Here is a 57,671-nt window from a genome sequence, read left to right as displayed (position 1 = left end):
CTAACAGAGTCTGCGGTAATAGCGTTACTAAAGACCCCACCATAAACGCTGTTATTTCTATAATTAAAAGGGATGGGGTTACCATACCAGCCAATCCTTGCGTTAGCGTTGCCAAAATTTTGGTAATAACCAAAGCCAAAGTTAAATTCGTTGTAGTTAAAGCTTTGTTGGATTAAAAGCGATGCGCCCCACTCGCCAATCTTAGAGTTACGCCAATACACATTGTATAAATCTTTAGCATAAACAGGGAAAATCACATTAATAGTGGTTTGAGCCCTTAGCCCTAAGCCTTTAAATTTCGGGTTGCTGTCAATATGGATTTTAACACCGGGTGCTCCGTAAATCTTAGGCGAAAAATAAGCAAAAGGCATGACTTGAACATGCTTGCTAGAAAAATAGAGTTGCGCGGCATGGATGCCATCATCAACTTCTTTTCTGCCATCTTCAGTTACAATAGGGGCATACCAATCCCGTATCCATTGCCCAAAAGCCAACGCCCTCCCAAAAGAGCTAAACCATTTTAACGCTATTTTAGAATTGATTTTATAATCCAGTTCAAAACCCTGTGTGTAGGAACTCATAAAATCCATGTTAGAAAGATAACGCCCTAATTTTAAGTGGAATTTATCGCCATAAGAATAAAACAGATAGGAGTTATACAGCACATAATTACGGGTGTGAGCGTCAGATTCTATGAGGGAGTCTTTCCAAGGAGCGTTGCCTAAAAACCCCCACCAACGCCCTATGAGGTAAAAAAGTTCTGAGCCATAGATTTGATGCGTGGCTTGGTCTATGAGCGTTTTGGTGGAATCGTAAGCGAACGCTCCTAAAATCCCCCCAACGCCTATTTTTAGGCTGTGTTTTTCAATGTTTTTAGGGAGCAGATTGGAATCCACTTGAAGCTTGATCGTGGCGGTTACAAAGGTGGCTGTAGGGAAAATCCCTTCTTTGGAATTGAGTTTGGAATGGTTAAACCCCACTTTAGAAAAAGATTCCGCTACCCCGCTAAACTTATAATCAAAAGCCAATAAAGGGCTTTGATTATAAAGAATAGAAACAAACAATAGAGATAATTTTTGAAATTTTAACACAGAATAACCTTTGTTTAATTTTCGCTCGCATCATATTCCAATTTTATTAAAAAACCCATTAAAAATAAAAGTATTCAAATAATTATCTAAATATTATTCTTTTTTTGTTTCGCTTTCGTTTTGTATCGGCTCAAAAGAATACCCCAAAGCCTGATAGATTTGATTGTGGTAACGGACTTGATTGTCTTCTAAACTTTCTTGAAAAGATTTTTTAAAATGCGGATCTAGCGTGTTTAAAAACATCTCTAGCCCTATCGCGCTGGAATAATTCACCCAATCATGCCTTAAATCGCTCTCTAATAAGGAAGCGTATTCTATCAGCGTTTCATCGCTGTTTTGTAAGGCATTGACAATGAATAAATTTTTCCTGTCTTTAGGCTGGGTGAGCAAGAGTAAAGAGGGGTTGAAATTGATTTGTGTGGAAAGGATTTTAAGAGGCTTATACTCTAAAAGCCCTATTTGAGAAAGGATCAGACCGCTTTTAGTGGTAGGGGTGTTCAAAATCAAGGTAGAATTTTTAAAAAACGCATCATGTTTTCTAAAATTTTTAGAAAAACTGGTCGCTTGTTTGTAAGAAATGTTTTCTTGGTGCTTGACTTCAACGTTTAAAGACTCCGTGATTTGCCTCAAGCGTTCGCCTATCAGGCCATCATCATCGTATTCAATCACGGGCGAATTAGGGCTAATGAAAGCTGTTAGCATGCCTAATTGCTCTTTATAATCAATCCCCCCAAAATACAAGCGTTCGCTTAAAGAAGGCTCGGTATGATTTTCCAATTGCGTTTTATTCACCGTAGGCACATAAGTAGGGGTATTGATAGTCGTGTTTTGGAGCAAATTTTCCACGCCCTCTTTAGTCAATAAAGCGATGATAAAGGGGAATTTTTCTTTTTCAATTTCTTTATAGGTTTGCTCTAATTTTTCAGGGCTTTCTTCATCGCTGTCAAAGACTTGGATATTGAAATCGTTGTTTCTGGTGTTCAAATACGCTAAAAGGGTGTTCATCACCGAAATGGCATAACGCCCCACCACCTTTTTAGGCAGTAAAATCGCTAATTCAATCTTAGGCCCATAGTTTTCTTTAGCTGGGGTTTGAGAAGCGATGGATACGGGGTTGAGTTTGTTTAAGATGTTCTTGTAATAAGTTTTAAGGCTCTCATCTTGGTTGTTGTTATCGTATTGGGACACAAAAGAAAAGATTTGATTTTGCAGCATCAAGTCTTTCAAGCACTCCAAAGAGCAAGGCTCTGTCTTAATGATTTGCTGGTGCGCTGGGGGCAAAGGGGAAAACAGATAGCTTTTGGCATGCAAATTTATCATACAAACAATTAAAAAAAACAATAAAAAGCGTTTGAAAAATCTTTTTCTTAAGGCGTATGGCATTTTTTAATATCTTTAAAATGAATTTCCTAAAACCTTATTATAGGACATTTAGCCCTAACAAGGGGATTAATTTTACCCCTACAATCCAATTAAAGAGGATTTTTCTAAGGCGTGTTGGGATTGAATGCCCTAGATGATCAAACCCTGTAAAATCCCTATTATAGGGATACAGAGCTAAAACCAAACCTCCCCCAACTTTAATTTTTCCAACCATTAAAGGATTGAATGGTCATCAAAGGATTGAATGGCGCATGCTTTTCATGCTTTGATGATCCTCTAGCGCCAATTATAAATATAAGGCCTTAAGCTAATGCAGTAATCCCTAGTGCTTAATATATCCTTACGCATGTCCCCTAATTGCCCAGATAAGACTTCTTGCACTTTTCTTAATTGGTTAATCTCCGTGTTTTGTGCACTGATGATTTTTTTTAAATCCCTTATTTCTTTAATCAAATCCGCATTACTGATCGCTTTATTGGCTTGCACCGGATCCGCACTTAAAAAACCTAACGCCACGCATAAACTCACAACGACTTTTTTCACCACCGCTCTCCTTTTTATCCTCTCCCAACACTCAGTCATAGCTAAACAAAAAGGGATCACCCCTTTTAATGAAAATAAAACTAGAGCCTGAAATTCTCCATTAAGTTAAAGTTCATGTAGCGATAGATCTTGTCTTTTTGGCTCTCTAGCTTTTCGCTCACTAAATTCATGTATTCTTCTTTAGTGGGGATTCGCCCTAGTAAAGCGCACGCCGCCCCAAGCTCCGCGCTGCCTAAATACACTTTAGCCCCTCTACCCATACGATTATCAAAATTCCGTGTGGAAGTGGAAAAGACGACCGCATTATCCCTAACCCTCGCTTGATTGCCCATGCACAAGCTACAGCCTGGGACTTCAGTCCTTGCCCCGGCAGCCCCAAAAATCGCATAATAGCCCTCATTGATAAGCTCTTGTTCGTCCATTTTACTGGGTGGCACTACCCAAAGGCGTGCTTGACTAGGAGGGGCGTTTTTAACGATTTCACCAAAGGCTCTGAAATGCCCGATATTTGTCATGCAAGAGCCAATAAACACTTCATCAATAGCGTGGGGTCTTTTGCCGGTCGTATCCGCTAAAACTTCGCTCAAAGTAGCGACATCATCAGGGTCATTAGGGCAAGCTAAAATAGGCTCCGTGATTTCTGCCACATCAATTTCAATGATAGCGGCGTATTGGGCGTTACTATCTGGCTCTAACAATACCGGATTATCCACCCAAGCTTGCATCGCGTCTCTGCGTTTTTTCAAAGTCTCTTTATCTTCATAACCGCTTGCAATCATCTCATCAATCAGCTTGATATTGGATTTCAAGTATTCAATCATCGGCTCTTTATTCAAACGCACCACGCAAGCGGCCGCGCTCCTTTCTGCGCTCGCATCGCTTAGTTCAAAAGCCTGCTCCATTTTAATATCAGGCAAGCCTTCAATCTCTAAAATACGCCCATTAAAGACATTGATTTTACCCTTTTTCTCCACCGTGAGCAACCCTTTTTTGATGGCATAATAAGGGATCGCATTCACTAAATCCCTTAAGGTGATCCCAGGATTCATTTCCCCTTTAAAACGCACCAACACGGATTCTGGCATGTTCAATGGCATCGTGCCTGTAACCGCTGCAAAAGCGACTAGCCCGCTCCCTGCCGGGAAACTAATGCCTAAAGGGAAACGGGTGTGGCTATCCCCCCCTGTGCCTAAAGTGTCAGGCAATCCCATGCGATTTAGCCATGTATGGATCACGCCATCGCCCGGATGCAACGCCACGCCACCTCTTTGAGTGATAAAGCTAGGCAAGGTTGCATGCAAACTCACATCGCTAGGCTTTGGGTAAGCGGCGGTATGACAAAAACTCTGCAACACAAAAGGCGCATCAAATTTCAAACTCGCCAATTCTTTAACCTCATCTCTAGTCATCGCCCCTGTGGTGTCTTGACTGCCCACGGTGGTAACCTTTGGCTCACAATAAGCGCCAGGCAAGATCCCTTTTACCCCACAAGCATGGCCTACAATTTTTTGGGCTAAAGTGTAGCCTTTAGCATCGCTTTTAGGAGCGGCTGGCTTTTTGAACGCTTCAGATTCGCCTAGCCCTAAAAATTTACGCGCTTTATTCGTCAAACCCCTACCAATGATTAAAGGGATACGCCCAGAAGCCCTAACTTCATCTAACAAAGTTTCAGGCTCTAGCTTAAAGGTGCTAACCACTTTATCATTGAGCGTGATTTCGCCTTTATAAGGATAGATTTTAATCAAATCGCCCTCTTTTAGATCCTTAACATCAGCCACAATGGGTAACGCCCCGCTATCTTCACAAGTCGCAAAGAAAATCGGAGCGATCACCCCTCCAATCACAATGCCCCCACTCCTTTTATTAGGCACAAAAGGAATGTCCTTACCAAAATGCCACATGATAGAGTTAGTCGCGCTTTTTCTAGAGCTTCCTGTGCCAACCACATCGCCCACATACGCTACAGGAACGCCTTTAGTTTTAATGGCTTTTATGCGTTGTTCGTAATTTTCAATCCGGTTTTTTAGCATGGCTTTGGCGTGTAAAGGAATATCGCTTCGTGTGAAAGCATCGCTCGCTGGGCTTAAATCATCGGTATTGGTTTCGCCATCAATCTTAAACACGCACGCTTCAATGCATTCATTCAAAGGCTCTTTATTCAAAAACCATTCGGCGTTCGCCCAAGACTCTAGCACCTCTTTAGCCAAAGCGTTAGTTTTACTCATTGCAGCGATTTTATCAAACGATCCATAGACTAAAAGAGTGGTTTTTAAAGCTTTCGCACTCTCTTTAGCGATGTTTTTGTCTTGACTTTCTAAGCCCATAATCAAAGGCTCTACATTATACCCCCCAAGCATCGTGCCTAAAAGAGTGGTCGCTTCTAAAGCGCTAATGTGCGCGCATTCTAGTTTTTTTTGAGACAATTGGGCTAAAAATTCCGCTTTGACTTTCGCCCCCTCATCAACCCCAGGGCTTACCCTGTGAATGAGTAATTCTTTAGCAAAAGCGGCGTTTGTAGGATCTTTCATCAAAATCTCAACGACAGCCTCCACTTGTTTAGCGCTTAAAGGGAGTGGCGGAATACCCTCACTTTCTCTTTCTGAAACGCTTTTTTTATAATCTTCTAAAAAATCTTTCATCATTTCTCCTTTTTAAATGGCATTATTGGCTAATGCCCTAATCATTTGCCCCATGATAACAAAACTCTTTTTACTTTTAGTTAAGTTGTAAGAAACTTTAGCTACCATGCGATACAAAAAAGGATTTTAAGTGCGTTTTGGTAAAATTGATTATTTGAACATGCTCCCTTTTGATGTGTTTATCAAATCTTACCCCACCCCTTGTTATTTCAAACAATTTTTACGGCTTAAAAAAACCTACCCTTCCAAACTCAATAAGAGTTTTTTATTCAGGCGTATTGATGCGGGGTTTATTTCTTCTATCGCTGGCTATTCATTCGCTCTTTGTTCTTATTCTCTAGGCATTGTCGCTTATAAGGAAGTTTTAAGCGTGTTGGTTGTGGATACAAAAAACGCTTTTGATAAAGAAAGCGCTTCTTCAAACGCCCTCTCTCAAGTGCTAGGGTTAAAAGGCGAAGTGTTAATCGGCAATAAAGCACTGCAGTTTTATTATTCCAACCCTAAAAAAGATTTTATAGATTTAGCCGCTCTTTGGTATGAAAAAAAACGCTTACCGTTTGTTTTTGGGCGTTTGTGTTATTATCAAAACAAGGATTTTTACAAGCGCTTGTCTTTAGCTTTCAAGCATCAAAAAACAAAAATCCCTTACTATATCCTTAAAGAAGCCGCTTTAAAAACCAACTTGAAACGCCAAGATATTCTAAACTACTTGCAAAAAATTTACTACACTTTAGGCAAAAAGGAACAATCAGGCCTTAAAGCGTTCTATCGTGAATTGTTATTCAAACGCATTCAAAAACCCAAGCGCTTTTAGTGATTCGCTGAGAATGTAGGCTTAAAATTCAGAAAGGGTGTTTTTAAGCAAGATTAGGTTACAATCACAAGTTTTATTAAAATTTTATTAATTAATTAAGAAGGGATCATGCAAGCAAAGATAAAAAACAAACGGGTTTTGGTGAAATTTTCTGGGGAAGCGTTAGCTGGGGACAACCAGTTTGGGATTGACATTCATGTGTTAGATCACATCGCTAAAGAGATCAAAAGTTTAGTGGAAAACGATATTGAAGTGGGTATTGTGATTGGTGGAGGCAATATCATTAGGGGGGTTAGCGCGGCTCAAGGGGGGATTATTAGGCGCACCAGTGGGGATTATATGGGCATGTTAGCCACCGTGATTAATGCGGTAGCCATGCAAGAAGCTTTAGAGCATATCGGCTTAGACACAAGGGTGCAGAGCGCGATTGAAATCAAAGAAATTTGTGAAAGTTACATTTACAGGAAAGCGATCAGGCATTTAGAAAAGGGTAGGGTGGTGATTTTTGGCGCAGGCACGGGAAACCCGTTTTTCACTACGGATACGGCTGCCACTTTAAGAGCGATTGAAATTGGATCGGATTTAATCATTAAAGCGACTAAAGTGGATGGCATTTACGATAAAGACCCTAACAAATTTAAAGACGCTAAAAAATTAGACACTTTAAGCTATAACGATGCCTTGATAGGGGATATTGAAGTGATGGACGATACCGCCATTTCTTTAGCTAAAGACAATAAGCTCCCCATTGTGGTGTGTAACATGTTCAAAAAAGGGAATTTATTGCAAGTGATTAAGCACCAACAAGGCGTGTTTTCTATGGTAAAATAAGCCCTTTAACATTGGATAGAACTCAAAATAAAAGGATCAGTTTGAAAAAAGAGAGAACAGAGAGTTTAGTCGCTCAAGCCTTAAAAAATATTGGGAACGACCGCTACATGCTAGATAATTTAGTTTTCGCTCGTGTGAAGCAATTAAACGCCGGAGCCAAAACTTTAGTGAATATGGACCCTAAGCGTCATAAATTAGTGGATATTGCTATCAGAGAAATCGCTGAAGGGAAAATTGATATAGACAGGATAGATGAACGAAATTGATAAATCCGTTGATATCGGATTCTTACGGATTTTGGATGTTATCAAAAAAGTTACGACCCCAAAGGGTGGCATTGAAATCTTAAGGACTTTAATTGATTTTACGCCCAAAATTGAAAACGCCCTAAATTTAGCGACCAAAAGCCATAAGGGGCAATACCGAAAAAGTGGCGAGCCTTATATTGTCCATCCTATTTGTGTGGCAAGCTTGGTAGCGTTTTGTGGGGGCGATGAGGCGATGGTGTGCGCTGCGCTTTTGCATGATGTGGTAGAAGACACGCCTTGTGAGATTGAAACGATTGAGCGAGAATTTGGGCAAGATGTGGCTAATTTAGTGGATGCGCTCACTAAAATCACTGAAATCAGGAAAGAAGAGTTAGGGGTGAGCTCTCAAGATCCCAGAATGGTGGTTTCAGCGCTCACTTTCAGAAAGATCCTTATTAGCGCGATACAAGATCCAAGAGCCTTAGTGGTAAAGATTAGCGACAGGTTGCACAACATGCTCACCTTAGACGCCTTGCCTCATGACAAGCAAGTGCGTATTTCTAAAGAGACTCTAGCGGTGTATGCCCCCATAGCGAGCCGATTGGGCATGTCTTCAATCAAAAATGAATTAGAAGACAAGAGCTTTTATTATATTTATCCAGAAGAGTATAAAAATATCAAGGAATATTTGCACAAAAACAAGCAGTCTTTACTCTTAAAACTCAACGCTTTTGCGAGCAAGTTAGAAAAAAAACTTTTTGACAGCGGGTTTAGCCATTCGGATTTCAAACTCGTTACAAGGGTGAAACGCCCTTATTCTATCTATCTTAAGATGCAACGAAAGGGCGCGGTCAATATTGATGAAATTTTAGACTTGTTAGCCATTAGGATTTTATTGAAAAACCCGATTGATTGCTATAAAGTTTTAGGGATCATCCATTTGAATTTCAAACCCATTGTTTCTCGTTTTAAAGATTACATCGCTTTACCCAAAGAAAATGGCTATAAGACCATACACACGACCATTTTTGATGAATCTTCTGTTTATGAAGTGCAGATTCGCACCTTTGATATGCATATGGGGGCGGAGTATGGTAATTCAGCCCACTGGAAGTATAAAGCTGGGGGCGTGGATCATGAAGATCATCATGAGGGCATGAGGTGGTTGCAAAATTTTAAATACCATGACAGCGATTTGAAAAACGACCCTAAGGAATTTTACGAACTCGCTAAGAACGATTTGTATCGTGAAGACATTGTCGTTTTTTCGCCTCATGGGGACACTTACACTTTACCGGTGGGCGCGATCGCTTTAGATTTCGCTTACATGGTGCATAGCGATTTGGGCGATAAAGCCACGGACGCTTATATCAATAGTAAAAAAGCCTTACTCAATCAGGAATTAAGAAGCGGGGATGTGGTTAAAATTATTAAAGGCGATAAAATAATACCTCGTTTCATTTGGATGGATCAGCTTAAAACTTCTAAGGCTAAAAACCATTTGCGCATCCAAAGAAGAAACCGCTTGAAAGAAATTGACACTAAGAGCATGATTAATATCTTAGCGACTTTTTTTGGGCGTTCTGTTTTTGAAGATGTGGATTTGAAAGATTATAAAAACTTTGAAGAAAGATTAACAGATTGCGGGGTGGAGACCACTTTAACAGAAGCGATGAAAAGCTTTGAAAATTTAGCCAAACTCACCGAAGAAATTGAAAATAAAGTGTTTTCTTTAAAAGAAGACGCGATTTTAGAATACCAAGAGATGAGTTTATGGACTCGAGGTTTAAGGTATTTGGGTTTTAAAACCAATGTCTTGAATTTTTTAACCCCAAACCGGCAATGGCAGTGTAAGGAATTGGAGCATTTTAGCGTTTGTTCAAGTAACGCTTTGGAAATCAAACAGGTGTTATTGAATGATTGTTGTTATCCTAAATATGGCGATGAAATCATTGCGATTGTAACGGATTTAAAAGATCCAAAAGTGATCGCGCACCATAAGTTTTGCAAAAAAGCGATGGCGGAAGTGGATGCTAAAGTGCCGATGGTTTATATAGAATGGCACAAGCGGGATCGAACGATTTATAAAATGATGTTTTATTTAGGCGAAAAAAAGTCGGTTTTAGCAAGTTTATTGACTTTTTTAAACAGGAATGAATGCAATATTGTGGGCGTGTCTTACTTGGGCTATAAAGACAAGTATTCTAGCCATTGCGAAGTGAGTTTTGAAATAGCCACGGATAAGGCGGATTGGATCAGAGCCTTAATCAATCGCAAATATCAGGATAGGATTGTAGAATTATCCAGTCTGGATGATGCTTATGAATCATAATAAGCCCCAATTAAGGAATAAACATGGAACAAAAAATCAGTATCGCCTTAAAAGAGATCAAAAGAGGCGCTAATGAAATCATTGGATTAGAATATATTGAAAAGCTAGTGAGAAAATATTATGAAACCAATGAACGCTTTATCGTTAAAGCCGGGTTTGATCCTACCGCTCCCGATTTGCATTTAGGGCATACGGTATTGATCCAAAAATTAGCCTTATTGCAGCAATATGGGGCTAGGGTTAAGTTTTTGATTGGGGATTTTACCGCTATGATAGGCGATCCTACAGGGAAAAATGAAACCAGAAAGCCCTTAAACCGGGAGCAAGTCTTAGAAAACGCTAAAACTTATGAAGAGCAAATCTATAAAATTTTAGATCAAAAACACACCGAAGTGTGCTTTAATTCCGCTTGGTTGGATACTTTAGGCGCAAAAGGCATGATAGAATTGTGCGCGAAGTTTTCAGTCGCTAGAATGCTAGAAAGGGACGATTTTGCTAAACGCTATAAAGAAAACCGCCCCATTAGCATCGTGGAATTTTTATACCCTTTGTTGCAAGGCTATGATTCAGTGGCGATGGATGCGGATATTGAGCTTGGGGGCAACGATCAAAAGTTTAATTTGCTAGTGGGGCGCTTTTTGCAACGAGCTTACGGCTTGAATAAAGAGCAGTCTGTCATCACCATGCCTTTATTAGAAGGGCTTGATGGGGTGCAAAAAATGAGTAAAAGCTTGGGGAATTATGTGGGGATCACTGAAGAGCCTAATGCGATGTTTGGGAAGATCATGAGCGTGAGCGATGATCTCATGTGGCGCTACTACACCCTTTTGAGCGCTAAGACTTTAGAAGAAATTGAAGACTTAAAACATGGTATTTTAAATCAAACCTTGCACCCTAAAGCCGTTAAAGAAGATCTCGCTGGTGAAATCGTGGCTCGTTATTATGATAACGATCAAGCATTCAAGGCTAAAGAGCAATTTTCTAAAGTGTTTAGCGCAAACCTTTTGCCTGAAATTTTATCAGAGAGCGATTTTGATGAAGGGGTTGGGATTTTAGATGTTTTAAAACAGATTGGCTTTTGCCCATCCACTTCACAAGCCAGGCGCGATATTCAAGGAGGAGGGGTAAAGATTAATCAAGAAGTGATAAAAGATGAGGGTTATCGTTTTGTTAAAGGAAATTATGTTATACAGCTTGGTAAGAAAAGATTTATGAAATTAAATATTAACTAATATTAAGGAAAGAGCTATGGTATCAACACTCAAACCGCTAAAAATCGGTAAGCACACCATAAAATTCCCTATCTTTCAAGGGGGAATGGGTGTGGGGATTAGCTGGGATGAACTAGCTGGAAATGTTGCCAAAGAAGGGGCTTTAGGAGTGATTTCAGCCGTAGGGACTGGTTATTATAAAAACATGCGTTTTGTAGAAAGGATTGTGGCTAAAAAACCCTTTGAAGCCTTGAATTTTTACTCCAAAAAAGCGTTGAATGAGATTTTTGCAAACGCTAGGAAGATTTGCGGGAACAAGCCTTTGGGAGCGAATATTTTATACGCTATCAATGACTATGGCCGTGTTTTAAGGGACTCTTGTGAAGCAGGAGCGAATATTATTATTACAGGGGCTGGTTTGCCCACCAACATGCCTGAATTCGCTAAGGATTTTAGCGATGTGGCGCTCATCCCTATTATTTCTTCAGCGAAGGCTTTAAAAATCCTTTGTAAAAGATGGAGCGATCGCTATAAAAGAATCCCGGACGCATTCATTGTGGAAGGGCCTTTGAGTGGGGGGCATCAGGGTTTTAAATACGAAGATTGTTTCAAAGAAGAATTCCGATTAGAAAACTTAGTGCCTAAAGTCGTGGAAGCTTCTAAGGAATGGGGGAATATCCCTATCATCGCTGCTGGGGGGATTTGGGACAGGAAAGATATAGACACCATGTTGAGTCTTGGAGCGAGTGGGGTGCAAATGGCGACTCGTTTTTTAGGCACGAAAGAATGCGACGCTAAAGCGTATGCCGATCTTTTGCCCACGCTCAAAAAAGAAGATATTTTACTCATTAAATCGCCTGTAGGCTATCCGGCTAGGGCTATTAATACTGGGGTGATCAAGCGCATTGAAGAGGGGAATGCGCCCAAAATCGCATGCGTGAGCAATTGTGTAACGCCTTGTAACAGGGGTGAAGAGGCTAAAAAGGTGGGTTATTGCATCGCTGATGGCTTGGGGCGCAGTTATTTAGGGAACAGAGAAGAGGGGCTTTATTTTACCGGGGCTAATGGCTATAGAGTGGATAAGATTATCAGCGTGCATGAATTGATTAAAGAGCTTACAGAGGGTTAATTTGTAGTGCTTGTGAGGTTAGGGGTTGTTGCATGTCTTTTTTGGTTGCATTTTGCTTATGCTACAACCCTTAAAATCATCAACATTGTGCCTTTTGGCTCTAGCAGTGTTAAAATCTCGTTCAATCAAGAAATTAAAAAATTCAAAGAAGTTTCGCTCAAAAATTTCAAGAGTTATTTGGAATTAGAAGCCATTTTAACCATTCCTAAAAAGCATTACCAATTTTCTAAACAATCGTCCATCACGATCGCGCAATTCAGCCCTAAATTAGCGCGAGTGGTTATCGGCTATGCTCCTAAAATGACTTATGAAGTCAAGATTCTTAAAAACAAGCTCTATGTTTCTATCGTGGAGAAAAAGCCCTTAATAAGGCATCAAATGGCACCAAAACCACCCAAACACCGGACGCCAAAACACCAAGCACCAAAACACCCCACACCAAAACCTGCCCCTAAATCTATTAAAAAAGAGGCTAAAGAAGTTAAAGAGAAAACGCCAACTAAGCATGCGTATTCAAAACACGCGCATTCTCAATGGAACGGAAGGAGCGCTAAAAAAGAAATTCCTAAAAAAGAAGCGGAAAATGAGAGTAAGAACCAAGTTTTTATAGTAGAAAAAAATGACACTTTCATCAAAACCAAACGCAAAAAACACAAAAAAATCGTTTTAGACGCTGGGCATGGGGGGAAAGATTGCGGGGCGATGAGCGCGAATTTGGTGTGTGAAAAAGACATTGTTTTAGAAGTGGTGAAGTTTTTGCATAAAGAGCTTAAAAAAAGAGGTTATAGTGTTTTATTGACAAGGGATAAGGATATTTATATTGATTTAGTGGCTCGCACGGAATTAGCCAATAAAAAAAGCGCGGATTTATTCATCTCAGTGCATGCCAATTCCATCCCCAAGCATTCCACTTCTAACGCCCATGGCATAGAGACTTATTTTTTATCCACCGCAAGGAGCGAAAGGGCTAGGAAAGTGGCTGAGCAAGAAAATAAAGACGATGTAAATTTAATGGATTATTTTTCTAAAAGTTTGCTTTTAAATTCATTGAACACGCAGCGATTGATTGTTTCTAACAAATTGGCGATTGATGTGCAATACGGCATGCTCCAAAGTATCCGCAAAAATTACCCTGATGTGGTGGATGGGGGTGTTAGGGAGGGGCCTTTTTGGGTGTTAGCCGGGGCTTTAATGCCTTCAATTTTAATAGAAATTGGTTATAATTCCCATGCGATAGAATCTAAACGCATCCAAAGCAAACCGTATCAAAAAATCTTGGCTAAGGGCATTGCTGATGGCATTGATAGTTTCTTCAGCAAGAATGATTAGGCAATGATTAGGTTGTAGATGAATTTTTATCAAAAAATACACACGCATAAAGTCGTTTTTTCTTCATTATTTTTTTTGTTGTTTTTGTTCAATGTGGAAACTTTGTTGTTTTCGCATTTTAGCAATGATTTTTCGCAATTGTTTTTTTTGTTTGAAAACCATGTTTATGATTTCATTGTCAAATTAGATTACTTGGGACTAATAGGCGTTTCTTCAATTTATTTGCTTGCACTTATTCTAAAGCCTTTCACCCTCACGCGCCAAAAATGCGCTTGCGTAGGGATATTATGCCTTTCTTTCTACGCTTGGAATTTTCCTATTAAAAATTCTTCAATAGTGCTTTATGTTTTCTATTTTGCGCTGTTAGCGACTTTATTGTGGCGTTTTTTAGGGGCTAGCATGAAGCAATCTTTCTTGCCCTCTATGAATATTTGCATCGTGTGGGTTTTTGCTTCTTCTTTACAGAGTTTTAGATTTTTAAGCGTGTCTGATTGCGTGGATTTTTCCCTTTTTATCCTCGCGCTTATTTTATTGATACTGGTTTTAATCTATCATAAACGCCTTTTTGGGTTGTATGAATACGCTAACACGCTTATTTTGATCGTGGGGCTTAGCGTGGTGGTGCTATGCTCTAGCATGTTCATTCAAACTAAAGAATACTATGGCATGCGATTGGGTTTTTACTTTTTAGGCTTGTTAGGGTGGCTTTTAGAATACGTGCATAACACTTTAAGGCGTTTGGAGCATCAAATTTAAAGCTCAAGTAGGGATAGCTAAAGTTTTTTGAGTGTCTTTGATTGAGTGTCTTTTTGGGGCTTAAAAGCGGGTTTAAAAAATCTTAAAGAGGTTTGATGATCTTTTGTTTTTGGCGTTCTTGCTCTAGTTTAGCCACTTGAGCGAAGACAATCGCTACCGCTTCAAACAATTCTTCTGGTATGGCGGCGTTTAATTTCACATCTCTATAAAGCTCTCTAGCGAGCGTTTTATTTTCTATAATTTCTATATCATGCTCTCTAGCGATACCCTTAATCCTAATGGCTAAATAATCCGTGCCTTTAGCCACCACCACAGGCACAGGGTGTTCTTCATCAAATTGAAGAGCGACGGCATAATGGGTAGGGTTAGTCACCACGACATTGGCTTTAGGGATTTCTTGCATCATTTTATTCGTGGCGTTTTTTACCATCATTTGGCGGATTTTGGCTTTGATTTCTGGGTTCCCTTCTTGTTGTTTGTATTCGTCCTTAACTTCTTGTTTAGTCATTTTTAAAGAGTTAGTGTATTGGCGGCGCTTGATTGCTAAATCCACAAAAGCCAAGACAAAAAATAAAAACAAAAGCGAAGAAATGAGCCATAACGCCTTATTTTTAAACCACAATAACTGGCCTTGCAAATTCAAAAGAGCCGCATGGTTTAATTCCCCTAAAAATAAGGAAAAGATGAAAAACCCCAGAAAAAAAGCTAAAAAAACTTTTAAGGTGATCAAACTCCCATCAAGGAGCTTTTTTAAAGAAAAAAGGTTTTTGATGCCATTGATAGGGTTGATTTTAGAAAATTTAGGCTCAATGACTTTAGGGGCAAAGAGCCAGCCAAATTGCAAGACATTGGATAAAAACGCCACCACCATTAAAATGATTAAAAGGGGTAAAAGCAATAAAAAAGTGTCTTTAGCCAGTTGGTTAAACAGCTCTTGAACGCTTTCTTTGCTAAAATCTAGGGAGAAATCTTTCAACACATGGCGATACATCTCGCTAAAGCCATCCACCCACCATATAAAAAAAACAAAAATACTCATTAGCCCGGCCAATAACCCTAAAACCCCCACCACTTCCATGCTTTTAGGCACATTGCCTTATTCTCTGGCTTTTTGGATTTTTTTCGCGCTAGGGAGTTCGGTTTTTTCTTCTTCAGCCATTGGCCCTCTTTTTTAAAATTTGAACGGCTAATTCATAGTCTTTTAGGGTGTTGAGATTTAAAAATTCTTCTTCTTTATCAAAATGGATAGCGATAGAGGGGGTATTTTTCATAAGATCGCTCAAGCGATAATTTTGCGTTTTAAGAGCGTAACTAAGAGCGTTAAGGGTGCTTTGATGCCACAGAGAAATTAAATAATGTTCTTTTGTAGGGCTTTTAGCATAGATTACGCTAAAATTTTTAATCCCACAAAGAGCCTTGATGCTCTCAAAGGACACTAAAGGCGTATCTATAGGGATAAAAAAAATATAAGGGGTTTGCAGCGTTAAAAAAGCGTTATGAATGCCAAAAAGGGGTGAAAAAAGATCGCCCTCTCTTTCTAAAAGATAGGGAGCGTTTAGTTCATACGATTTTTTAGAGCTGATAATGACTTTTTTGAAAAGTTTTAAAAGGCGCGAGTATTGGTATTCTAAAAGGCTAGAATACGATTTTAAAGGCATGAGAGCCTTATTGATTTGAATATTATTGATGGTAAAACGAGAGCTTTTGCCCCCAGCTAATAAAACGCAAGGAATGTTATCAATGATAGGGTTTTTCAAAAGATTTATCCATGTTTAATGTTGTTAAGTCATTGTTTTATTATGTTACACTAAAAGCTTAAATAAAAGGGCATAAGGGGTAAAGGGAGTGTTGGTAGATAGTTTTAATAGGGTTATTGACTATATTAGGGTTTCTGTAACCAAACAATGTAATTTCAGGTGTCAGTATTGCATGCCTGCTACGCCATTAGATTTTTTTGATGATGAAGAATTATTGCCTTTGGATAATGTTTTAGAATTTCTTAAAATCGCCATTGATGAGGGCGTTAAAAAAATCAGAATCACTGGTGGTGAGCCATTGTTACGCAAGGGTTTAGACGAATTTATCGCTAAACTACACGCTTACAATAAGGAAGTAGCGTTAGTTTTAAGCACTAATGGTTTTTTACTCAAAAAAATGGCTAAGGGTTTAAAAGATGCCGGGTTATCACGGGTGAATGTTTCATTAGATTCTTTAAAAAGCGATAGGGTTTTAAAAATCTCTCAAAAAGACGCTCTTAAAAATACTCTAGAAGGGATTGAAGAGTCCTTGAAAGTGGGTTTAAAACTCAAATTAAACACGGTTGTGATGAAAAGCGTTAATGATGATGAAATCTTAGATCTTTTAGAATACGCAAAAAATAGGCGCATACAAATCCGCTACATTGAATTTATGGAAAATACGCATGCTAAAAGTTTGGTTAAAGGCTTGAAAGAGGAAGAAATTTTAGATCTAATCGCTCAAAAATACAAAATAATGGAGACAGAAAAACCCAAACAAGGGTCTTCTAAAATCTACACGCTAGAAAATGGCTATCAATTTGGCATTATCGCTCCGCATAGCGATGATTTTTGCCAATCTTGCAATCGTATCCGCTTGGCTTCTGATGGCAAAATTTGCCCATGTTTATACTATCAAGACGCCATAGACGCTAAAGAGGCGATCATCAATAAAGATACAAAAATGATGGAAAAGCTTTTAAAACAATCCATCATCAATAAACCAGAAAAAAACATGTGGAATGATAAAAACAGCGAAACTCCCACAAGGGCGTTTTACTACACAGGGGGGTAGGGGAAAATATTTATTATTTTAAATCTTTTTATAAAAATAAGGCGGTTTGTTTAGGATTTTTGGTTATAGTGGTTAGGATCAAACAATAAGGAGTGCCTTATGGAAAAAGTTCTAGCGTTTTTTATTTCCGGCTTTTTTAGTTTCCGGTCTTTTCGGGGGGGGGGGGGTTACTTATAAGCATACCCTAAACCTTTTAAAATCCCCCAAATCTCTCGCTTTTTTTAAATCTTTCTTTTTTGGAGTTGAGTCATGAAAAAAGATCGAGAGAAAAAACAAAAATACAGCAACATTACAGATGCAACCACCATGGGTTCAACTGCTGAAGAGAGTGCACTCTATGCTAGCGCCAATAGAGAGCATTTTTCTGCTTGGGATAGATTAGAAGAGATCTCAAAAAGGAAGATAAACCCCAAGTATATTAATCAAAATATCCACCAACAGGCGGGGTATTCTGCTGAAATCAAAGAGCAAGCCCGTGTTAATGCGAATAATACCCTTGCAAAAAAAGGGGAAAGGGTATGGCAGTATGATGATCTTTCTAGCGAGAAAAAGGCTCATGTTAAAAAGCTTTCCCCAAACTATGCCACGCCCAGCAAGAACCACGAAATCGTGGATTATATCAGTGTGGATGAAAAGGGGAATGTCATTCCTGGCACGGCTACGCAAAGTAAATTTGTGGGCAGAAATGGTGAGGAGTGTTTTAAAAAACTCTTATCTAAAGACTATGAAAAATACTTTGAAAACGGTGCGAAGATGAAAATCGCTAGGAATCATTATGGCGATTTTCAAAAAGCCGCTCATTTAGAGGAAAAACTCCAAAAATGCAAAACAATCAAAGCCCATACAAGGCCTGCGAGCGCCACTAAAAGAGAGGCGATTGAAGCCAGATTGAACCCAAATCTCTCCACTGCCAAAGATGTTACCAGCATTTCGCATCAAGCAGGAATGAACGCTATGCAAACCGGTGCGTTGATAGGTGGTGGGGTCTCACTCGTAACGAATGTTTATGAATGTGTCGCAAATGGCAAGGATCCTATAAAAGCGATCAAGCACACCGCCATTGCTACCCTAAAGGGTGGAGTGCTTAGTTATGGCAGCGCGTTTGCAAGCTCATCTTTAGGAGGTTGGATGCAAAGCAGCGCTAATAAAATTATCCAAAGCCTTGGCAAGGGTTCAGTGCCTGCAATGATTATGGGTACTTGTGCGGCAAACGTCACGATATTAGGCCGCTATTTTTCTGGAAAGATTGATAAAACAGAGCTTCTTAAACAGCTTGGGAAAGCTAACGCCACTCTTGTAAGTAGTGGGGCTATGGCAGTTGCTGGTCAAGCACTCATCCCCATTCCTGTGGTTGGGGCGTTGATTGGGGGCTTTGTGGGTGCAGCGTTGAGTGAAACTTTTTTTAACGCTTTTCTAAAGGCTCGTGAAGAGGCTAAATTGGCGTGCCAAAGGCGTATTGAGATTGAAAGAGAATGCCGTGAAATCATCAAGCTGTTAGAGATTTATCAAAATCAATTTAAGGAGGTGTTTGAGCAATATTTTCATGAAACTACCAAGTTTTTCAATCAGAGTTTTAATGAGCTTTGTAGAGCAAGTTATACAGGGGATGCAGATCTAAGTATAGGAGTCAATAATAAGATCCAAGAAAGACTAGGCCAAAAGCCGTTATTTGATAATAAACAAGAAGGCTGGGAACTCATTACTAGCAATAAAAACATAAGAATGTAAAGGAGAAAACATGGAAAAAAATGATAGATATGCGATTGTAACCAATGTGATAGAGCCGCTAGAAAAGGGTGGTTCTTTCAATCAAAGAGATCGTGAGAAATTCGCGCAAGCCGCTAGAACGCATGGGATTGAAGATAGCGTTATTGAATAGATTATTGACATTGGTCAAGCGCTTCATTTAGTTTATCGTCATAAAGATCGGCTTGATGCAAGCGATTTGCCAAGAGAACAGAAGAAAGCCATGCGTGCTGATGAGAGATCGGCTATCGAGCATGTGGTCTCTGCTACACGAGAATTGGTTGCAAGAAATCTTAAAAAACAAAAATAACATTTAAGGAGAAAACATGCCATTACCATTTATTTTAGGAGGATTAGCCCTAGCGGCAGCAGGATACGGATTTAAAAAGGGGATTGATGCGCTCGATGCCGATTGTGAAGCTGATGAATTTATCGAAAAGGCAGAGAGTTTAAAAGAGTAAGCAGCTAAAAAGGCTGAGTCTGCTCAGTCTGATTGCAAATTGGCTTTTGCAAGGTTTGGCGAGAAAAAACTCCGTGTTTTAAGCCATAGCGTTCCAAACTTTTTGGATCATTTCCACCGATTGAATCGCAGTAGGATTATTATTGAAGGTATCAACATGCAAGACATTCAACGCCAGGTTTCAGACGCGCGAAAAATCACCAACCAACTTAATGCCAACGGTATTGATGGAGACTCTGTTACGATACCTCTCGTTACAATCAAAAAGAAAAAGATCAACTCAGCGTTACCGTTTCAACGCTCTCTAGTTTGAGCACTTTTTTGAAAGTCTCTATCATGGACAAACACCAAAAGCTCAATGAAAAAGCGCAAAACGCTCTCAATCTCATGCGAAATCAGATAAATGCCCTAGAAAGCGGGCAAGAAAGCGGGCGTTATGATGTGGCGATGATCCAATCCAATCAAAAAGATTTTGAAAACTTGTGAAAAGGGATCGCTTGGGGGCTTGAAAGATAAAGGGCTTTAAAGGTGAAGATATAAAAAGATGAAAGGATCACAAGAAAAGCCTAATCGTTTCCCTTGCACCTCTTGTGGGCTTTGCTGTAAAAATATCACCGGGATTATTGAGCTTATTGAGTTTGATGCTGGCAATGGGGTGTGCAAGTTTTTGGATTTAGAAACCAATCTGTGCAAGATTTATGAATCGCGCCCATTAATTTGCAGGGTTGATGAAGTGCATAAAAAGCTTTATCCCCACATCCCGCTTAAGGAGTTTTATGCCAAAAACGCAGAGGTTTGTAACGCTTTGCAAGAAGCAAACCACATGGATATAAGTTTTAGGGTTATTCTTAATCAATAATTTTTAATTTATTGTTCCACAAACACCGCATCAACCAAATCTGCTATAAAGCGTTCTTCATCAAAAGCGATCAAATCGTCTTCTTTTTCGCCCATTCCTAAATAAAGAATGGGTAATTTCAACTCATACAGCACGCTTAAAATCGCTCCGCCTTTAGAAGTGCCATCAAGCTTAGTCATAATCACGCCGTCTAACGCCAAAGTCTCATGGAAAATTTTGGCTTGCGTGAGCCCAGAACTCCCTTGCGTGCCGTCTAAAATAAGGAATTTATAAAAGGGGGCGTCTTTTAAAACTTTAGAGCAGGTGCGTGCGATTTTAGAAAGCTCGTTTTTAAGGTTAGTCTGGTTGTGTAGCCTCCCGGCGGTGTCTATAAAAACTTCATCTATATTTTTAGCGATCGCGCTTTCTATGGTGTTATAAGCTAAAGAGCTTGGATCGCTCCCTTCTTTAGCGCTAATGACTTGAATGTTAAGTTTTTCGCCCCATAACTGGAGCTGTTTGACTGCGGCCGCTCTAAAGGTATCGCCTGCCCCTAAAAGCGCTTTTTTATGCTGTTTTAAAGAGAGCTTAGCCAATTTAGCGATCGTTGTGGTTTTACCCGCCCCATTAACCCCCACGATTAAGTGCACTAAGGGTTTTGTGGTGATAGTCTTTAGGCGGGTTTTATCATAATAGCTTTCCCCACGCACAAAACGCAACAAAGCGACTTCTAATTGCTTGGGCGTAATTAAATCGCCTAAATGCTTTAACAAGCTCTCTATCAAGTCGTATTGGATGTCAAAGCCAATCAAAATTTCTTCTAATTCCTCTTTAGGGATATTTTCACGCTTTTTTTCTTTCTCTTCGCCCTTAATCTTATTGACAATTTTTTTGAAAAAATTAAACATGGTTTTTTAATCCTTTAAATTGGAAATATCAAATTGGAGCATTTCTATTGGCACGATCCCCTGATATATTTTAATCAATTGGTGTTTGTGGTATAAGAGCATGTTAAAAGAATGGTTTAAAGCGTTATGGTTTAAATGAATAAAAAGAGCGGTATCTTTAGGGTTTAAAATCATAAAATCAGCTTGAAAGGGTGCAATAAAGTCTTTGATTGCATCGCTTGAATAGGGTTTATTGAGTAAAATAAGCACCCTCAAACGATCTTTAAAAGTTTTTTTTAAGATGTTAAAGCTGGGGGCGTAATCTTTTAAAGAATTATCTAAAGCGCTTAAAACTAATAGGGTAGGGGTGTTAGAATCCGGGCTGATATTTAGAGAATCTAAATCGCCTGTGATGGTGTATTCTTGGTTATTCAAATCCATAGCGGTGTAGGTTTTAGGGCTATCTTGTTGGGTGGTATTGTTTTGAGAATCTTGAGATTTTTGAGAATTTTTACAAGCGCTAAAACCTAACAAAACGAAAAAAACCAGCACGATAAAACGCAAAAAATAAGCCTTAATTCTCATTATAAACACATCCTTAAGAATAATAAAATGGTAACTAATAACCTAAAATTATACTATAATGTAAGTCTAAAATTTAAGGATTATAACCATTAAAACGATTTTTAGAGATTTTTGTAAAGAACGCTTAAAAAGGGCTAAACCAACCAAAGATAAAGCAGTCAGGGATAAATTGGCTTGTAGGCTTTTATTTTGGAAACTCAAAGATTATCAAAATATTTTATTGTATAGCCCATTAGGGCATGAGCTTGACATTAGGCCTTTGATTTTGAAGTTAAGACAAAAAGATAAGCGCGTGTGGTTGCCTAAAAGCATCAAAAAAGGCGCTCATTTTTCTAAAGAGGGTTTCACTATCGCACCCTTTAGGTTGCCCTTAAGGCGTTTGGGGTGGTTTGATGAGCCGAGTTTGTCGCGCTATTATAAGCGGGAATTAGATTGCATTGTCGTGCCGATTTTAGGAATGGATACAAGATTTAGGCGCGTGGGTTTTGGGCTAGGCATGTATGATAGGAGTTTGCCCCAATTACTCAAAAAGCAACTAAAACGCCCCTTAATCGTGTTTGTGAGTAGGGAATTAGCGTTAGCTAATGGTATTCTCACAAACGCCTATGACATTGAAGCGAATCTTTACATGAATGCTCGTATCGTTATGAAGAATGATAAAAGGAAACATTATGAGCGGCGGGTTAATTTACATTTCATTAGAAGTCTTGGTAGCGTGTTTGATTACCGCTCTAGTCATGTATTATGTGATGAAAAAGATCTATTATGCTAGAGGGCAAGCCACTTTAAAAAGCGCTTCAGCTAAAGCCAAATTAATGGAGTTTCAAGCGAAATCTTTCGTGGAGGCTGAAGAGATGCGCATGAAAAGCCAAGAATGCAAATTGCAACAACAATATGAAAACAAGAACTTGCAACTCCAAATCCATTTTGATAAAAAAGAAGCGCATTTGAAGCATTTAGAAGCGCAACACAAAGAATTTGTAAGAGATGAAAAACGCTATTTAGAAAAAGAAAAAAAAGAGCTTGAAAAAGAACGCCAAATTTTAGAACAGGAGAGAGAAAATTTTAAAAAACAGCGTGCTGTTTGCAAAGAAGCTCAAGCCAAAGCGTTAGACGCGATGCTCAATTACATGGCTTACACTAAAGATGAAATTAAAAGCATGATCTTGGAGCAATTAGAAGAGGAACTAGAAGCGCAAAAAAGCGCGTTAATCAGGCGTTATGAAAAAGAAGCCAAAGAAGAGGGCAAGAAAAAATCGTATGCCATTTTAGCGGAAGCGACAGCCCGTTTTGCGGGCGATTATGCGACAGAGAATTTAACAAGCCATATCGCTTTGCCTTGCTCAGATTATGTGGGTCGTGTGATAGGAAAAGACGGGAAAAACATTGAAGCGTTTAAAAAGATTAGTGGGGTGGATATAGAATTTAGCGAAGACGGCAGCGAATTGTGCTTGTCCAGTTTCAATATTTATCGGCGTGAAGTGGCGAGCGAGACGATTAAAATTTTAATAGAAGACGGCCGTATCCAGCCTAACAGGATTGAAGAGGTTTATCACAGAGTCGCGCGCAACATGGAAAAAGAACTGCTTTTTGAAGGAGAGAGCGTGGTGCTAGAATTAGAGCTTGGGGCTATGGAAGATGAGCTTAAAATTTTAATAGGCAAAATGCGTTATCGTTCTAGTTTTGGGCAAAACGCTTTACAGCATTCTAAGGAAGTCGCTCTTTTAGCCGGCTTGATTGCAGAACAGCTTGGGGGGGATAAAAAACTCGCCAGAAGAGCGGGTATTTTGCATGATATTGGTAAAGCGCTCACTCAAGAGCTTGGGAGAGACCATGTGAATTTAGGGGTTGAGGTGTGCAAGCGCCATAAAGAAGACCCGGTCGTGATCAATGCGATTTATGCCCACCATGGGCATGAAGAGATCATGAGCGTGGAGTGCGCGAGCGTGTGCGCAGCTGATGCGCTTTCTGCAGGGCGTCCTGGGGCTAGGAGAAAGAGCGATGAAGAATACGCTAAACGCATGCAAGCTTTAGAAGAGATTGCGCTAGAATTTGATGGGGTGGAAAAAGCGTATGCGATGGAGAGCGGGCGAGAATTAAGAGTGATTGTCAAATCCAACCAAGTTAGGGACAATCAAGTGCCTATTATTGCCAGAAAGATCGCTAAAAAGATAGAAGAGAGTGCTCAGTATGTGGGTGAAGTGGGCGTGCAAGTGGTGCGAGAAAATCGTTTCAAAACGACTGCTACACTCAAGCAATAATCAAGCCTTTTTCCCGCACCTTTTCCAAATGCCTTTAGAAAAAACTTTATAGTAGATGAATGAGCGCAAAAAAGTTTCTGATGCGATCACTGCAAAAATAAATTCCACCTTAAAATGATGAATTAAAAGCAAGTAAATGGGCATGATTCTTAACCCCCATAAGCTTAGGGTGTTAATATACAGTGAAACTTTAGAAATGCCAGCCCCTCTAAAAACTCCATCTAGCACAAAATACCCAATTAAGGGGGCTTGAGAGAGACCCACAGCGATCAAATAAGATCGCGCCACTTCCAAAACTTCTCCATCTTGAGAAAAAAGGCTCGCGAATTCTTTAGCGAATAAGACTAAAACAATCCCTAAAACCCCCATTAAACCCATAGAGATTTTTAAAATCAAATGCGCGTATTCTGTGGCGATCTTTGGCTTGTTCGCCCCTAAATTTTGCCCTGTTAAAACCATCGCTGCAATCATAAACCCAAATCCGGGCATGAACGAAAAGGTTTCAACCCTAATACCTATTTGCATGCCCGCTAACACTTTATCCCCATAGCTCGCTACAAATTTGGATAAGAGTATTAAAGAAAACAAGCTCAATAAGCGCTCAAACCCGGCCGGCCAACCCACTCTAAACATGGTTTTTAAAAAAGAAAAATGAAAGGTTATTTTGAATTTTAAAGGGATTTTTTTAATTTGTATCCAAACACCAAGCGCGAGTAATTCCCAATAAGAGACAACCACATTCGCTAAAGCAGAGCCTACAATCCCCATTTCTTTAAAACCAAAATCCCCAAAAATCAAGGCTTGATTCAAGAAAATGCATGCAATGACCATGATGATTTTGACAATAAAGGGGGTTAGGGTGTCTGAAAAGCTAGCGAGCGCTGAAACTAAAACATTTTTTAAAAAAATACTCGGTAGCGCGATAACTAAGACTTCTAAATAATCTTGCGTCAATTGGCGCGAAGGATTTTGTAATTGCATCCAATTTAAAAAAGGCTCAATCAAAAAATAAGAAACAAACAGCACGCCCAAACAAATCACAAACGCCCCTATAAAAATACTGGAAAAAGCGTGGTTGATTTGAGTAAAATCCCTAGCCCCCACAAGCCTAGAAAGAATGGCGTTAGTGCCGGTGTATAAAATCGTGTTGATGCCATAAAAAAGCATCAAAAATTGCAAGCCCACCCCTAAAGCCACAATGTGATGGTGCGAAATCTTACCCACAAAAAAAACCGAGAGCGCGACTACTAGCACGTCTAAAAAAGCATTGACCCCAGAGGGTAAGGCTAAAGAAAAGATTTTCTTAACTTGATAGATTAGCCTAATAGTAACGCTCCAAGAACTCCAAAAACAATCAAAGGGAGGTTATAGACTAAAAAAGTCGGCACGCATGTGTCATAGATATGATTGTGTTGGTTGTCTGCGTTAAGCCCGCAAGTGGGCCCCATGGTGCTATCGCTAGCCGGTGAGCCTGCATCACCTAAAGCTGCGGCTATGCCGATGAGTAAAATCGTAGATTCTATGCTAAAACCTAATTTCGCGCATAAAGGGACATAAAACACAGCGATGATAGGGATAGTGCCAAAAGAAGTCCCTATCCCCATAGTGATAAAAAGCCCTACAACAAGCATTAAAAAAGCCCCTAAAAGCTTCCCTTGGACTACGCTTGTGATCGCATTCACTAAGCCCTCTATCGCATGCACTTTTTGCAACACTTCTCCAAACCCGCTAGCCACTAACATCACAAAAGCGATAAACGCCATCATTTTCACGCTATCGTCCATTAAAGAGTCTGTTTCTTTAAACTTAATGCCACGGCCTAGTAAGATAATCGCTAACGCTAAAAAGGCGGCTAAGGGCATCGAATCGGTGGCTAATTGGATCACAAACGCCACGACAATCCCTATAAAAGTCAAGTAGTCATGGTAGTTTAATTGAAGCGAGGCGTAATTTTCTATATCAAAAGATTTTTTTTTGTAGCGCCTGGGTTTTTTGTATAGCGTTAATACAGCAACAAGCAGCCCAACAACCATCGCTAACCCCGCTATCCACATCACTCCTGTGATTTGCGCTATGGTGGTGCTAACGCCATTAGCTTTTAATTGCTCTAAAATGGTGGTTTGAAAAATCAAGCCAAACCCTACAGGAAGCACCAAGTAGGGGGCTTGCAAGCCAAAGGTTAAAGCGCAAGCGACCGCTCTTCTATCCAATTCTAGCCGGTTCATTAAATGCAAAAGAGGGGGGATTAAAATAGGGATAAAAGCGATATGCACCGGCACTAAATTTTGCGAAAAACATGCGATGAAAGCGATCAAAAAGCAAAAAGTGGATCGCTTGTAATTCATTAGGCCTATTAATTTACTCAAAGCGACTTTAATGAGATTGCTTTTAGCGATCGCTACCGCTAAAGCCCCTAAAAGGATGTAGCTTAAAGCGATGTTTAAATTGCCCTTCATGCCGTCTATCATTACATTAAAACTCTCCGTGATCCCAAGCCCTCCCATAAGTCCTGCTATGAGAGCCGCGCTAATCATAGAAAGCATGACATTGAGTCTTAAAAGGCTAAGAACGCACATGCAAATGATAGCCACAAAGGCGGGATTGCTCCATACAGAGCTATTTTCTAGCATTTTTGCTCCTTGTTAAAATGAAAATACCGCGCAAAAATGATAGAATTTTTGCACTTGTTTGGTGCAAAAAATTGCATCTACCATGTTTAATCCTTTCTAACCTTAAATTTTAAACTGATTGACTGATTAAATATAGCGTTTCAACAAATCGTTATAAAAATCAATGCGTCTGTCTCTTAGAAACGGCCACATTCGGCGCACTTCTTCGGTGCGTTCTAAATCAATTTCCGCATACAAAATTTCTTCTTTATCGCTCGCTTTAGCTAAAAATTCGCCCAAAGCCCCCACCACAAAACTAGAGCCAAAAAAAGTAATGCCTCCCTTAATCGCGCCACTAGGATCTAACTCCACGCCCACTCTGTTAGTCGCAATCAAAGGCAAGCCATTAGCGATCGCATGCCCTCTTTGGATGGTCTCCCATGCGTTTTGCTGACGCTTTTTTTCTTCATTAGAGTCTTCTTCTAAAAACCCTATCGCGCTAGGATAGATTAAGATTTCTGCCCCTTTTAAAGCCATGATCCTTGCTGCTTCAGGATACCACTGATCCCAGCACACCATAAGCCCTAATTTCCCCACGCTTGTAATAATAGGTTCAAAGCCCAAATCCCCCGGCGTGAAATAAAATTTTTCATAAAACCCCGGGTCATCAGGAATGTGCATTTTGCGATACACTCCAGCGATTGAGCCATCTTTTTCAAACACAACCGCGCTGTTGTGATACAACCCTTTAGCGCGCTTTTCAAATAAAGAAGCGATAAGCACCACTTGAAATTTTTGAGCTAAAGCGCTAAAAAAAGCCTTATCTTCTTCAAAATATTCGCCCAAATCAAAAAATTTAGGGTTTTCGCTCTGGCAAAAATAACTATAAGGGTTTAATTCTTGCAACACCACTAAATTGGTCTTAGGGTGTTTTTTTAGTGCTTGTTCAAGCAAGTTGGCTGTATGCTCTATGGTTTTTTTTCTAGAGCCACAATAAGCATGCTGGAGGACGCTCGCACAAATCATGTTTCACTCTTCTTCATAATCAGAGTTATAGTCTTCATAATCGTCATCATCATAGACATTCTTATAATCCCCATACTCTTCATATTCTTCTTCAAAACCCTCTAATTCTTCTTCAAAATCTTCCAATTCGTCTTCGTAATCTTTCATTCCACTTCCTTTCGTTGTTAATATCTTATTTGATAATATCTTGCACGACTTCACTCGCTATTTGCAGACCAAAACTCGCCGTAACCGCATTAAAACTCCCAAGCTCTATGCAATGCGGGACTTCAGGGCTAAAAACCACTTTAAAATCCCCTTTAAAACGGCGTTTTTTTAAAAAATCCCTAAATTTACGCCCGAATTTATCGCCATAGCTTTCCCACACGCTCCCCACTTGGATGTGTTTAGGGTTCAAACGCTTCGCACTCCCCATAGAGCTGATAAATTTCCCGTAAGCGAAATTCTGGCATTTTATCGCCAAGCTTGTTTTAATAGGCAAATCGTCCATGCAATCTAAAATGTAATCATAATCTCTAAAATTAAATGAATTTAAAAACGCTTCATCTATGCGATAATTCAAAGCTTGAATGCCCTTATAGAGATCTTGCAACACCAACACTTTAGATTCTCCTATCCTTTCTGATCCAATCTGGCGGTTTTGATTGGTAACATCAAACACGTCTTTGTCAATGATGGTGATTTGACCTATCCCCACACGATACAATGCATCTAGCGCAAAGCCCCCAACGCCCCCCACACCACAGATTAAAACCCTTTGTTGGCGGATTTTTTCAAAATCGTTTTTAAACAACCACCTTATGCGCGTGAATCTATCTATGGGTTCAGACAATCTATAGCCTTCAATAAAAATAGTGATTTTATTGTATCGTAGTTTAAAAAATCTAAGACAAAAATTTTTGAATCTTCTTAGCCTTATGCATTTGCGATTGCAGTTCTTCTTTTTCTTTTTCTAATAGTTCAATGCTTTGGGCTATCATTTCCTTAAGGCTTAAAAGCGTGTCTAAATCTAAATCTTTTATTTGCTCTAAAGAAAGGCGCTCTATCAATGAAAAGGCGAGTTTAGAATCTCTTTTAACAAGAGCGATTTTAAAGGAATCTAATAACGCATTAGGCGAGTTCATCTGAATGGATTTCCCTCCAAGCTTCTAACAACCCCCTAGCCACATTCAACACCAAATCAATCTTACTCGCGTCATTTTCCACATTGGCTTGCGTTAAAACTTTGATTTGATGGGTGTATAAGCCTGTAAGATACACCGCCACTTCCCCCCCTTTTTCATAATCTAAAATATTCAACAATTCCGTGAAAATATCCGTAACCCTGTTAATATAATAGATTTTTTTTTCAATGTCTTCATTTTCAATACAGCGTTTGGCTTGCGAGGAAAATCTCAAAATCCCTTCATAAAGCATTTCAATGAGTTTTGCTGGGGATTCCACACTCACTCGGTTATGCTGGTAGGCTTGATAAGCGTTAGCGTATTGCATAATGTTCCTTTATCCTTTAAAATTGATAATTCTCTGTTTTTTTTTAATTCTTTTTAGCCGCCGCTTGATCGATCATCATTTGCACGGAATTGAATTTTTGATTGGCTTTAGAAATTTGGCTATCATAAGCGGCAAAACGCTCCGCCATGATGTTGTAGCGGGTTTTTAAAAGCTCTTGAGCGTTTTCTTTGTCTTTGGTCAGGCTTTTAGCGTCTCTGTCCAGGGAATCTTCATAAATCTTTAATTTAGCGTTCCCTCCGTCTATGAGATTGGCGATGACTTGATTGAATTTAGAAAAAATACCCTCTTGGTGGATTTCTCTGCCCCCCATATCCTTGCTATCGCTCCCATAAAAAAAGTCTTGAGTCGCTTTAGGATTAGAATTTAAGGCACTACTCAATTTAGCTTCATCCAAACTCATCACGCCCTTATCGTCTAAACTAAGCCCGTATTTCATCAAGCTTTCTACCCCATTATCCGTATGCACGCTATAAGAAAACACGTTATTAAGAGAGGATCTAATGGTGCGAATATCGCCCACGCCGTTAAAAATCCCAGCGATTTTAGTGTCAGCGTCATAGCGCGTGTCTTCATCTAATTTAGGGATAAGCTCATTATAGGCTTTGACAAATTCTTTAAGGCTGTCTATAATGGCTTGATTGTCCCTGCTCACGCTGATAATGGCAGGTTTATTAGGCTCTGTGGTTTGCTCTAAAGTGATATTAACCCCGTTAATCACATCATTGATCTCATTAGTGGGGCGTGTGATGCTCACCCCATTATAAGTGAATTGCGAATCGCTCGCTTTTTGCAAATTTTTAGACATAAAAAGCGTGTTTTGTGAAGCTTCATAAGATTGCACCATGCCAGCGTTCAAACCCAAATCTTTCAAACTATTCTTGCCTAAAGCGTCCTCGCCCTTAATCGTGAGCATTCCTGTTTTAGAATTGATCACAAGCTTGCCTTCGGCGTTCTTAAACGCATTCAAGCCTTCTTTGGAATTGATCGCTTGAATGATAGCGTCTGTGTTTTCTTCACTGGTGTTGCTTTCTTTGGTTAAAGCGCTCAAATCCAGTTTTTGGCCATTCAAGCTAACCACCCCTTCTAATTTACCCTCTTTTATGGTGCGAGAGCTTTTCAATAAATCGCTTTCTTGGGTGGTGGTTTGCAAAAAACCAAGCTCTTTAGCCTTACTCCCTTTAATTTCAATGTTTCCCCCACGCCTGTCATTAATGATTAAAGACTCCCCCCCATGAAGAGTGTCTATAGAAATATCCCCATTAGCGATCAAATCTTTAAAATTAGGGTCATTTTCTAAAGCCTGCTCCATCGCTTTTTGGATTGCGGTGTTTTTTTGTTTGATAGAAGCGCTTTCAGGGAGTTCTAGCATGATGGGGACTTCATGCATGCTCCCATCAGCCCCCTTTAAATTCAAACTCAATTCGCTTTTCCCGGCTCCATCAAGTCCTAAAGAAAGGGCGTTTTTGTTAGTGAGCGTGGATTGGAGGTGTGAGCCAAAATAGATGCGGTTGTCTTCGCCGGTGTTTTTGGTATTCACCATTAATTGGTAGGGGTCATTCCCTCCTGTTTTCATCACAATGCCCATCACTTCGCCATTGGTAGCGTCCGTGATGCTTTGAGCCACATCGCCTAAAGTCATTCCTGCTTTAATATCAACGGCGTAGTCCTTGTTTTGCGTGTAAAATTTGAGCGTGGTATCCACTTGGCTAAAAATATCATCTCTTGAAGAAAATTTCGCCCCTAGTTCGTTAATATCGCCTTGCGCTAAATTTTGCACATCCACTTTAATATCTTGGATAGGCACGCCAGCCCCCACGCTCGCGCTCAACGCATCGCCTGTAACATTGCTTTTTCGGCTGATATAAGTGGAATAATCTGAAAGCGTTTTAACCGGGCCTTTTAGAGATGAAAGGAGCGTTTTAATTTCTACAAGGGCTTTTTGTTTTTCAACATTTTGCTCCATTTTCTTGTCTAGTGGGGCGATTAACGCTTTTTCATCAGCGTCCTTAAGCTTGTCAATCACATCATAATTCAAAACCTTACTGCCAAGCCCTAATGAGCTTAATGAACCTATTGCCATGTTTTACCTCTAATGTTTAGCCTCTTTTATCAAAGATAATGCCTATCACATCGCGCATTCTTTGCATAAGCTCCACGGCTTCTTTAGAGGGTATTTCTCTTATCACCTTATCCCCATTAGCGTCTTTGACTGAAACCACTAACCCTTTGATCGTATCGTTATAACTAAAATTAATATCCGTGCCAATGCGTTTCATTTCTTCATTCAGACGCTCGCTCAATAATTCTAGCTTGGGTTTGTATTGATCAGGGTCTATCGTTGTTTTAGATTCATCAATAGTGTTTGTAGTGTTTGTGCGACTGATCTCTTTTGTGGGGGTTGTTTGAACGCTTGTGTGAGATGTGGGAATCCCAATCCCTTGAACTTCATTGACCATAAAAACCTCCAAATTTTTCCATGCCTACAAATATAATGATTTCTTTGTTTGCATAAGCTCTTTAGCCAATATCGGCAATAAAAATGATTTGTTTAATTGCGCGCGATGAGTTCTAAGGGGTTAATGTGCTTTTCTCTCATGGTAACTTCAAAGCCCAAGCGTTGCTCAATGCGCCCTAAAACATAGCCTTTCTGGATCCGCATGCCGCTTTTAATGGTGGGGGCGATTTTATCTAGTTGAGAATAAATCGTGCGGATCCCGTTTTTATGCTCAATGATAACGACTTTTTTAAGCATGTTGATTTCTTTAGCGAACACGATTTTCCCGTCCAAAACATTACGCACCAAAGCGTTTGGGGTTTTTGACACTAGCGTAATAGACTCGCTAAAAATTTTTAAATTATAAACCGGATCAATATAGGGGCCAAATTTTTGCACCACTTCATAATCGTTCAAAGGAGCGATCGTTTTTGGCCCGTTATAGCTCGTGGTGTTGATATTTTGATAAGAGTTCGCCACTTGTTTGACTTCTAAGGCTTGAGAAGATTTTTTCAAACTGACCCTCTCTTCATTTTCTCTGTTTTGTTTGATGATATTCAAGCGTTTTAAAAGGGCGTTCAAGTTCTGGCGCTCTTTTTCTAAAAGGGTTAATCGTTGGTTATAGATCGCATAGTCTTTTTGCATGCTCAAAATGAGCTTATTTTGTTCGGTTTGCAAGGATTTTAAGGTTACTTCACGAGTTTTTTGCTCGTCTATGACAGATGAGATTTTTTGAATGCTGCTTTTGACTTTCAAAGCTTGCACGTTGAGATCCTTTTCTTCTTGGCTTAGTTGCGACATTTTAGACAGGGTGCTTTGGTGCAAGTTTTCAAACGCTACTTGTAAAATCACATCATTAGAAGAGGCTAAATTCTGCCCCTTTAGGGCTTGTGAAAAAAGAAAATCCTCTAAAAGCGTATCAAACACCCTCTTTTGTAAAAATGATCGCTGTTTTTGCAAATGATCTAAAGACTTGCGGTAGTTGGTTAGGACTTTTTCTTGCGCCAAACTTTCGTTACGATTTTTTTCAAGACTCTTTTTTAAAGCCGCCATTTGGCGCTCCATCTCAGCTTTTTGAAGCTCTTTAGAGCGGATCGCTTCGCCTAAAGAACTCAAACGGCTGTTTAGTTGGTTTTTTTCTTCATGGGTTTTTTTCAAAAGGGTTTCTTTATGTTGGATATCTTTAGCAATATCGCTCACTTTTTGCGTGTTAGCTGATAGTAAGGTGGCTAACAAAAACACCCCTAATTTATACATGTCTAGTCCTCCAAGCTACAAGTAAAACAGAAACAAATGAGACCACAAGACTAAAAAGCAGTCCCCATAAAAAATGGTTTAAAACAAACGCGCCTCCTATAATACCCAAAGTATCCATCGTTTTTTCAAAACCTTTTTGCGAAGTGGTATAGAGCATGAGCATGGGGGCTAAAAAACTAGCGATTACAGAATCCATTAAAGCTATTTTATACAAAAACCCGTTTTTAAAAGACACCGAAGCCCCTAATAAATCCATGATCTCTAACCTCTCATGGTATTGATAGATCCAGATGCGGACTTGCTTAAACATCAATAAAACCGATAAGACAAAGACCACTAACGCAAAGATATAGACCGCTGCTTTAATAAAACTCAAGAGATCATACACTTGCATGTAAGTTTTGGCAAAGACTTCAACTTTTTGAACGCCAGGGATTTTGAGCAATTTTTCTTTAATGTTTTCTAAACGCTCTTGAGTGGGGAATGTGGAAAGTTGTAAAGAATAAAAAAAGGGTAAATTCTTTCTTAATTCCTTAAGCCCGTCTGTGCCTAAAGTTTTTTGAAGAGGCTCTAAAGAATAATTAGGATCAATTTCTTTTAACGCTATGATTTCGCTAAAATTTTGACGCAACAATTCCAAGCCTAATTTTTGCGTGCTGGCCAACACGACTGAATAATCTTCAATCAATTTTTTTTCTTTCTGTTCGATCGCTTGATTGATAAACAACACACACTCCAAGCTAAACAATAACGCCACTAGGGGAATGATAAAGGCTAAATGCTTTTTAAGAGTATTCATAAACTTCCCCCTCTTCTATGTAAAATTTTCGGTGATAAGCGCTAAAATTTTTAGGGAATTTGTGCGTAACCACCACGATCGTAGCGTTTAATTGCGTGTTCATGCCCCTTAATAGGCTCCAGATTTTATCGCTAGAATAATCGTCTAAATTCCCGGTAGGCTCATCGGCTAAAATGAGTTCAGGGCAGTTCGCCATAGCCCTAGCCATAGCCACTCGCTGTTGTTCGCCCCCACTGAGCTCTTTGGGGTAGCGGTTAGCCTTATGGCGTAAATCAATATGCCCTAAAAGTTTTTCTAGTTGCAAGTGGCATTCTTCTTTTTTGATCCCACAAATCACCATAGGCAGTTTGATGTTTTGCTCAATCGTGTAATCTTGGATCAATTTATAATCTTGGAAAACCACGCCAATATTTTTACGCAAATCTAAAATCGTCGCTTTTGAAGCGTTGTTCATGTTGATATTGCAAACTTCTAATTTACCGCTAAAAAGTTTTAAATCCCCATAAAACGAACGCAAAAGCGTGCTTTTACCGCTCCCGCTAGGCCCTGAAATGAACACAAAGTCTTTTCGTTTGATGCGTAAATTGGCATGTTTAATGACCGGCTCGTTTTGCTGGTATTGTAAGCATAAATTATTCGCTGCGATGATCACACTCATCCAATTCCCTTTTGGCTTAGGATATTTTGAAGCAAAAGATGCGCTTTGTGGTTGTTTAAGGTTTTTAAGGGGCTTTTATTGAGATAAAAAAGCTTATTTTCTGCCAATAAAACAAACAAACGCACAGGCCAATCAAAATCCCCCATACTCAATTCCACTAAAAAATCCCCCTTATCCTCATAAATATTACAAACATGCACAAAATACCCTTCTTTGATGATTTTTTTGGTTTTTAAAATCGTTTTAACGCTCTTTTTACTCATTGTTATTGTATCAAAAGAAAAATCAAATGCATGGTTATCAAAAGGGGTTTCATCCAATTCTAAAGAATAAATTCTTAAATCATAAATATCTTTTTTGAGTTTATTCCAACGCGCTTCATACTTGCTGACCACCGGGATTTGAGCGTTTTTTTTGATTTCTATCTCGCATTGAAAGTTTTTTAGGGCTAATTTTAGGCTGTCTTCAAAATAAAGGCCATCATCGGTGCGTAATTCCAAAAACCCTCTAGGCTTTAAAACCCTTAAAGCTTCGTTTAAAAATTTTTCGCTTAGCACCCGGCGGTGTTTTTTCTCATTCCATGGCACAGGGAAATGCACAAAAATTTTCTCGCACTTATAATTTGGCATGCTCTCTAAAATCAAACGGCCATCGCCTTGCAAGATGTGCAGATTTTTTAAATCCAACAATTCAATTTGCTTTAACGCTTGCGCGATAGAGGGGGTGTGAATCTCTATCCCTAAGCATGTTTTAGTGGGGTTGTTTTTGGCTAATTCTATCAAATGCCTCCCGCTCCCAAAACCAATTTCGGCTAAAATAGGGGCTTGATTTTTTTGGATAAAGTCTTCAAAAGTTTCTAAATCAAGGGCTTTTTTTTGGCTCGCATGTTTAGAATTTTCTTGCAAATTATGCGAAATGACTTCAAAAGATTGTGAATAAATCCTTAAAGCTTGTTTTAAAATCTCTCTTTTTAAGGGCGTTGCTTTTTCGCTTTTGATCAAAAAATCATCCGCTCGCCGGATTTTTTGCAATAAAAAAACATCACCTTTAAAACTCGCATGCACACAGCTTTTAGTGGGGTGTTTTAAGCTTAAAAATTCCCTATGAAAACAAAAATCCCCTTTGATTATGGGGTATTCTAAAGGCTTGGAATCTAGCTTGGCTAAAAAATGGGGCATTAAAACCCTTTTAGCGCTCTAAAAATAAGCGCACTTCTTTGCTTGGGTGCGACTCTAAACCATCTTTATCCACGCTCACCACTTGATAACGATAAGCCACGCCCACTTTCATGTCCTTATCCACGAATTGGTTTTTGGTGATATTCCCAAAACGCAAAGGGGTTTTAGAATTGGCTTCAAAACGATACACCGCATAAGTGGCTATTTTAGCGCTTGGGTTATTTTCCCATTGAATGAAAGCTGAAGAATCTTGAATAGTCCCTTTAGTGATGATAGGAGCTTCGGGCCTGTCAGCGGTCTCACCCATGGCAGGCTCTTTGGGTAATGCCCCTTCAAGATGCGTTTTATCAAGGGCGACGACTTTATAATAACGAGTGAGGTTGTCTTTTTCTATTTTATCCACATAGGAAGTGTTAGTGGTTTGAGCGATGAATTTGTATTTGTCGTTGCGGTTATTGGAAGCGTAAATGCGATAAGCTATCACATCTTCTTGGCTGGATTTATCCCAACTCAATTCAATGTGTCGTGTGAGATTTTGGCTCACTCTAACATTAGTGATTTCTTTGGGTAAGTCTTTGGTTTTCCCCTCCACTATCACGCTAGGCCTGGATTTATCCCCCATGAAATTTTCGGCGATGACTCGGTAGCGGTATTTTTGCCCATCTTCTAAATCTTTATCAAAAAACTCCACAAACAAGCGGTTTTTTACAGCCCCTACATTTAAAAATTTGCCGTCTTTATTCTGTCTTTGAATGATGTATTTAGAAACGCTGGGATTTGGGTGCGGGCTCCAAAAGACTTTCACGCTTTTAGGGTATTCAAGGCTTGCAAACACGCTTTCTACAGGATTGATAAAAGAGGTTTTTACTAGAATGGGGTCTGAAAGGTTAGAGATTTTATCGCCCTTGTAAGTAGCGAGTTGGTAAGTGTAAGAACTCTCTGTTTCTAGCCCCTCATCATAATAGTGGGTCGCATAAGGGTTTTTAATTGTGGCGATTCTTTTAAGCTTGGAGTCTTTTTTCAAACGATACAAAATAAACCCATCAATATCATAAGTATCAGCGATTTTAGGCCATTCAAAACCCACTGAACTCACATCGTTAATGGTTTTAATAGAATGGACTACCGGAAGATTAGTATCTATATTTTCTTGATTATTAAGGGCTGAAAAAGTATGATTCCTGGTAGAAGAACACCCTATAAAAACCGCTAATACCACACTACTTTGCAATAAAAGCGTGAAGTATTTTTTCTTCATCCAAGACCTCATCTAAATTCTCCTTGTCAAAAACTCTTTTAAGATATTCTAACATATCCTTTAATAGGGGAACTTTAAAGCGCAGTTTTTGCTCGCTTCTGGGGTGTTTGAACTCTATCAAATAGGCATGCAGCATGATTCTTATTTCTTCTTTAAAAAGCGCCCCATTAAGCCCATAAAGATTATCGCCTATGATGTGTCTGTTCAAATATTCTAAATGCGCTCTGATCTGGTGCGTGCGCCCAGTGAATAGTTTAGCCCCTATCAAATCCATGCCATTTTGAGAAGTCAGCAAGCTAGTAAATTCGCTTTTAGAATAGCGGCTTTTTTCTTTTTTAGCCGCTTTGAGCGCTATCATTTTTAAGCGGTTATTGGGGTTTCTTGTCAAATAGCATTCCACGCTCATTTTTTCTTCTTTTAAGGGCGTTGAAAGCAAGGCGATATAATAGCGCCCCATCATTTTGGTTTTGAGCTGCTCGCTCAAATGAACATGGGTAAAATTGTTTTTAGCGATGACAATCCCTCCGCTCGTGTCCTTATCCAAACGATGCACAATCCCATAGCGTTCTTTTAAGCCCAGATTAGAAAGCTCGTAATTTTGAGATTTTAACCAATCCACTAAAGTAGGCTCTTTCACGCTGGGGGCTTTATGGACGACTAGATTAGGGGGCTTATTTAACACCAACAAGTCTTCATCTTCAAAAATGACTTCTATTTCTAAATCAAGCTCTTTTTTTAAAGGTTTGGGCGTGATTTGGGGCGTTAAAAGCGTGATTGTATCACCCTCTTTTAAGGCTAGCCCCCCTTTTTTGACCTCCTTTTTTTGACAAAACACTAACCCCTCTTTAATCAAATTCAATACCTGATTTTTAGAAATTTGCAATTCTTTGGCTAAAAATTCATCAATGCGTTTGTAATGGGTAGGGGCGATGAAAACTTTTTGCATCCAAACTCTTTTTTGCATTTTTAAAAACCATTATTCTACTCAAAACCTTAAAAAAATCCTATTTCATTATTTGAATACGCTATAATCGGTGCACCAACATTGTGTGGCTCAAATCATTTTAAAAGGGGTTCTAATGGAACATAACGGGCATGATAAACTGAACGGCATTTTGCGTGGTTTTTTAGGCAACTCATTCACGCTTGATGGGAAAGAGGGAGGATTGAACATGAGCAAGATGCTTGAACACATCAAAAAAGAAAAACCAAAGATGAATGTTTTGCTCATGGGGGCTACTGGGGTGGGTAAAAGCTCGCTCATTAACGCTCTCTTTGGTAAAGAAATCGCTAAAGCAGGCGTAGGAAAGCCTATCACTCAGCACCTTGAAAAATACATTGATGAACAGAAAGGCTTGGTTTTTTGGGACACTAAAGGCATTGAAGCTGATGATTATCAAAATACCATAGAAAGCCTTAAAAAAGAAATGGAAGATTCTTTTAAAACGCTTGATGAAAAAGAAGCCATTGATGTGGCGTATTTGTGCGTTAAGGAGACTTCTTCTAGGGTTCAAGAGAGAGAGCTATTAAGCTTCGCTAAAAATTGGAATATCCCAACGATTGTCGTTTTCACAAACACAGCCAAAAGGTATGATACATTCGTCCAAAGATCTAAAGAAATCATAGACGAATAATGGGGATTTAAAGGTTTTGTCAGAGCCTATGTGAGGGTCAATTCCGTTGCCTTTTCATTTAGGGGGTTGAAAGTCCCTGTTGAAGGTTTAGAAGAATTGGTAGCTGAAACAGAAAAATGTCTTTCAGACGCTAAAGAAAATAAGAGAAGGCATTTCTTGAGTATTCAAAAAGCTAATATCCAAAAAAGAAAACAGGCCATGATAGAGGAATGTAAAACCATTATCCATGTTGCATCAGGAGCGGCTGGAGCGGCTGGGCTTATCCCCATACCCTTTAGCGATGCGCTCGCTATCGCGCCCATTCAAGCAGGGATGATTTATAAAATGAATGACGCTTTTGGAATGGATTTGGAAGAATCTGTAGCCGCATCATTGATCGCAGGATTGTTAAGCGTAACCGCTGTCGCGCAAGTGGGGAGAACGCTCGTTAATGGTTTCCTTAAATTCATTCCTGTTGTGGGGAGTGTTGCAGGGAGTGCAACCGCTGTAATTATCACAGAAGGCATTGGGTTTGCGTATTTGAAAGTGTTAGAAAAATGCTTTAATGATGAAACGGGCGAAGTCAAATTGCCTGCAATGGATACGATAAAATCTCTCTTTAAGGAGAGTTATCTCAGTTTGGATACCATCAAAAAATTAAAACCATAAGATTAGGGGTTATGAAAAACGCATGGCATTAGACAAAAGAATCTGGATGCATTTTGATCTCTTGCCTTTTGTGTTTATCATCCCCTTGCTTGTGGTTTCTTTTTTATTGATTTTTGAGAGCAGCGCGGTTTTGAGCTTAAAGCAAGGGGTTTATTATGCGATAGGGTTTCTTCTCTTTTGGATCGTGTTTTTTATCCCTTTCAGAAAGCTTGATCGGTGGCTCTTTGTGTTTTATTGGGCGTGCGTTATTTTATTAGCGTTAGTGGATTTTATGGGATCAAGCAAGCTTGGGGCACAGCGATGGCTAGTCATTCCCTTTACCTCTATCACCTTACAGCCTAGCGAACCTGTAAAAATCGCTATCCTTTTATTATTGGCGCATTTGATTAAAATAAACCCACCCCCTTTTAAGGGCTATGATTGGGGCATGTTTTTAAAGCTTAGTTTTTACATTTGCCTACCGGCGGCTTTGATTTTAAAACAGCCTGATTTAGGCACGGCTCTTATTGTATTGATCATGGGTTTTGGGATTTTATTGATCGTGGGTTTAAGGACTAGGGTGTGGCTCCCTCTTTTTATCGCTCTTTTAGTGGCTTCGCCTATCGCTTATCACTTTTTGCACGATTACCAAAAAAAGCGCATCGCAGACTTCCTTTCTGAAAAGCCTAATTACCATGTCATGCAATCCATTATCGCTATAGGATCGGGCGGGTTTTTAGGCAAATCTAAAGAAGCCTGCACGCAAACCAAATTCAAATTCTTGCCTATCGCAACGAGCGATTTTATCTTCGCTTACTTCGTGGAGCGTTTTGGGTTTTTAGGGGCTATGTTGCTTTTTGCGATTTATATAGGCTTGAGTTTGCATTTGTTCTTTTACATGTTTGAGAGCAACAGCGATTGGTTTTTAAAGATTGTAGCCCTTGGGATTTCTATTTTAATCTTTGTTTATTCCAGCGTGAATATCGCCATGACTTTAGGGTTAGCCCCTGTGGTGGGGATTCCCTTGCCATTATTCAGCTATGGGGGGAGCAGTTTTATCACTTTTATGATCCTATTTGGGATCTTAGAAAACCTGCTTGCTTTTCGCTATATTTTTGGATACAATAGCAAACCATCTTTTGGGAATTTTGGATTCTTAGCTCAGCTGGTCAGAGCGCTCGGCTCATAACCGATTGGTCGTAGGTTCAAGTCCTACAGAATCCACCACTCCCCCTTTTTTATCTCTCCCTTTTTAAGTGAAAAGCGATTGGACGCTTTCGTTATGATAAATCCTTCTGATCACTTCTGCAAATAAGGACGCTACGCTTAAAGTGGTGATTTTATCGCATTTTTGAACTAAAGGGATAGAGTTAGTTACCACCACTTCATCTAACGCGCTTTCTTTAATGCGCTTGATCGCATTCCCGCTCAAAACCGCATGCGTGCCTAACGCCATGACAGAAGTTGCCCCCTGTTCTTTTAAGGCCAAAGCGGCTTTACAGATCGTGCCTGCGGTATCAATCATGTCATCCACTAAAATCACATCGCGCTCCTTTGCTGAGCCGATAATATTCATCACTTCGCTTTCATTAGCTTTTTCACGGCGCTTATCCACGATGATCAAATCTAAGCCCATTTGATTGGCAAAATACCTGGCTCTTGTAACCCCACCCACATCAGGGCTAGCGATCACAGGGTTTTTTAACGCTTTAGAGCGGATATAGTCTCTAAAGACGATAGATCCGTATAAATTATCCACCGGCACATCAAAAAAGCCTTGGATTTGCCCGGCATGCAAATCCATCGTAATGATCCTTTCAATCCCCACTTCTTGCATCAAATTAGCGACCATTTTAGCCGTGATAGGCACTCGTGGAGCCGCTTTTCTGTCCTGTCTGGCATAGCCAAAATACGGCAACACCGCTGTGATAGAATTGGCCGAACTGCGCCTTAAAGCATCTACCATGACTAACAATTCCATTAAATTGTCATTGACCGGCACGCAAGTGGGCTGGATAATAAAAATATCCTTACCGCGCACCGATTCGCTGATTTGGATATTGATTTCGCCATCGCTGAATTTCCCTATCACCGCTTTGGATAAGGGAAAGCCTAAATGCTTTGACACTTCTTTGCCAAATGCAGGGTGAGCGCTCCCTGAAAAAATCTTAAACCCACGCATCTTTGCCTTAAACCCACGCGCCTTCATCGCTGACACTCCCTAAAATGAATTAAAATCAATTGTAGCGCACCCAAACTAAAAGCGTTTGTTTTCAATGAAGCTCCTTTTCTAATAAGTTTTTTAACGCAAAATAGGTTTCATTAAGATCCATCCCGCACACCCTAGTTTGAGCGATAACGCTCATAAAATTGCTATCGCCTAAAAACCTAGGCACTAAATGCATGTGCAAATGCTCAGGAATCCCTGCTCCGGCGTTTCTGTGCAAATTCAAACCTAAATTGATCCCTTGAGCGCCATAAGCATACAATGCTTTTAACACTTTAGGCACTAATGCATTTATGTTGAGCCAAGTATTCAGATCTAAAAGTTCCACGCTCGCTTGATGCGCATGGGGAATGATCAACAAATGCCCCGGGTTATAAGGGTAGGCGTTCATCACCACAAAGAGATCGCTATTTCTATAAAGCACTCTGTTTTCTGGATCTTTTGTGGGGTTTTGAGAAATCTCGCAAAAGACACAACTCTTATTTTTCTCTTTCAAATAACTTTCGCGCCAAGGAGCGTATAAATGTTGCATGTTCATTTCCTAAATGTAATTGGGGGCGTCATTAGCAAATAAAATCAAATCGCCTTGAATCGTGGTGGCTTGTAAGATATTTTCCAATTGCGCCTTATCCTTGAGTAAGATTTTTTGGGGGGTTTTCAATTGGGAAGCAATCGTTTTGGAATTCAACTCCCCTGTGATGATAGCGACATCAAAAACCCCATCTATTTTTTGCGCTAAAGCCTCATTACTTTCCACATTGCTTTCCACTAATCCCGGTGTTACGATGACTTTACGCCCTTGATGCAAACTCGCTAAACGAATGCCCTCTAACATGCCCTTTAAATTCCCATTAAAGCTATCGTCTATGATGATTTTTTGATTCACTTCCAAAAGTTGCAAACGATGGGCAATAGGGTTGAGTTCCAAAACAAGCCGTTTGATCCTTTCTGTCTCTAAGCCTAGATGCTTAGCGATTAAAATGGCTGAAGCGATATTATAAGCGTTAAATCTGCCTAAAACCTTCGTTTCAAAGCTTTCCCAAACACCATTGATAAGCGTTTCAAAAGAAGTGCCTTTTAAAGTGGATTGGATGTTTTTAACCAGGCTAGAAACATCTATTAAAGGGCTATCTTTAGGGGCATAGGGTTTGATTTTTTCCACAGAGTAACAAAAGGCTTTTTCTAAGCGTTTGGAATCCAATAATTCCGCTTTAGTCTCGCAAATATTTTCTAAAGTTTTAAAATATTCTAAATGCTGTTCGCCCACTTCTGCGACCACGGCAAGGTGCGGTTCAATGAGACGGGTGATTTCTTTAATATCGCCCTTATTCCTTGCCCCGGCTTCAGCGATATAAATTTCACTCCTATCGTCTAAATTCTGGTTAATATCGTTCGCAATGCCTAAAAGGGTGTTGACACTTTTAGGGCTTGCATGCGCGTTGAATTGGGTTTGTAAGATTTGATGCAAGAAATTTTTGGTGCTGGTTTTCCCAAAACTTCCGGTAATGGCGATGACTTTTAAATTCTTTAAAGAGGCGATTTTGTCTTTAGCGGTTTGCAAATACTGCTTGGATAAGACTTTTTCAAAGATTAAAGAAGCGCTTAAAACGAATACAAACAAACACAAATAGCCTAGCGCGAGTGAAATCCCATTCAAAGGGACTAATTCTGTATTTAAGATTTCATGCAAGATTAAAAATAGCAATAAGAAAATAAAAAAGCGCTTTACTCTTGGCGTGAAAACTAAAGGCTTGTCGTTACGTTTGGCCCAAACAATGAGCATGGGCATTTGAATAACGCCGCAAAAGAAATCAAAAACAAACGGCATTTTGAAAGCATACGATAGGATAAACACCCCTAAAGGCAATAAAAAATAAATCCCATGCCAACGCATTTTGTGGTGCTTAGTTAAGATCCTAAACACGCTGTAATGATACCATTGCAATAAAGTCATTATATAATAGCCAAGCCCTGTTATAAAGAGCCAACGAAACGCTAAATTCAGCCAACTAAGACTTTGCATGATGATAATTCTCCACTAGTTTTTCAATCTCTTTTGCTTGGTTTAAAAAAAAGAAATGATCCCCTTCTAAAACGAATAACGCGCTTCTTTTCAATAAGGTTTGCATTTTTTGAGCGGAGCTTAAGGGGGTTGCTTTATCATCTTTACCCCAAAATAATAAAACTTCTTTCTCGCATCGTTTGAAATGATCGCTAAAGTCTTCGCTAATTACTTTTTTAAAGGTTTCATACATCACTTGATTAAGCCCCATAGCGTCCTTACTCCTCAAAAACCCTAAATTCAAGCCTAATTTTTTAAAGATTTTAGCTAAAAGGATTTTACAACGCACTTTTAAGGGTTTTGGCTCTAAGATCCCCGCGCTGCTCAATAAAACCATCCGTTCGTTTTCACACAAGATCGCTACTTTCCCTCCAAAGCTATGCCCAAAAACGACATGCGCTTTTTTACCCACGCTTTTTAAGAATAAATTAATGATATTAGCATAATCTTTAGTTTCTAAGACTTTTTCATCGTTAGGGCTTTGATTGAAGCCGGGCAAATCCACATACAAATGATTATAATTTAAAAAACAGCCTTGAAACGCTTGTTGCATGATTTCTTTAGAACTCCCCCAACCATGCAAAAACAAGGCGTTTAAAGGGCTATGGTGGTCTGTAAAAGTGTAGGAAATGTCAAAAACGCTATCCAAATAAGCGATACTGCGTTTGGCCATTACTTATTCTTTTGGATTTGCAACAAATAAGAGTTTTTGATTTGGATTTTAGGGGTTTTGGGTAATGATTGCGCTAAATTTTCTAGCGTTGTTTTAAAATCATCGAACAAATAATTGGCCAAACTGCCAGGAATGGGGTTGATCTCATTAAGATACACTTCATTTTCTATGACAAAAAAATCGCAACGAATGATTGCACCATCAAACAAATCGTTATAGAGTTTTTTAAAATTCTCTTTTAGTTGTTCTTCTAGGGCGTTAGAAAGGTTCGCTTTAGGGGCTTTATTGCGTGAAAAATCCAAATATTTTTGTTTGAAATCTAAAAATTCTTGTTTGCTAGGCTCTTCCACATAAGAAAAACAAAAATCCTTTTTGATCTTACAGCCGGCTAAATTGTATTCTTTCACGCCTTGAATGAAAGGCTCTATTAAAACTTCTTTAGAATATTCAAACGCGCTGTCTAAAGCATAAACCAATTCTTTTTCTTCTTTCACAACATTCACCCCTAAAGAACTTCCGGCGTTACTGGGTTTGACAATGAAAGGGAAATTAAACCCAATCAAATCCAGGGCGTTAGCGCGGTTTTTTTCATTCAAAAGAACATAATCTAAAGCCTTTATTCCTAAGTCTTTGGCGTAAAGCTTGGTTAAATATTTGTTATAACTCAGCACGCTCGCTTCAATCCTAGGGCCTATAAAAGCGATACGATAAAATTCTAACAAGCTCGCTAATTTCCCGTCTTCGCCATCGCCCCCATGCACAAGATTGATCACTAAAGGCAGTTCTATTATCTTAGCGCCTAAGAACGAGTTTTTGAGCAAACCATTATGCGTGAGCATCAAGGGAGATAATTTTTTTTCTTTGATTTGAGCGAAGTATTTTGAATGCATGTTAGATGCTTCAATCAAATAAAAATGATGGTTTTCATCTAAAAAAATAAAATATTTAATCCTATCCTTTAACACTTCTTTAAGCGCGATCGCGCTCACAATGCTGATTTCATGCTCAAAACTCGCCCCACCAAATAAAACGCAAAACTCCACGATCAAACTCCCTAAAAACGATTGCAATAAAGTCTATCTACATTTACCTAAAAAAAGGCTTTTGAATTTTCTTAAAATTAAAGTTTAATGTTAAAAAATCCTAAAATATGGATGACTAATAACGCGCTCAAGCCGGCTAAAACACCCGCTAATGCGTCATCAGCCACAACCCCTAAACCCCCTTTAACTTCTTTGTCTATTTTGCCAATGAGTGAGGGTTTAGTGATATCATAGATCCTAAAAAAGATAAAACTCAAAACCACACCCGCTAACGATAGCCCACTAATCGCCATTGCAAGCCACATGCCCACTAATTCGTCTATCACAATGTAAGAGCTGTCATGCCTCTTACTCTCTTCTTCTTCCTTGTCTATTTGAGTAATAGCGATAAGCCCAACAAAAATCGCCCCTAAAAACAAAGTGTTAGCCGAAAAAGCTAAAATGGGTAAGCCTAATAACAACGCCACCAAACTCCCTATCGTTCCAGGAGCTTTTTTAGAATACCCGCTAAAAAAAAGGGTTAGAAAACACGCACGCCAACCAAATTTATCCAATCATTGCCTTAAATTCTTTTTAAATCATGGCATTTTAGCATTTTATTTGCATTAAAAAGCGAATTTATTGAACAATAAGGCTTAATTTTAAGCGCGTTTTAGTATGATAACTTTTAAATTCTCTCAAAAATTAAAGGTTAATTTTAATGTTGCTTTTCACTCCAGGCCCTGTAGCCATTAATGAAGAGATGCGCTCAAGCTTTTCTCAGCCAATGCCCCACCACCGCACCAAAGATTTTGAAAAGATTTTCCAAAGCGTGCGGGAAAATTTGAAAAAAATGACCGGTTTAGAAGAGATTTTGCTTCTAAGCAGCAGCGGGACAGGGGCTATGGAAGCGAGTGTGATTTCCTTGTGTCAAAAAGAGTTGCTTTTTGTTAATGCGGGTAAGTTTGGCGAAAGGTTTGGCAAGATCGCTAAAGCCCACTTTATCAAAGCCCATGAATTAGTCTATGAATGGGACACGCCCGCTCAAGTGGATGAAATATTAAACGCGCTTAAAGCCAACCCTAATATTGATGCGTTTTGCATTCAAGCATGCGAGTCTAGTGGGGGGTTACGACACCCTGTAGAAAAAATCGCTCAAGCGATCAAAGAAACTAACCCGAATGTTTTTGTGATTGTAGATGCGATCACCGCTTTAGGGGTTGAGCCTTTAGAAATAACGCATGTTGATGCGCTCATTGGAGGGAGTCAAAAAGCGTTCATGCTGCCTCCTGCGATGAGCCTAGTCGCATTGAGCCAAAAAGCCATTGATCGCATAGAAGAACGCGATGTGGGGTTTTATTTCAATTTAAAGAGCGAATTGAAAAACCAAAAAAACAACACCACAAGCTACACCGCTCCTATTTTACACACTTTAGGGTTGCAACGCTATTTTGAATTGGTGCAGAATTTAGGAGGCTTTGAAGCGCTCTATCAAGAGACTAAAAGAGCCGCTTTAGCCACTCAAAAAGCCGTTTTAGCGCTCGGTTTAAAGATTTTCCCTAAAAGCCCGAGCTTGAGCATGACAACGATTGTTAATGAGCATGCCAAAGAATTAAAAAACCTTTTGAAAGAAAAATACCAGGTGCAATTTGCGGGCGGTCAAGAGCCTTATAAAGATATACTCATTCGCATCAACCACATGGGGATCATTCCTGTCTATAAAACCGCCTACGCCTTAAACGCCCTAGAGTTAGCCTTAAACGATTTGGATTTAAGGGAATTTGACGGCACGGCGAACGCAACTTTTTTGAAGCAATATTATGAAATTTAAGGATCACAATGCATTATTCTTATGAAGCCTTTTTAAAAGACAGCCTAGCATTAGCTAAACAAGTGGAGTGCCTTTGCGGTATCCCAGAAGCCCTTGTGTGCGTGATGCGAGGGGGCATGACCTTGACGCATTTTTTGAGTTTGCACTGGGATTTAAGGGAAGTTTATGGCATCAATGCGATTTCTTATGACACCACCCACCGACAAAACGCCCTAAAAATTGAAAATATCCCCACGATTAAAGAGCGTCTAAAAACCATTTTAGTAGTAGATGAAATCGTAGATAGCGGTAATTCTTTAGAAGCGGTGCTTAAAGTGTTGCAAGACAAACACCCTGATAAAAAGTTTTATAGCGCGAGTTTGTTCCAAAAGACAAGCGCGAAATACAAAGCCGATGCGTTTTTAAAAGACGCTCCTGAATGGATTGATTTCTTTTGGGAAGTGGATTTGAAAAACTTGAAAAGCCACTGACATGCAAGTTAAAGAAAACAAACAACTCTGCTTGATCTCATTAGGTTGCTCTAAAAACTTGGTGGATTCAGAAGTGATGTTAGGCAAGCTTTATAACTACACGCTCACTAATGACGCTAAGAGCGCTGATGTGATTTTGATCAACACTTGCGGTTTTATTGAAAGCGCTAAACAAGAGAGTATCCAAACCATTCTCAACGCCGCCAAAGACAAAAAAGAGGGGGCGATTTTGATTGCGAGCGGGTGCTTGAGCGAGCGCTATAAAGATGAAATCAAAGAGCTAATCCCTGAAGTGGATATTTTTACCGGCGTGGGGGATTATGACAAGATTGATATTTTAATCGCTAAAAAACAAAACCAGTTCAGCGAGCAAGTGTTTTTAAGCGAGCATTATAACGCGCGCATCATCACGGGATCGAGCGTGCATGCGTATGTGAAAATTTCTGAGGGCTGTAACCAAAAATGCTCTTTTTGCGCTATCCCTAGCTTTAAGGGGAAATTGCAAAGCAGGGAATTAGACTCCATTTTAAAAGAAGTGGAGGATCTAGCCTTTAAAGGCTATAAGGATATGACTTTTATCGCTCAAGATTCTAGCTCATTTTTATACGATAAGGGGCAAAAAGACGGCTTGATCCAGCTTATTAAGGCGATTGACAAACAGCAAGCCTTAAAGAGCGCGCGTATTTTATACCTCTACCCCTCTAGCACCACTTTAGAGCTGATTGGCGCGATTGAAGACTCGCTTATTTTTCAAAATTATTTTGACATGCCCATCCAGCACATCAGTGATTCCATGCTTAAAAAGATGCGGCGCAACTCCAGCCAAGCGCACCATTTAAGGCTTTTAGATGCTATGAAACAGGTTAAAGAAAGCTTTATAAGAAGCACGATCATTGTAGGGCATCCAGAAGAAAATGAGGGCGAATTTGAAGAATTGAGTGCGTTTTTAGACGAGTTCCAGTTTGACAGATTGAATATTTTTGCTTTCAGTGCGGAAGAAAACACGCATGCCTATTCTTTAGAAAAAGTGCCTAAAAAAATCATCAACGCCCGCATCAAAGCCTTGAATAAAATCGCTTTAAAACACCAAAACCATTCTTTTAAGGCTTTATTGAATAAGCCCATTAAGGCGTTAGTGGAAAATAAAGAGGGCGAGTATTTTTACAAAGCAAGGGATTTGAGATGGGCGCCTGAAGTGGATGGGGAAATTTTAATCAATGACAGCGCCTTAACCACCCCTTTACAACCCGGGCATTATACAATTGTGCCTAGCGCGTTTAAAGACAATATCTTACTCGCTAAGGTTTTAAGCCCTTTTTAAAAGTTAGCCATAAGGTTAAAAGTGCGGCTAGAGCGCACCTAGAGTGTGGGGGTTTGCGTTTTTTTTTTTTTGTTAAAATGCTTCAGAAAAATTCGGCATGAGGGCAAAAATGAAAAACATTTATCTTAATGTGAAAGCCAGTATTGAAAATCTCCAAAATATTTTTAAAAACACTGATGACAAAGATGAAAAACTAAAGCGATTCAACCAAGAAGCGTTGGAGGTGTTTCAAAAATTAGAATTTGAAAGTTTAAAAGAGCTTGAAAGTTTAAAAAATAATGAAGAGTGGGAAAATTTTACCATTGCCTTTTATGGGGAAACCGGTGCGGGGAAATCAACCCTCATTGAATGCTTGAGGCTGTTTTTTAAAGAACAAAGTAAAGTAGTTCAACAAGAACGATTCAAGCGGCTCTATGCAGAGAAAAATCATAGAGGTAGCGGGCATGCTCTTTTGGAGCTAGAAAAATTCCAAGATGGAGCGATCATAGGCGATGGGAGGAGCGATTTCACTACAGAAACCAAATCTTACACCCTCAAACACAACAACAAAACCTTTACTTTGCTGGATGTTCCAGGGATAGAAGGCGACGAAAAAAAAGTTATTCAGCAAATTTCTAACGCTACACAAAAAGCCCATGCTATTTTTTATGTTACCAAAAAGCCCACCCCTCCGCAAAAAGGAGAAGAGAGAAAAGAAGGGACGATTGAAAAAATCCAAAGACAGCTTGATTCGCAAACAGAGGTATGGGCGATTTTTAACAAACCGATTAACAACCCAAGAGCTTTCAAAGATGGGCTTATTGATGAAAGCGAAAAAGAAAGCTTAAAAATTTTAAATAAAGAAATGAAAAACATTTTAGGCAAACACTACATGGGGCATCAAATAGTCAGCGCCCAAATGGCTTTCTATGGTCTTGCATCGGCGTTGCTGCCAGAAAGTGATTTTTACAAAAACAAACAAAAATTTTTAGATTTTTTTAAAGCGGAAGAATGGTTATTGTATAAATCCCGTTTCCAACAATTAGGTGGATTTATAACCGAAGCGCTTCTTGAAAACTCACGCAAAAAAATCATAGAATCCAACTGCAACAAAGCCTTAAAAGCGATAGAACAATTGCAAAAAGCGATAGAAATTACGATTGAAAAACAGATCGATCCAGGGATTAAAGAAACACAAGAACACCAGCAAGAAGCTCGCTTTAATTTGGATCGTTCTAAAGAAAAATATATATTAAATTTAACCAATTCAGTATTCATAGAAATAGAGCGATTCAAATCTGATTTTAGAGAAGAAATGCATGCACGCATTGATGACGACATTGAAAATGATGAACTTAAAACAATATTTAAACATGAACTCCAAAAAGGCATGGAAAAATCGGGTGAAAACATAAAACGGCGTTCTAATGAATGCAAGGAACGATTTGTTGAAGAGATAAAAAAAGATATTGAACAATTTGAAGAAAGAGTTAAAGATTCTCTAGCGATTACAGAACGCATCGGTATTAATAATTTTAGTCTTAATCCTAATTTTAATATTGATAGCGGCATTGATACAATGGGCTTATTGGCTTCAATAGGAGGTTTGGTGTTGCTTTTAATAACGCCTATAGTGGGTGAGTTTGTGCTAATTGCAGGAGTGGGTTTAGCATTTGTGGGGATAGTTAAATCAGTGTGGAGTTTTTTTGATTCAGACTATAAAAAATCCCAACAAAGAAAAGAAGTGGATAAGAATTTAGATAAAGCTTGTGAAAAAATTACAAAAGATGTGAGAAACCAAATTAAAAGTGGCAAAAAAGGCGCATCTGAAATGATTGAGAATTTAAAAGCCAGTCTTAATCTCGTTGTTCGTTACGAGCGCATGAGGGAAGGGCTAATAAAAGCCGGCGAAGACTTATGGTGCTTAGCTGATCGCATCAAAACCACATCAAAACAAGGAGCATGCAATGAAGAATGAAACGCTAGAACAATTTAAAAGAAACCAAAAGAGGAATCAAGAAATTCTTAAAAAATTACTTGATTTTGTCCATACTGGGGAAGAATACGGCATCAAGGTTGAAGAGTCTCTCAAAGACAAGATCCGTAATGTGATGAAAGATGTTTCTGGTCAAAAACTGAAAGTGGCTTTAGTGGGAGGTTTTTCTTGTGGGAAAACATCCATAGCGGCAGCTTGGATCGATCGGCTAGATGAGAACATGAAGATAGACCACAAAGAATCCAGCGATGAAGTTAAAGTCTATCACATAGACGATGAAATTGAGCTGGTTGACACCCCGGGACTATTCGGGTTTAAAGTGAAAACACACGATAGCGACAAAAACAAAAATAGAACGCTATAAAGATATTACCAAAAAATATGTCAGCGAAGCCCATCTCATTTTATACGCGCTCAACCCGTCAAACCCCATCAAAGAAAGCCATAAGGACGATTTGAACTGGTTGTTTAGGACGCTCAATCTTTTATCCAGGACGATATTTGTCATCAGCCGTTTTGATGAAGAAGCGGATATTGAAGATGAAGAAGATTACAACAAAAGATTTAAAATCAAAAAAGAAAACATTCAAAACCGACTGAATGATCTCATTTCTTTAAGCGAAAAAGAAAAAGAGGGTTTGATTATTGTTGCTGTTGCGGCAAACCCTTTTGATTTGGGGGTGGAACACTGGCTAAAGCATAAAGAAGAGTTTCAAAAACTCTCACACATCAAAGCCTTGCAAGACGCGACTCAAAAAAAGATTAAAGAAAATGGCGGGAAATTAACCATCATAGAAGAAACCAAAAAAAGCGTCATTCAAGATGTGGTCTATAGGCAAATGCCGCTTGCAAAACAAGCGTTGCAAGATATTAATAGAGAAATGGAATATTTGAATAGAATGATTGAAAAAAGGCGAAAGGAAATTCAAGATTTAAATAAAGAAATTTCTCAAGCCCGCATTCATTTAAGAGAATTTATAATAAGGTATTTCAGCGATCTCATCCTTCAAGTTTCTGGCACTAGTCTAGAAACCTTTAATGATTTCGCTATGAGAGAAATAGGCGATGAAGGCCTCAATATAGAAACAAGAGTCCAAAATGCATTTGAAAGAGAAACGCAAGGGATATTCAATGAATTGGCTAAAATTGAAACGGGTTTTAATGCCGATTTGAATTTTTTTGAAAAACATGCCGGAACATTGGGGAAAATTGGAATCAATTTTTTAAATCAAACTGGCTAGAGACGCGCTAGTGGCTACGGGAAAATTTGTGGGCATAGATTTGGCTTTGAAATTCAAACCTTGGGGCGCTGTAAACTTGGCAGGCAGCATAAACAAAGGTTTACCGTTTATTGGTCTTGCTTTTGAAGTGTGGGATTCTTGGAAAGAAAGCCAAAAAATAGAAAAACTTGAAAAAGCTAAAGAAGAAATGAAATCCCATTTTGACGGACAAAAACAAGAAATTTTAGCTCTCATCAATGATGAAGCCAAATTCAAACAAACATGTTTTCCGAGCGTGTTTGAACTAGAAAAATGCATTCAAGCATGCGAAGAAAATATTAAAAAAACGCAAGAGTGCGCTCAAGGACTGGAAAAATAGATTCAAACTGGCGAAGATTTTATTAAGGGCGAAGATTTCATAGATGTTGAGCCTGAAGAGGAATGAACTGAAATTGTGCTAGAATTTCAAAAACGCATCAAAAAGGCTTTTTGGCTGAGCTTGAAACGGACTAATCCAACAAGCGGTATTTTAAATCTTTCAATAAGGAAAGGCGATGTTTTCTAAAATTTGCGCATCTTTTAAGCTTGCCAACGCATTCAAAGGCTTTATATGCAAACGCATTTCAAGCCCTGGGCAAAGCACTCGCATTGCCAATATGATTTGGGATATAAAAAACGCTTTCAATGACGATAAAGATCCATTGAATAACGCTTGTGAAGCTTTGGATTTGGTAGTGAAGTTTAAGAAAGAGCACCCGCAAGATTTTAACGAATTGTTTGAAATTTTAAAAGATCTCATCCAAGAATACGAACAAAATCCTGACGAGATCAAGCAAAATCTCAAAGAAATCCTAAAATAAACTCAAGGCATGAACCATCTTTTAATCCTTTATAACCCTTATTATCAAAAAGATGTGATCCAACAACATTTAAGCGTTTTACAGGAAAAATCCCAAGTGGGCTTTGGTAAAATCCGATCAAAGCTCAACGATCAAGAAAAGCACGACTCTTTAGAAGAGATTTACAAAGCCACCAACGAAAAAAATTTTTTGCAGCTTTTTTTGACCGATTACGCTAATTTATTTGCCGCTAAGGTGATAAAAGTTTCTAAAGAGATTGATGAGAGTTTGATCCCTAGCTATATATAAAGAAAAAAATTTGGAAGTGGAAGACTTTTTTATTATTAGCGATTTAAGGGAATTAGTCAGGGAAGACTTCAGCCTTTTAAGGGATCAATTTTTAGCCAATTTTATCGCCCCAAACAACCACACTTACGCCATTTATGGGAATAATTATGTCTATCCTTTGCCGGTGAAGCTAAAAGAAGAGCGTTCTTATTTTTTAGGCGATGAAAAGCATTATCTGAGCGTGTATAAAAGCAAAGAATATTTAATGATGCAAGAAAATTTCATGCGTTTTGTTTTTGGCAAAAGGCTTTTTTACCTCTTACACCCTGACAGCATCAATAACATCATCCATGCCGAATTAGAGCTTTTACAAAGCGAAAACGATCTTTTGAATGATTTTACCAGCATCATCGTCAAATACTCCAAAACCTTAGAATACGAAATTTATACTTTTGCTAAACAAGTTCTTTTAAAGGCTTGTAAAAACGATCCCAGCCTTTATGATTTAGTTTATGAAGTCCAAGGAAGAACTCTTATACTTAAAGATTTTTTCACTCAAAAGCCCAATCTTGGGAGCATTAAATTTTTACTCAAACACGAAAAAATCCAATGCCATTTAGAAGAAAACTTAAATAGATTCATCAATTATCCTTTTTCAAGAAGCCTAAGCCTCATTCAAGAGATCCGCAACGAAGCCGTCCATCAAAAAGCTCCAGGTTTGAATGAAGTGGAAAAACTCAGGAATGAAATTTTAGGCATAGAAAGTGCAAGCTTACTCAAAGGCATTTTAACCCACAAGGAAACTTCATAAAAGCGCAACCCATTCAGCATGCGTTTAGCAACGATTTGATAGCGCGAGATTTTAAAACTTATTTAGAGCCTTTAAGAGAGGGGAAAAATTTATTGGGTTTTTCAGGTGGGTTGGATTCCACTTGCTTGTTTCATCTCTTAGTTGGAGAAAACATCGCTTTTGACATCGCTTTAGTGGATTATAACACGCAAAAACAACGCCTTGAAATTATTCAGCACGCTCAAAAACTTGCCCAAACACACCATAAAAAATGCTATATCCATTACGCCCCAAAAATCGCGCGCAATTTTGAAATGCAAGCGAGAAAGATCCGTTATGATTTTTTTGAAACCCTAACAAAAGAGCATTCTTACAAGCATTTGATTTTAGCGCACCACTTGAATGACAGGCTGGAATGGTTTTTGATGCAATTAAGCAAGGGAGCCGGACTAAACACGCTTTTAAGCTTTCAAGTTTATGAAAAAAGAGAATCTTATGCGATCGTTCGCCCCTTGCTCTACACCCCTAAAGACACCCTTAAAACGCTCGCTAAAGATCATAAATTTTTTGAAGATGATTCTAATTCTTCTTTAAAATTCAAACGCAATTTTTTCAGGAAACATTACGCTAACTCCTTGATGCAAGATTATTCTAAGGGCATTATCCAAAGTTTTAAATTTTTGGATCAAGAAAAAGAGCGGCTTTATCCTTTGATGATTGTTTCACAAAGGCATGGGATCACTTTTTTCAAGCATTCGCAAAACGCGCTGTTTATGGTGGATAAAATCTTAAAGCAGAAGGGGTATGTGTTGAGCTTTTCTCAAAAAGAAGAAATCAAACGCCATTTTTTTAGCCTAGAAATCGCTCAAAAATTCATCATTGAAAGCGATAAAGAGCATGTATTTATCGCTCTTAAACCCCCAAAAACTTTAAGCATGCCAAAGGATTTTAAAGACAGGGCTAGGCGGTTGAATATCCCTAAACGCTTAAGGCCTGTTTTATACGCAGAGTTTTTAAAACAACCAACGCATGATTTTTTAACCCGTTTTAAACAGAGTTTAATCAATCTATAAAAAAGCTTCATTTTAATCAAGCGCTAATTTTAAAGCGCTTTTTAACCTTGATTGTGTCAAAATACAGCAAAAACTTTGATATGGGAGCGGATGGACTTTAAGAATAAAAAATGGCTTTTTCTAGCCCCTCTAGCAGGCTATACGGACTTGCCTTTTAGAAGCGTGGTGAAAAAATTTGGCGTGGACGTTACCACAAGCGAAATGGTGAGTTCGCATTCGTTGGTGTATGCGTTTGATAAAACTTCTAAAATGTTAGAAAAATCCCCTTTAGAAGATCATTTCATGGCGCAAATTTCAGGCTCTAAAGAGGGCGTAGTCAAGGAAGCGGTGGAGAAAATCAACGCTTTAGATCATGTGAGTGGGATTGATTTTAATTGCGGTTGTCCTGCCCCTAAAGTGGCTAATCATGGTAACGGGAGCGGACTATTGAAGGATTTAGACCACTTGGTGAAGCTTTTAAAAATCATCAGAGAAAACACTAATAAAAAAATCACAAGCGTGAAAGTGCGTTTAGGCTTTGAAAAGAAAATCCCCCAAGAAATCGCTCATGCCTTAAATGATGCACCGGTGGATTATGTGGTGGTGCATGGGAGGACACGAAGCGACAAATACCAAAAAGACAAAATAGATTATGAAAGCATCGCTTTAATGAAAAAGATTTTAAAAAAGCCGGTGATAGCCAATGGCGAAATTGACAGCGTGAAAAAAGCCTTTGAAGTCTTGCAAATCACGCAAGCGGATGGGCTAATGATAGGGCGAGCAGCCTTAAGAGCCCCATGGATATTTTGGCAAATCAGAAACAACACCACAAAATTACCCGCAGTCGTGAAAAAAGACCTGGTTTTAGAACATTTTGATAAAATGGTGGAGTTTTATGGGGATAGGGGGGTAGTGATGTTTAGGAAAAATTTGCATGCTTACGCTAAGGGCGAGATGCAAGCGAGCGCGTTTCGCAACTGCGTCAATACCCTTACAGAAATAAAGAGCATGCGAGAGAGCATAGAGGAATTTTTTAATCAAGAAATGTTGCAAAGTGAAGTGCCATTATGGGTAGAATTGAATCAAAAAAGCGTTTGAAAGCGTTCATTTTTTTAGCGAGTTTGGGGGTTTTGTGGGGCAATGCTACTGAAAAAACGCCTTTTTTTAAAACGAAAAACCACATTTATTTGGGTTTTAGGCTAGGCACAGGGGCTAATGTGCACACAAGCATGTGGCAAAAAGCCTATAAAGACAACCCCACTTGCCCTAGCAGCGTGTGTTATGGTGAGAAATTAGAAGCCAATTATCAGGGGGGTAAAAATTTGTCTTATACCGGGCAAATAGGCGATGAAATAGCTTTTGATAAATACCATATTTTAGGCTTAAGGGTGTGGGGGGATGTAGAATACGCTAAAGCGCAATTAGGTCAAAAAGTGGGGGGTAACACCCTTTTATCCCAAGCCAATTACAACCCAAGCGCGATTAAAACCTACGATATTGCTTCAAACGCTCAAGGCTCTTTGAATTTGCAAAAAACCCCAAGCCCTCAAAACTTCCTTTTTGATAACGGGCATTTCATGGCGTTTGGTTTGAACGTGAACATGTTTGTTAACCTCCCTATAGACACCCTTTTAAAACTCGCTTTAAAAACAGAAAAAATGCTGTTTTTTAAAATAGGCGTGTTTGGTGGGGGTGGGGTGGAATACGCAATCTTATGGAGTCCTAGTTATCAAAATCAAAACACGCAACAAGATGATAAATTTTTTGCAGCGGGTGGGGGGTTTTTTGTGAATTTTGGAGGCTCTTTGTATATAGGCAAGCACAACCGCTTCAATGTGGGGCTAAAAATCCCTTATTACAGCTTGAGCGCGCAAAGTTGGAGAAATTTTGGCGCTAGCAATGTGTGGCAGCAACAAACGATCCGACAAAACTTCAGCGTTTTTAGGAATAGAGAAGTTTTTGTGAGCTACGCGTTCTTGTTTTAGTGTGGCTTCGTTCTCATTAAATATTGCTTATAAAATTCAAAAGATGATTTTATCGTTACAAAAATCAACGCTTCAAAGATAAATAGATTAAAATACTCCAAAATCTTTTTTTTTTTTTTTTTGAAATCCAATCAATTTATAGTAAAATTAGGTTCATTGTAAATATATTATCACTTCATGATATTCTTACAACAAAAACATTACTTTAAGGAACATTTTATGAAAAAACGATTTTTACTCTCTCTCTCTCGCTTCATCGCTTTTAAACGCTGAAGACAACGGCTTTTTTGTGAGCGCCGGCTATCAAATCGGCGAAGCGGTGCAAATGGTCAAAAACACCGGTGAATTGAAAAACTTGAACGACAAATACGAACAATTGAGCCAGTATTTGAATCAAGTGGCTTCGTTGAAGCAAAGCATTCAAAACGCCAACAACATTGAGCTGGTCAATAGCTCTTTAAACTATTTAAAAAGCTTTACCAACAACAACTACAACAGCACCACCCAATCGCCCATCTTTAACGCCGTGCAAGCCGTTATCACTTCGGTATTGGGTTTTTGGAGTCTTTATGCGGGGAACTACTTGACTTTTTTTGTGGGTAATAAGGATAGTGGACGAGCTAATGTCCAAGGTAACCCTCCTTTTTCAACGATTATCAAAAACTGCTCAGGAATTGAAAACTGCGCTATGGATCAAACCACTTACGACAAGATGAAAGAACTTGCTGAAAGACTCCAAGCAGCCCAAACAAACTCTGCCACTAAAAGCAACAATCTTTGCGCTTTATCCGGATGCGCCACAACAGAAGGTTCAAACTCGCCAAGCTCAACCGTAAGCGACGCTCTTAACTTGGCGCAACAGCTTATGGATTTAATTGCAAACACTAGGACTGCTATGATGTGGAAAAATATCGTCATCAGTGGTGTTTCAAACGCACCCAGTGCTATCGAATCCACTGGCTACCCAACG

At 39.1% G+C, this 57,671-nt stretch carries 50 protein-coding genes, 1 tRNA gene and 7 pseudogenes (1 of these 58 running past the window's edge); 29 read left to right on the top strand and 29 right to left on the bottom strand.

Features of this window, described 5'->3' with window-relative positions; genetic code table 11:
• From G6069_RS04410 to acnB, 4 genes are all read right to left on the bottom strand, one after another.
• Window positions 1-1,091, bottom strand: partial view of an outer membrane family protein gene (locus tag G6069_RS04410; protein WP_197293495.1) — the 5' portion only. 277 nt of this gene lie to the left of the window's left edge; only the first 1,091 of its 1,368 coding nucleotides appear in the window; it begins with the start codon at window positions 1,089-1,091; its stop codon lies off the left edge, out of view.
• A gap of 93 nt (window positions 1,092-1,184) precedes the next feature.
• On the bottom strand, window positions 1,185-2,474 hold the full coding sequence (locus tag G6069_RS04405) for an IS701 family transposase (protein WP_197293494.1): 1,290 nt from the start codon (window positions 2,472-2,474) through the stop codon (window positions 1,185-1,187).
• Window positions 2,475-2,750: 276 nt separating this feature from the next.
• Window positions 2,751-3,056: a hypothetical protein gene (locus G6069_RS04400; protein ID WP_197293506.1), complete on the bottom strand. Its 306-nt coding sequence runs from the start codon at window positions 3,054-3,056 to the stop codon at window positions 2,751-2,753.
• A gap of 41 nt (window positions 3,057-3,097) precedes the next feature.
• Window positions 3,098-5,656, bottom strand: a complete 2,559-nt coding sequence (gene acnB, locus G6069_RS04395; protein ID WP_197293505.1) for a bifunctional aconitate hydratase 2/2-methylisocitrate dehydratase — start codon at window positions 5,654-5,656, stop codon at window positions 3,098-3,100.
• Window positions 5,657-5,786: 130 nt separating this feature from the next.
• On the opposite strand from acnB, the gene G6069_RS04390 reads away from it, so the two are divergent.
• From G6069_RS04390 to G6069_RS04355, 8 genes are all read left to right on the top strand, one after another.
• Window positions 5,787-6,470, top strand: a complete 684-nt coding sequence (locus tag G6069_RS04390) for an MqnA/MqnD/SBP family protein (RefSeq protein WP_197293493.1) — start codon at window positions 5,787-5,789, stop codon at window positions 6,468-6,470.
• 108 nt (window positions 6,471-6,578) lie between these two features.
• A complete protein-coding gene (gene pyrH / locus G6069_RS04385; protein ID WP_001148056.1) occupies window positions 6,579-7,301 on the top strand; it encodes a UMP kinase in 723 nt (240 codons plus the stop codon).
• Between the two features lie 41 nt (window positions 7,302-7,342).
• Entirely contained in the window at window positions 7,343-7,567 is a 225-nt protein-coding gene (locus G6069_RS04380; protein ID WP_000712202.1) for a DNA-directed RNA polymerase subunit omega, read from the top strand.
• Window positions 7,554-9,881 carry a RelA/SpoT family protein gene (locus G6069_RS04375; RefSeq protein ID WP_197293492.1) on the top strand — a complete coding sequence of 776 codons (2,328 nt, stop codon included), beginning with the start codon at window positions 7,554-7,556 and terminating at the stop codon, window positions 9,879-9,881. The genes G6069_RS04380 and G6069_RS04375 overlap by 14 nt, the downstream gene beginning before the upstream one ends.
• Window positions 9,882-9,904: 23 nt before the next feature.
• Window positions 9,905-11,113, top strand: a complete 1,209-nt coding sequence (gene tyrS, locus G6069_RS04370; RefSeq protein WP_197293491.1) for a tyrosine--tRNA ligase — start codon at window positions 9,905-9,907, stop codon at window positions 11,111-11,113.
• Window positions 11,114-11,129: 16 nt separating this feature from the next.
• Window positions 11,130-12,221 (top strand): decanoate oxidase/trans-2-decenoyl-[acyl-carrier protein] isomerase FabX, encoded by a 1,092-nt coding sequence (gene fabX, locus G6069_RS04365; protein ID WP_187868003.1) that lies wholly within the window; start codon window positions 11,130-11,132, stop codon window positions 12,219-12,221.
• A gap of 6 nt (window positions 12,222-12,227) precedes the next feature.
• Window positions 12,228-13,550 (top strand): N-acetylmuramoyl-L-alanine amidase family protein, encoded by a 1,323-nt coding sequence (locus G6069_RS04360; RefSeq protein WP_197293490.1) that lies wholly within the window; start codon window positions 12,228-12,230, stop codon window positions 13,548-13,550.
• Between the two features lie 18 nt (window positions 13,551-13,568).
• A complete protein-coding gene (locus tag G6069_RS04355; RefSeq protein WP_197293489.1) occupies window positions 13,569-14,306 on the top strand; it encodes a hypothetical protein in 738 nt (245 codons plus the stop codon).
• 82 nt (window positions 14,307-14,388) lie between these two features.
• On the opposite strand, the pseudogene flhB reads toward G6069_RS04355, so the two are convergent.
• A pseudogene (gene flhB, locus G6069_RS04350) lies at window positions 14,389-15,465 on the bottom strand (flagellar biosynthesis protein FlhB).
• Window positions 15,458-16,063: a molybdenum cofactor guanylyltransferase MobA gene (gene mobA / locus G6069_RS04345; protein WP_079373745.1), complete on the bottom strand. Its 606-nt coding sequence runs from the start codon at window positions 16,061-16,063 to the stop codon at window positions 15,458-15,460. Before mobA ends, flhB begins: the two are co-directional and overlap by 8 nt.
• Window positions 16,064-16,151: 88 nt before the next feature.
• Between mobA and moaA the strand changes: the two genes are divergently transcribed.
• The 5 genes and pseudogenes from moaA to G6069_RS04320 all read left to right on the top strand — a co-directional run bounded on the left by moaA (window position 16,152) and on the right by G6069_RS04320 (window position 20,182).
• Window positions 16,152-17,117: a GTP 3',8-cyclase MoaA gene (gene moaA / locus G6069_RS04340; RefSeq protein WP_079373744.1), complete on the top strand. Its 966-nt coding sequence runs from the start codon at window positions 16,152-16,154 to the stop codon at window positions 17,115-17,117.
• Window positions 17,118-17,366: 249 nt separating this feature from the next.
• On the top strand, window positions 17,367-18,845 hold the full coding sequence (locus G6069_RS04335) for a hypothetical protein (protein WP_197293488.1): 1,479 nt from the start codon (window positions 17,367-17,369) through the stop codon (window positions 18,843-18,845).
• A 10-nt stretch (window positions 18,846-18,855) separates the two neighbouring features.
• A pseudogene (locus G6069_RS04330) lies at window positions 18,856-19,173 on the top strand (hypothetical protein).
• Between the two features lie 16 nt (window positions 19,174-19,189).
• Window positions 19,190-19,809, top strand: a pseudogene (locus tag G6069_RS04325) (hypothetical protein).
• 58 nt (window positions 19,810-19,867) lie between these two features.
• Window positions 19,868-20,182, top strand: coding sequence for a YkgJ family cysteine cluster protein (locus tag G6069_RS04320; RefSeq protein ID WP_197293487.1), 315 nt, complete (start codon window positions 19,868-19,870; stop codon window positions 20,180-20,182).
• An 8-nt stretch (window positions 20,183-20,190) separates the two neighbouring features.
• Here the strand turns inward: G6069_RS04320 and ftsY are convergent, their stop codons facing one another.
• On the bottom strand, window positions 20,191-21,069 hold the full coding sequence (gene ftsY, locus G6069_RS04315; protein ID WP_197293486.1) for a signal recognition particle-docking protein FtsY: 879 nt from the start codon (window positions 21,067-21,069) through the stop codon (window positions 20,191-20,193).
• Window positions 21,070-21,075: 6 nt separating this feature from the next.
• Window positions 21,076-21,633 (bottom strand): hypothetical protein, encoded by a 558-nt coding sequence (locus G6069_RS04310; RefSeq protein ID WP_197293485.1) that lies wholly within the window; start codon window positions 21,631-21,633, stop codon window positions 21,076-21,078.
• A 97-nt stretch (window positions 21,634-21,730) separates the two neighbouring features.
• Here G6069_RS04310 and G6069_RS04305 point away from each other — a divergent pair, with 97 nt between their 5' ends.
• Both G6069_RS04305 and rny read left to right on the top strand, forming a co-directional pair.
• The gene (locus tag G6069_RS04305) at window positions 21,731-22,405 is read left to right on the top strand and encodes a 5-formyltetrahydrofolate cyclo-ligase (protein WP_197293503.1); all 675 of its coding nucleotides are present in this window, start codon (window positions 21,731-21,733) and stop codon (window positions 22,403-22,405) included.
• Entirely contained in the window at window positions 22,383-23,894 is a 1,512-nt protein-coding gene (gene rny / locus G6069_RS04300) for a ribonuclease Y (protein WP_231627933.1), read from the top strand. Before G6069_RS04305 ends, rny begins: the two co-directional genes overlap by 23 nt.
• On the opposite strand, the gene G6069_RS04295 is transcribed toward rny, so the two are convergent.
• The 15 genes from G6069_RS04295 to G6069_RS04225 form a co-directional block, all read right to left on the bottom strand.
• Entirely contained in the window at window positions 23,895-25,211 is a 1,317-nt protein-coding gene (locus G6069_RS04295; RefSeq protein ID WP_331459019.1) for an MATE family efflux transporter, read from the bottom strand.
• Window positions 25,211-26,524 carry a Na+/H+ antiporter family protein gene (locus tag G6069_RS04290; protein ID WP_197293483.1) on the bottom strand — a complete coding sequence of 438 codons (1,314 nt, stop codon included), beginning with the start codon at window positions 26,522-26,524 and terminating at the stop codon, window positions 25,211-25,213. Before G6069_RS04290 ends, G6069_RS04295 begins: the two co-directional genes overlap by 1 nt.
• Before the next feature lie 126 nt (window positions 26,525-26,650).
• Entirely contained in the window at window positions 26,651-27,529 is an 879-nt protein-coding gene (locus tag G6069_RS04285; protein ID WP_021174927.1) for a carbon-nitrogen hydrolase, read from the bottom strand.
• 3 nt (window positions 27,530-27,532) lie between these two features.
• Window positions 27,533-27,676, bottom strand: a complete 144-nt coding sequence (locus G6069_RS04280; protein WP_127960912.1) for a hypothetical protein — start codon at window positions 27,674-27,676, stop codon at window positions 27,533-27,535.
• A 25-nt stretch (window positions 27,677-27,701) separates the two neighbouring features.
• Window positions 27,702-28,361, bottom strand: coding sequence for a tRNA threonylcarbamoyladenosine dehydratase (locus tag G6069_RS04275; RefSeq protein ID WP_001294086.1), 660 nt, complete (start codon window positions 28,359-28,361; stop codon window positions 27,702-27,704).
• A gap of 52 nt (window positions 28,362-28,413) precedes the next feature.
• Window positions 28,414-28,653 (bottom strand): hypothetical protein, encoded by a 240-nt coding sequence (locus G6069_RS04270; RefSeq protein WP_197293482.1) that lies wholly within the window; start codon window positions 28,651-28,653, stop codon window positions 28,414-28,416.
• On the bottom strand, window positions 28,640-29,020 hold the full coding sequence (fliS, locus tag G6069_RS04265) for a flagellar export chaperone FliS (RefSeq protein WP_001199081.1): 381 nt from the start codon (window positions 29,018-29,020) through the stop codon (window positions 28,640-28,642). The genes G6069_RS04270 and fliS overlap by 14 nt, the downstream gene beginning before the upstream one ends.
• Window positions 29,021-29,063: 43 nt before the next feature.
• Window positions 29,064-31,121, bottom strand: a complete 2,058-nt coding sequence (fliD, locus tag G6069_RS04260; RefSeq protein WP_197293481.1) for a flagellar filament capping protein FliD — start codon at window positions 31,119-31,121, stop codon at window positions 29,064-29,066.
• A gap of 16 nt (window positions 31,122-31,137) precedes the next feature.
• Entirely contained in the window at window positions 31,138-31,497 is a 360-nt protein-coding gene (flaG, locus tag G6069_RS04255) for a flagella length regulator FlaG (RefSeq protein ID WP_021581944.1), read from the bottom strand.
• 92 nt (window positions 31,498-31,589) lie between these two features.
• Window positions 31,590-32,792 carry a murein hydrolase activator EnvC family protein gene (locus G6069_RS04250; RefSeq protein WP_197293480.1) on the bottom strand — a complete coding sequence of 401 codons (1,203 nt, stop codon included), beginning with the start codon at window positions 32,790-32,792 and terminating at the stop codon, window positions 31,590-31,592.
• Complete coding sequence (locus G6069_RS04245) at window positions 32,785-33,591, bottom strand: cell division FtsX domain-containing protein (RefSeq protein WP_197293479.1); 807 nt, start codon at window positions 33,589-33,591, stop codon at window positions 32,785-32,787. The genes G6069_RS04250 and G6069_RS04245 overlap by 8 nt, the downstream gene beginning before the upstream one ends.
• Window positions 33,578-34,249 (bottom strand): ABC transporter ATP-binding protein, encoded by a 672-nt coding sequence (locus G6069_RS04240; protein WP_001936430.1) that lies wholly within the window; start codon window positions 34,247-34,249, stop codon window positions 33,578-33,580. Before G6069_RS04240 ends, G6069_RS04245 begins: the two co-directional genes overlap by 14 nt.
• Entirely contained in the window at window positions 34,246-35,427 is a 1,182-nt protein-coding gene (gene trmB / locus G6069_RS04235; protein WP_197293478.1) for a tRNA (guanosine(46)-N7)-methyltransferase TrmB, read from the bottom strand. The genes G6069_RS04240 and trmB overlap by 4 nt, the downstream gene beginning before the upstream one ends.
• A gap of 10 nt (window positions 35,428-35,437) precedes the next feature.
• Complete coding sequence (locus G6069_RS04230) at window positions 35,438-36,685, bottom strand: fibronectin type III domain-containing protein (RefSeq protein ID WP_197293501.1); 1,248 nt, start codon at window positions 36,683-36,685, stop codon at window positions 35,438-35,440.
• Window positions 36,648-37,631 carry an RluA family pseudouridine synthase gene (locus G6069_RS04225; RefSeq protein ID WP_197293477.1) on the bottom strand — a complete coding sequence of 328 codons (984 nt, stop codon included), beginning with the start codon at window positions 37,629-37,631 and terminating at the stop codon, window positions 36,648-36,650. The genes G6069_RS04230 and G6069_RS04225 overlap by 38 nt, the downstream gene beginning before the upstream one ends.
• Window positions 37,632-37,764: 133 nt before the next feature.
• On the opposite strand from G6069_RS04225, the pseudogene G6069_RS04220 reads away from it, so the two are divergent.
• From G6069_RS04220 to G6069_RS04210, 3 genes and pseudogenes are all read left to right on the top strand, one after another.
• Window positions 37,765-38,967: pseudogene (locus G6069_RS04220) on the top strand (GTPase).
• 22 nt (window positions 38,968-38,989) lie between these two features.
• Window positions 38,990-40,135 (top strand): FtsW/RodA/SpoVE family cell cycle protein, encoded by a 1,146-nt coding sequence (locus G6069_RS04215; RefSeq protein WP_080247132.1) that lies wholly within the window; start codon window positions 38,990-38,992, stop codon window positions 40,133-40,135.
• Window positions 40,097-40,173, top strand: a tRNA-Ile gene (locus G6069_RS04210). The genes G6069_RS04215 and G6069_RS04210 overlap by 39 nt, the downstream gene beginning before the upstream one ends.
• A gap of 25 nt (window positions 40,174-40,198) precedes the next feature.
• Here the strand turns inward: G6069_RS04210 and G6069_RS04205 are convergent.
• The 6 genes from G6069_RS04205 to G6069_RS04180 form a co-directional block, all read right to left on the bottom strand.
• Window positions 40,199-41,155, bottom strand: a complete 957-nt coding sequence (locus tag G6069_RS04205; RefSeq protein ID WP_000647424.1) for a ribose-phosphate pyrophosphokinase — start codon at window positions 41,153-41,155, stop codon at window positions 40,199-40,201.
• A 64-nt stretch (window positions 41,156-41,219) separates the two neighbouring features.
• A complete protein-coding gene (locus G6069_RS04200) occupies window positions 41,220-41,705 on the bottom strand; it encodes an HIT family protein (RefSeq protein ID WP_165520882.1) in 486 nt (161 codons plus the stop codon).
• Window positions 41,706-41,714: 9 nt separating this feature from the next.
• Window positions 41,715-43,196, bottom strand: a complete 1,482-nt coding sequence (locus G6069_RS04195; protein WP_197293476.1) for a Mur ligase family protein — start codon at window positions 43,194-43,196, stop codon at window positions 41,715-41,717.
• The gene (gene estV, locus G6069_RS04190) at window positions 43,183-43,908 is read right to left on the bottom strand and encodes a lipase EstV (protein WP_120952999.1); all 726 of its coding nucleotides are present in this window, start codon (window positions 43,906-43,908) and stop codon (window positions 43,183-43,185) included. Before estV ends, G6069_RS04195 begins: the two co-directional genes overlap by 14 nt.
• On the bottom strand, window positions 43,908-44,951 hold the full coding sequence (locus tag G6069_RS04185; protein ID WP_197293500.1) for a D-alanine--D-alanine ligase: 1,044 nt from the start codon (window positions 44,949-44,951) through the stop codon (window positions 43,908-43,910). The genes estV and G6069_RS04185 overlap by 1 nt, the downstream gene beginning before the upstream one ends.
• A gap of 77 nt (window positions 44,952-45,028) precedes the next feature.
• Window positions 45,029-45,505 carry a phosphatidylglycerophosphatase A family protein gene (locus G6069_RS04180; RefSeq protein ID WP_000357110.1) on the bottom strand — a complete coding sequence of 159 codons (477 nt, stop codon included), beginning with the start codon at window positions 45,503-45,505 and terminating at the stop codon, window positions 45,029-45,031.
• Window positions 45,506-45,651: 146 nt separating this feature from the next.
• On the opposite strand from G6069_RS04180, the gene G6069_RS04175 reads away from it, so the two are divergent.
• The 11 genes and pseudogenes from G6069_RS04175 to G6069_RS04115 all read left to right on the top strand — a co-directional run.
• A complete protein-coding gene (locus G6069_RS04175) occupies window positions 45,652-46,761 on the top strand; it encodes a pyridoxal-phosphate-dependent aminotransferase family protein (RefSeq protein WP_197293475.1) in 1,110 nt (369 codons plus the stop codon).
• 8 nt (window positions 46,762-46,769) lie between these two features.
• A complete protein-coding gene (locus tag G6069_RS04170; RefSeq protein WP_197293474.1) occupies window positions 46,770-47,231 on the top strand; it encodes a phosphoribosyltransferase in 462 nt (153 codons plus the stop codon).
• A gap of 1 nt (window position 47,232) precedes the next feature.
• Window positions 47,233-48,552, top strand: a complete 1,320-nt coding sequence (gene rimO / locus G6069_RS04165; protein ID WP_197293473.1) for a 30S ribosomal protein S12 methylthiotransferase RimO — start codon at window positions 47,233-47,235, stop codon at window positions 48,550-48,552.
• 109 nt (window positions 48,553-48,661) lie between these two features.
• Window positions 48,662-50,509: a GTPase gene (locus G6069_RS04160; protein ID WP_197293472.1), complete on the top strand. Its 1,848-nt coding sequence runs from the start codon at window positions 48,662-48,664 to the stop codon at window positions 50,507-50,509.
• A pseudogene (locus G6069_RS07970) lies at window positions 50,499-52,192 on the top strand (LeoA/HP0731 family dynamin-like GTPase). The gene G6069_RS04160 and the pseudogene G6069_RS07970 overlap by 11 nt, the downstream one beginning before the upstream one ends.
• 163 nt (window positions 52,193-52,355) lie before the next feature.
• Window positions 52,356-52,607, top strand: a complete 252-nt coding sequence (locus tag G6069_RS04140) for a hypothetical protein (protein ID WP_331459018.1) — start codon at window positions 52,356-52,358, stop codon at window positions 52,605-52,607.
• Between the two features lie 9 nt (window positions 52,608-52,616).
• Window positions 52,617-53,685 (top strand): annotated as a pseudogene (locus tag G6069_RS04135) (HP0729 family protein).
• Window positions 53,686-53,720: 35 nt separating this feature from the next.
• Entirely contained in the window at window positions 53,721-54,737 is a 1,017-nt protein-coding gene (gene tilS, locus G6069_RS04130; RefSeq protein ID WP_197293468.1) for a tRNA lysidine(34) synthetase TilS, read from the top strand.
• Between the two features lie 90 nt (window positions 54,738-54,827).
• Window positions 54,828-55,814: a tRNA dihydrouridine synthase gene (locus G6069_RS04125; RefSeq protein WP_197293467.1), complete on the top strand. Its 987-nt coding sequence runs from the start codon at window positions 54,828-54,830 to the stop codon at window positions 55,812-55,814.
• Window positions 55,784-56,701: an outer membrane beta-barrel protein gene (locus tag G6069_RS04120; protein WP_197293466.1), complete on the top strand. Its 918-nt coding sequence runs from the start codon at window positions 55,784-55,786 to the stop codon at window positions 56,699-56,701. Before G6069_RS04125 ends, G6069_RS04120 begins: the two co-directional genes overlap by 31 nt.
• A 235-nt stretch (window positions 56,702-56,936) precedes the next feature.
• Window positions 56,937-57,671, top strand: a pseudogene (locus G6069_RS04115) (SabA family sialic acid-binding adhesin); the annotation flags it as partial.

This window comes from Helicobacter pylori, from assembly GCF_017594925.1.
Classification (GTDB): Bacteria; Campylobacterota; Campylobacteria; order Campylobacterales; family Helicobacteraceae; genus Helicobacter; species Helicobacter pylori_DP.
This window is presented reverse-complemented; position numbering and strand designations above follow the sequence as displayed.

Coding starts and splice junctions, on each gene's coding strand:
- G6069_RS04400 (WP_197293506.1), bottom strand. CDS start 3,056: ATGACTGAGTGTTGGGAGAGGATAAAAAGGAGAGCGGTGGTGAAAAAA.
- pyrH (WP_001148056.1), top strand. CDS start 6,579: ATGCAAGCAAAGATAAAAAACAAACGGGTTTTGGTGAAATTTTCTGGG.
- G6069_RS04230 (WP_197293501.1), bottom strand. CDS start 36,685: ATGAAGAAAAAATACTTCACGCTTTTATTGCAAAGTAGTGTGGTATTA.
- G6069_RS04270 (WP_197293482.1), bottom strand. CDS start 28,653: ATGAACTCGCCTAATGCGTTATTAGATTCCTTTAAAATCGCTCTTGTT.
- G6069_RS04195 (WP_197293476.1), bottom strand. CDS start 43,196: ATGCAAAGTCTTAGTTGGCTGAATTTAGCGTTTCGTTGGCTCTTTATA.
- G6069_RS04245 (WP_197293479.1), bottom strand. CDS start 33,591: ATGAATACTCTTAAAAAGCATTTAGCCTTTATCATTCCCCTAGTGGCG.
- rny (WP_231627933.1), top strand. CDS start 22,383: ATGAAAAAGATCTATTATGCTAGAGGGCAAGCCACTTTAAAAAGCGCT.
- G6069_RS04170 (WP_197293474.1), top strand. CDS start 46,770: ATGCATTATTCTTATGAAGCCTTTTTAAAAGACAGCCTAGCATTAGCT.
- G6069_RS04175 (WP_197293475.1), top strand. CDS start 45,652: ATGTTGCTTTTCACTCCAGGCCCTGTAGCCATTAATGAAGAGATGCGC.
- tyrS (WP_197293491.1), top strand. CDS start 9,905: ATGGAACAAAAAATCAGTATCGCCTTAAAAGAGATCAAAAGAGGCGCT.
- G6069_RS04375 (WP_197293492.1), top strand. CDS start 7,554: ATGAACGAAATTGATAAATCCGTTGATATCGGATTCTTACGGATTTTG.
- G6069_RS04215 (WP_080247132.1), top strand. CDS start 38,990: ATGGCATTAGACAAAAGAATCTGGATGCATTTTGATCTCTTGCCTTTT.
- trmB (WP_197293478.1), bottom strand. CDS start 35,427: ATGCCCCATTTTTTAGCCAAGCTAGATTCCAAGCCTTTAGAATACCCC.
- G6069_RS04205 (WP_000647424.1), bottom strand. CDS start 41,155: ATGAAGGCGCGTGGGTTTAAGGCAAAGATGCGTGGGTTTAAGATTTTT.
- G6069_RS04240 (WP_001936430.1), bottom strand. CDS start 34,249: ATGAGTGTGATCATCGCAGCGAATAATTTATGCTTACAATACCAGCAA.
- fabX (WP_187868003.1), top strand. CDS start 11,130: ATGGTATCAACACTCAAACCGCTAAAAATCGGTAAGCACACCATAAAA.
- G6069_RS04405 (WP_197293494.1), bottom strand. CDS start 2,474: ATGCCATACGCCTTAAGAAAAAGATTTTTCAAACGCTTTTTATTGTTT.
- G6069_RS04310 (WP_197293485.1), bottom strand. CDS start 21,633: ATGAGAATTAAGGCTTATTTTTTGCGTTTTATCGTGCTGGTTTTTTTC.
- G6069_RS04120 (WP_197293466.1), top strand. CDS start 55,784: ATGGGTAGAATTGAATCAAAAAAGCGTTTGAAAGCGTTCATTTTTTTA.
- G6069_RS04225 (WP_197293477.1), bottom strand. CDS start 37,631: ATGCAAAAAGTTTTCATCGCCCCTACCCATTACAAACGCATTGATGAA.
- estV (WP_120952999.1), bottom strand. CDS start 43,908: ATGGCCAAACGCAGTATCGCTTATTTGGATAGCGTTTTTGACATTTCC.
- G6069_RS04355 (WP_197293489.1), top strand. CDS start 13,569: ATGAATTTTTATCAAAAAATACACACGCATAAAGTCGTTTTTTCTTCA.
- fliD (WP_197293481.1), bottom strand. CDS start 31,121: ATGGCAATAGGTTCATTAAGCTCATTAGGGCTTGGCAGTAAGGTTTTG.
- G6069_RS04285 (WP_021174927.1), bottom strand. CDS start 27,529: ATGATTTGTGCGAGCGTCCTCCAGCATGCTTATTGTGGCTCTAGAAAA.
- G6069_RS04125 (WP_197293467.1), top strand. CDS start 54,828: ATGGACTTTAAGAATAAAAAATGGCTTTTTCTAGCCCCTCTAGCAGGC.
- acnB (WP_197293505.1), bottom strand. CDS start 5,656: ATGAAAGATTTTTTAGAAGATTATAAAAAAAGCGTTTCAGAAAGAGAA.
- G6069_RS04280 (WP_127960912.1), bottom strand. CDS start 27,676: ATGAAAGATTACGAAGACGAATTGGAAGATTTTGAAGAAGAATTAGAG.
- ftsY (WP_197293486.1), bottom strand. CDS start 21,069: ATGTTTAATTTTTTCAAAAAAATTGTCAATAAGATTAAGGGCGAAGAG.
- fliS (WP_001199081.1), bottom strand. CDS start 29,020: ATGCAATACGCTAACGCTTATCAAGCCTACCAGCATAACCGAGTGAGT.
- G6069_RS04200 (WP_165520882.1), bottom strand. CDS start 41,705: ATGCAACATTTATACGCTCCTTGGCGCGAAAGTTATTTGAAAGAGAAA.
- G6069_RS04160 (WP_197293472.1), top strand. CDS start 48,662: ATGAAAAACATTTATCTTAATGTGAAAGCCAGTATTGAAAATCTCCAA.
- G6069_RS04335 (WP_197293488.1), top strand. CDS start 17,367: ATGAAAAAAGATCGAGAGAAAAAACAAAAATACAGCAACATTACAGAT.
- G6069_RS04320 (WP_197293487.1), top strand. CDS start 19,868: ATGAAAGGATCACAAGAAAAGCCTAATCGTTTCCCTTGCACCTCTTGT.
- G6069_RS04250 (WP_197293480.1), bottom strand. CDS start 32,792: ATGTATAAATTAGGGGTGTTTTTGTTAGCCACCTTACTATCAGCTAAC.
- flaG (WP_021581944.1), bottom strand. CDS start 31,497: ATGGTCAATGAAGTTCAAGGGATTGGGATTCCCACATCTCACACAAGC.
- G6069_RS04290 (WP_197293483.1), bottom strand. CDS start 26,524: ATGCTAGAAAATAGCTCTGTATGGAGCAATCCCGCCTTTGTGGCTATC.
- rimO (WP_197293473.1), top strand. CDS start 47,233: ATGCAAGTTAAAGAAAACAAACAACTCTGCTTGATCTCATTAGGTTGC.